Annotated in this window: 34 protein-coding genes and 1 pseudogene (1 of these 35 running past the window's edge); 13 read left to right on the top strand and 22 right to left on the bottom strand. The window is 38.8% G+C overall.

Features of this window, described 5'->3' with window-relative positions; translation table 11 throughout:
• The 9 genes from HEQ36_RS16405 to gntT form a co-directional block, all read right to left on the bottom strand.
• A protein-coding gene (locus HEQ36_RS16405) for a class II aldolase/adducin family protein (protein ID WP_168636717.1) crosses the window boundary here: on the bottom strand, positions 1–34 show its start. The gene continues 722 nt to the left of window position 1, outside the view; the window shows 34 of its 756 coding nt (coding positions 1–34); its start codon is at positions 32–34; its stop codon lies beyond the left edge, outside the window.
• Positions 35–178: 144 nt separating this feature from the next.
• A complete protein-coding gene (locus HEQ36_RS16400) occupies positions 179–964 on the bottom strand; it encodes a carbon-nitrogen hydrolase family protein (RefSeq protein ID WP_168636718.1) in 786 nt (261 codons plus the stop codon).
• 69 nt (positions 965–1,033) lie between these two features.
• On the bottom strand, positions 1,034–2,089 hold the full coding sequence (locus HEQ36_RS16395; RefSeq protein ID WP_168636719.1) for a DMT family transporter: 1,056 nt from the start codon (positions 2,087–2,089) through the stop codon (positions 1,034–1,036).
• A 63-nt stretch (positions 2,090–2,152) separates the two neighbouring features.
• On the bottom strand, positions 2,153–4,081 hold the full coding sequence (gene asnB, locus HEQ36_RS16390; protein WP_168636720.1) for an asparagine synthase (glutamine-hydrolyzing): 1,929 nt from the start codon (positions 4,079–4,081) through the stop codon (positions 2,153–2,155).
• Between the two features lie 237 nt (positions 4,082–4,318).
• Positions 4,319–14,896, bottom strand: a complete 10,578-nt coding sequence (locus HEQ36_RS16385; RefSeq protein ID WP_168636721.1) for a non-ribosomal peptide synthetase/type I polyketide synthase — start codon at positions 14,894–14,896, stop codon at positions 4,319–4,321.
• Between the two features lie 139 nt (positions 14,897–15,035).
• Positions 15,036–15,977: a phytanoyl-CoA dioxygenase family protein gene (locus HEQ36_RS16380; protein ID WP_168636722.1), complete on the bottom strand. Its 942-nt coding sequence runs from the start codon at positions 15,975–15,977 to the stop codon at positions 15,036–15,038.
• A gap of 42 nt (positions 15,978–16,019) precedes the next feature.
• Entirely contained in the window at positions 16,020–16,919 is a 900-nt protein-coding gene (locus tag HEQ36_RS16375) for a dihydrodipicolinate synthase family protein (protein WP_205748597.1), read from the bottom strand.
• A gap of 178 nt (positions 16,920–17,097) precedes the next feature.
• The gene (locus tag HEQ36_RS16370) at positions 17,098–18,315 is read right to left on the bottom strand and encodes an aminotransferase class I/II-fold pyridoxal phosphate-dependent enzyme (protein ID WP_168636723.1); all 1,218 of its coding nucleotides are present in this window, start codon (positions 18,313–18,315) and stop codon (positions 17,098–17,100) included.
• A 558-nt stretch (positions 18,316–18,873) separates the two neighbouring features.
• Entirely contained in the window at positions 18,874–20,331 is a 1,458-nt protein-coding gene (gntT, locus tag HEQ36_RS16365; protein WP_053539481.1) for a guanitoxin biosynthesis MATE family efflux transporter GntT, read from the bottom strand.
• 777 nt (positions 20,332–21,108) lie between these two features.
• Here gntT and HEQ36_RS16360 point away from each other — a divergent pair.
• From HEQ36_RS16360 to HEQ36_RS16325, 8 genes are all read left to right on the top strand, one after another.
• Positions 21,109–22,275, top strand: coding sequence for a pyridoxal phosphate-dependent aminotransferase (locus HEQ36_RS16360; protein WP_053539482.1), 1,167 nt, complete (start codon positions 21,109–21,111; stop codon positions 22,273–22,275).
• Positions 22,276–22,308: 33 nt separating this feature from the next.
• A complete protein-coding gene (locus HEQ36_RS16355; RefSeq protein ID WP_053539483.1) occupies positions 22,309–22,956 on the top strand; it encodes a histidine phosphatase family protein in 648 nt (215 codons plus the stop codon).
• 75 nt (positions 22,957–23,031) lie between these two features.
• A complete protein-coding gene (locus tag HEQ36_RS16350; RefSeq protein WP_039203311.1) occupies positions 23,032–24,057 on the top strand; it encodes a glucokinase in 1,026 nt (341 codons plus the stop codon).
• A gap of 590 nt (positions 24,058–24,647) precedes the next feature.
• Positions 24,648–25,250 carry a hypothetical protein gene (locus HEQ36_RS16345; RefSeq protein ID WP_027401100.1) on the top strand — a complete coding sequence of 201 codons (603 nt, stop codon included), beginning with the start codon at positions 24,648–24,650 and terminating at the stop codon, positions 25,248–25,250.
• 44 nt (positions 25,251–25,294) lie between these two features.
• The gene (locus tag HEQ36_RS16340; protein WP_168636724.1) at positions 25,295–25,942 is read left to right on the top strand and encodes a Uma2 family endonuclease; all 648 of its coding nucleotides are present in this window, start codon (positions 25,295–25,297) and stop codon (positions 25,940–25,942) included.
• Between the two features lie 479 nt (positions 25,943–26,421).
• Positions 26,422–27,177, top strand: coding sequence for a YebC/PmpR family DNA-binding transcriptional regulator (locus HEQ36_RS16335; RefSeq protein WP_039200743.1), 756 nt, complete (start codon positions 26,422–26,424; stop codon positions 27,175–27,177).
• 256 nt (positions 27,178–27,433) lie between these two features.
• Positions 27,434–29,311: an excinuclease ABC subunit UvrC gene (uvrC, locus tag HEQ36_RS16330; protein ID WP_053539485.1), complete on the top strand. Its 1,878-nt coding sequence runs from the start codon at positions 27,434–27,436 to the stop codon at positions 29,309–29,311.
• A 279-nt stretch (positions 29,312–29,590) separates the two neighbouring features.
• On the top strand, positions 29,591–30,865 hold the full coding sequence (locus HEQ36_RS16325; RefSeq protein WP_168636725.1) for a glycosyltransferase: 1,275 nt from the start codon (positions 29,591–29,593) through the stop codon (positions 30,863–30,865).
• A 2-nt stretch (positions 30,866–30,867) separates the two neighbouring features.
• On the opposite strand, the gene HEQ36_RS16320 is transcribed toward HEQ36_RS16325, so the two are convergent.
• From HEQ36_RS16320 to HEQ36_RS16305, 4 genes are all read right to left on the bottom strand, one after another.
• A complete protein-coding gene (locus HEQ36_RS16320; protein ID WP_053539487.1) occupies positions 30,868–32,412 on the bottom strand; it encodes a phospholipid carrier-dependent glycosyltransferase in 1,545 nt (514 codons plus the stop codon).
• A gap of 83 nt (positions 32,413–32,495) precedes the next feature.
• Positions 32,496–33,662 carry a pyridoxal phosphate-dependent aminotransferase gene (locus HEQ36_RS16315; protein WP_168636726.1) on the bottom strand — a complete coding sequence of 389 codons (1,167 nt, stop codon included), beginning with the start codon at positions 33,660–33,662 and terminating at the stop codon, positions 32,496–32,498.
• Positions 33,663–35,496: 1,834 nt separating this feature from the next.
• Complete coding sequence (locus HEQ36_RS16310) at positions 35,497–36,981, bottom strand: glycosyl hydrolase family 57 (RefSeq protein WP_168636727.1); 1,485 nt, start codon at positions 36,979–36,981, stop codon at positions 35,497–35,499.
• A gap of 539 nt (positions 36,982–37,520) precedes the next feature.
• Positions 37,521–38,240, bottom strand: coding sequence for a Crp/Fnr family transcriptional regulator (locus HEQ36_RS16305; RefSeq protein WP_027401051.1), 720 nt, complete (start codon positions 38,238–38,240; stop codon positions 37,521–37,523).
• A 373-nt stretch (positions 38,241–38,613) separates the two neighbouring features.
• On the opposite strand from HEQ36_RS16305, the gene HEQ36_RS16300 reads away from it, so the two are divergent.
• The gene (locus HEQ36_RS16300) at positions 38,614–39,426 is read left to right on the top strand and encodes a DALR anticodon-binding domain-containing protein (RefSeq protein WP_168636728.1); all 813 of its coding nucleotides are present in this window, start codon (positions 38,614–38,616) and stop codon (positions 39,424–39,426) included.
• A 223-nt stretch (positions 39,427–39,649) separates the two neighbouring features.
• Here the strand turns inward: HEQ36_RS16300 and HEQ36_RS16295 are convergent, their stop codons facing one another.
• Positions 39,650–40,492 (bottom strand): Cof-type HAD-IIB family hydrolase, encoded by an 843-nt coding sequence (locus tag HEQ36_RS16295; RefSeq protein ID WP_168636729.1) that lies wholly within the window; start codon positions 40,490–40,492, stop codon positions 39,650–39,652.
• Between the two features lie 94 nt (positions 40,493–40,586).
• Positions 40,587–41,036: an AAA family ATPase gene (locus HEQ36_RS16290; RefSeq protein WP_290708068.1), complete on the bottom strand. Its 450-nt coding sequence runs from the start codon at positions 41,034–41,036 to the stop codon at positions 40,587–40,589.
• 1,005 nt (positions 41,037–42,041) lie between these two features.
• Between HEQ36_RS16290 and polA the strand changes: the two genes are divergently transcribed.
• Complete coding sequence (gene polA, locus HEQ36_RS16285; RefSeq protein ID WP_205748599.1) at positions 42,042–44,945, top strand: DNA polymerase I; 2,904 nt, start codon at positions 42,042–42,044, stop codon at positions 44,943–44,945.
• 578 nt (positions 44,946–45,523) lie between these two features.
• Here polA and HEQ36_RS16280 read toward each other — a convergent pair.
• Entirely contained in the window at positions 45,524–47,083 is a 1,560-nt protein-coding gene (locus HEQ36_RS16280; RefSeq protein WP_168636731.1) for a tetratricopeptide repeat protein, read from the bottom strand.
• Positions 47,084–47,369: 286 nt separating this feature from the next.
• Positions 47,370–48,776, bottom strand: coding sequence for a hypothetical protein (locus tag HEQ36_RS16275; RefSeq protein WP_168636732.1), 1,407 nt, complete (start codon positions 48,774–48,776; stop codon positions 47,370–47,372).
• Positions 48,777–49,358: 582 nt separating this feature from the next.
• Here HEQ36_RS16275 and HEQ36_RS16270 point away from each other — a divergent pair.
• The 3 genes from HEQ36_RS16270 to HEQ36_RS16260 all read left to right on the top strand — a co-directional run bounded on the left by HEQ36_RS16270 (position 49,359) and on the right by HEQ36_RS16260 (position 51,152).
• Positions 49,359–49,796: a hypothetical protein gene (locus HEQ36_RS16270; RefSeq protein ID WP_053539501.1), complete on the top strand. Its 438-nt coding sequence runs from the start codon at positions 49,359–49,361 to the stop codon at positions 49,794–49,796.
• Positions 49,797–49,959: 163 nt separating this feature from the next.
• Positions 49,960–50,571: a peroxiredoxin gene (locus tag HEQ36_RS16265; RefSeq protein ID WP_168636733.1), complete on the top strand. Its 612-nt coding sequence runs from the start codon at positions 49,960–49,962 to the stop codon at positions 50,569–50,571.
• A gap of 44 nt (positions 50,572–50,615) precedes the next feature.
• Entirely contained in the window at positions 50,616–51,152 is a 537-nt protein-coding gene (locus HEQ36_RS16260; protein WP_053539503.1) for a peroxiredoxin, read from the top strand.
• 12 nt (positions 51,153–51,164) lie between these two features.
• Here HEQ36_RS16260 and HEQ36_RS16255 read toward each other — a convergent pair whose 3' ends face one another.
• The 5 genes and pseudogenes from HEQ36_RS16255 to HEQ36_RS16235 all read right to left on the bottom strand — a co-directional run.
• A complete protein-coding gene (locus tag HEQ36_RS16255) occupies positions 51,165–53,084 on the bottom strand; it encodes a tetratricopeptide repeat-containing serine protease family protein (protein WP_233455553.1) in 1,920 nt (639 codons plus the stop codon).
• 71 nt (positions 53,085–53,155) lie between these two features.
• Complete coding sequence (locus HEQ36_RS16250; protein WP_053539504.1) at positions 53,156–53,983, bottom strand: serine protease; 828 nt, start codon at positions 53,981–53,983, stop codon at positions 53,156–53,158.
• 528 nt (positions 53,984–54,511) lie between these two features.
• The gene (locus HEQ36_RS16245) at positions 54,512–55,186 is read right to left on the bottom strand and encodes a COP23 domain-containing protein (RefSeq protein WP_053539505.1); all 675 of its coding nucleotides are present in this window, start codon (positions 55,184–55,186) and stop codon (positions 54,512–54,514) included.
• Positions 55,187–55,290: 104 nt separating this feature from the next.
• Positions 55,291–55,944: a COP23 domain-containing protein gene (locus HEQ36_RS16240; protein ID WP_053539506.1), complete on the bottom strand. Its 654-nt coding sequence runs from the start codon at positions 55,942–55,944 to the stop codon at positions 55,291–55,293.
• 480 nt (positions 55,945–56,424) lie between these two features.
• A pseudogene (locus tag HEQ36_RS16235) lies at positions 56,425–57,246 on the bottom strand (DUF1565 domain-containing protein); the annotation flags it as partial.
• Positions 57,247–57,671 lie beyond the last annotated feature (425 nt).

Below are 57,671 nucleotides of genomic sequence, written 5' to 3'. Positions count from 1 at the left end.
GCTCGAATTTAGGTCGTTGTGGAAGTGAAAGCATAGATACAAATTTAACTCTATAATATGTAGTTCAGAAACTGATTAGTTCACCGAAGAAAAGCAGGGTGGCAAAGGGTCTAAAGCCACCTAAATTTATTGATGGGGACTCCTACTACCTCCTTAAAGTAAGGTTGTAAATCCTTCCTTAACTAATGTAAAGTTTAGGTTGGCGGTTTTCTAAATAGGAATAGGTCGAATAACGCTCCTTAAAAATCGCTTCCCGGTCTAGTTCAGTGATTAACAAAGCCTCTTCGTCCCCCACAGCAGCTGCTAATATCTTACCATCGGGAGCAATTACTCGACTCAGACCGAAATATTCCAGATCCAATTCTCTGCCTATGCGATTGACATAGGCAATAAAAAGTTGATTCTCAAAGGCACGAGTGGGAACTAGTAGATTGGGTACTAGCATATAAGGTGGAGTAATTGCTGTGGGAACAGCAATAAGTTCTGCACCTTGTAAAGCGAGAGAACGAACTGCTTCTGGAAATTCAACATCGTAACAAATTAACACACCAACTTTAAAGCCTGAAATTGTGTGTATTAGCCATTGGTTTCCCTGTTTGAACAGACGCTGTTCTTCAGCACCGAAGAGGTGAATTTTACGATAATTGCCAACCAAATTTCCACTATTATCAATTAATGCGGCAGAATTATAAAAAAATCCACCGTCTTCCTCCGCATAACCAAATAAAAGGTTCAATCGTTTTTCCCAAGCGATTTTGGCTGCTTGCTGGAGTATTTTCCCGGTTCTTGCTTGTGCTAGTTTTTGAATCTCATTTCCAAGGTTATAGCCCGTTAAAAAAAGCTCTGGAAGGATAAGAAAATCTGCTCCCTGGCTTGCAGCAGTGGATGCTGTTCGTGCCAACAATTCAAGATTTTGAATCGGATCTAAAAAAGTGCCTGAACATTGGTAAATTGCCAGCTTCATAAATCGGGTATTTCTATTAAAGAATATTAAGAGCAAACAAGGAACAGGGAAATCCCGATAATTAAAATGTCAGTTGCTTATTTTCGTCGTTTGCTCCTCTATAAGCAATACAGCAGGTTCTTTCTGATCCTGATCTGACAGTTTTAACTCTATTTGGTTACTTAATGGTAAGGTCAATTGACTATTTTCATTTTCATCAACCGATAGGCTTAATTCGCTACTTTCTTTAGCATTCCTGGCACTCAAAGCCATTGCCATGCCCACTATTACTACAACTGCACCAATGTAACCACGAGTTTTAAAAGTTTCTCCTAGTATTAAAAAGGCTAATATTGCTCCAAAAACTGGTTCTAATGTTTCTATTACCCCAGCTTCAAAAGCTGTTATCATTTGTAGTGCTTTTGTTTGCAACCATGTAGTGATGCCAGTAGCTACTACACCAAGATAGAAGAGAACGGCTAGAGTCTCTGGATTCATGACACTCTTACGCAAGGACTCAAAGTGCCAAATCAGTTCTGGAGTTGCCCATAACAAACCTAAGATTGCTACGCTGGAAAGCTGAACGAATGTGAGAGATAAAAGTGAATGACGTGGTGAAAGGATTTCCAGGACGATAATCCAAGCGGAAGCGAGTAAAGCACACAGAAGCATCCAAACGTCCCCTATCGGAGGTGAACCATCCTGCCAACTGATTATCCCAATGCCGATAAAGGCGATCGCTGCTGCTATGATAGCTACGAAGGATTGGCGACGGTAGAACAACACTTCAAACAGTGTGACAAAGATTACAATCAATCCATAGATGAATGAGGCCTGATTAGCTGGGATAGTCTTAAGTGCAATTGTCTCGCTAACAACGCCTCCAAAAAATAACAACCCCGTGATTGCTCCATCACGGAGCAGGGCTAAATTTAGGTTACGAGCAAATGGTACAAAAATTACTGCACCAAGTGTGAAGCGAATTGCTATCTGTAAAGCGGGTGGTACAGTAGTGATGATTTGCTTAATCATCACTGGCATGGAAGCCCAAATAAGTGTTACCAACATCATCATTACGATGCCTTGGAAACTCTGATTAGTCGACGAGGATTGCTTTTGATGATGTTCTATAGCTGGTGTGGTCATAGAAAATTTCTAGTTTTGTTGAATGTAAATGTGAAGTAGATTTCAGAATCTGACTTTTCCCTCTTAACCAACTGACAGTCGAAACCGTTCATGGAGAAAACAAGCACTCAATAACTTCATTAAGAAAATATCTATGACAATGCGTTGGCTGTCATTCATGAACGGTAATTTGTCTAATAGTGCAACCACTTTTGCTTGGTCATAAAAAGGTAGAGATGCCATGATTGAACCTCGCATTGTATCCTGCATTAATTCGTTAAAGGATTCATTAGGTTTGAGGCTAGGTGGTGGCGCAACATACGGATGCTTATGACGACGATAGACTGTATTCGTTAAGAAAGGCTTTGCTGCTTCTCTTAACACATATTTTTCAGTCATGCCACGGATTTTTAAGGAAACCGGCATCTGACACACTAATTCAACTACATGATGATCGAAAAATGGATAACGACTTTCTACAGAATGAGCCATGTCAACTTTGTCGCCATACATCATTAATAACAAGTGCGGCAACTCTGTTTTAGACCGCAAATAAAGAGATTGATGTACAGGTTCCCGTCCGGTGAGTTGACCTTGGACATCAATCTGATTTAAACAGATGCGATAGGCATCCCGATTAGCAATTTGAGTAGTAAAATCTGACGAGTAGAGAGATCTGATTTTCATGCCAATCTCTGCCCATGTTTCAAACCAGGTGGGCACAAAACCTAATGACCGTTTTACACTTGCAAGCTGCATAGGTCTTTCTTGGGAAACCATATAACCAGAAGCGACTAAGTTGCTATCCCGCAATTGCGCCAACAGTTGTTGTACCGTGTTTTCGTCCTGTCCTTGTGTGTTGTAAAACAACATATCCCGACGAAGATCAAAATATCCTGCAAATATTTCATCAGAACCTTCACCGGTTAGGACAACTTTGTAACCAAAATCTCTTACAGCTTTACTGAGAACAAATTTAGAAACACTGGAAGCGTTGTCAATTGTAGTTTCACCGTGCCAAATTGCATCAGAAAAATTGTCAGCCAATTCAGCTTGACTCATCATCACAAGATTAAGATTTGCCCCAGTTAGAGCGGCAGTTTCCCGAACTATAGCTTCTTCGCTATAGGCTGGATGGTCAAATATAGCAGTAAATGTCTGTATGGGTTGAGACATTTGCGCTGCCATCATACCCAATATGGTTGAAGAATCAAGTCCACCACTGAGATAGCAGCCAACAGGAACATCAGCCCGCAAGCGCAGTCGAATTGCTTCGTTTAACTCATAACGTAGCTTTTCGATGTATTCCTCTTCAGTATATTGAGGACGGACATTATCGGTGGGATAATTAAAGTCCCAGTAGCGAATGAGTTGAATATTACTACGATTAGCAATTAGAAAATACCCAGGAGGAACCTGATAGATACCTTGATATAGAGTACGGTCTTGCAGCATTACACCATAGTTGTCTTGGAAAACCGATTCCCAATCCCATTGAGCAGGTACTCCAGCGGTAAATAAGGCCTTGACTTCCGATGCTAAGTAGAGGGTATCGCCTATAACTGTGTAGTAGAGCGGTTTGATGCCAAAGCGATCGCGTGCTGCGAACAAGAGATCGTTTCTTTCGTCCCACAGAACAAACGCAAATTCGCCACGCAAATGCTGCAAGCACTGCGTTCCAAACTCATCATAGAGATGAAGTGCGATTTCACTGTCAGAATGGGTACGAAGTCGGTATCCTCGCCGTTTTAAATCATCCTGTATCCGTTCAAAGTCGTAAAATTCCCCATTTACAACAATATGTAAATTCTCTTGTTCATTAGAAATTGGCTGGGCACCTGTTGTTAAGTCAATGATACTCAGTCGAGTGTGACCTAATCCAACTCGCTGATGGGGAGCAATCCAAAAGTTTTGTCCGTCTGGCCCTCGATGGGATAAAACTTGTGTTGCCCGTTTTAACGCTTCCTGAGAAATGATGCCGTTTTTTGAGAAAAATCCCACAATTCCACACATAAATCTACTGTAGTTATAAGTTTATAGGACTTACGTATTGACAGGATACACTAATACTATTAGGCGTTCCCTTGGGTAAACGTAAAAGAAAGAAATACACAACTCAAATGTGTTTTAAAAACTTGAACCCTGCTCTAGTATAAGATTCAACTGAATGCTTGCGAGAAAACACAAATTTTTAGGTTCTGTCTAACCATTAATACCGGGAGGATAATATCTGCAATGTTACTTATTTTATCATAATACTATCTTCTCCAAGCAAATTTTTAGCTGTTTGCCTAAAATCTGAACCAGTGGTTCACTCATCATAGTAAAATGGTTACCAGGTACTAAATTCAGTTCCACAGATTGCCCAGAGAGTTGACACCAACCCCAAGTCGGATCTTGGTGAGTTGTCGCTGCATCAGGAAGAAAATCAAACATTCCAATGTCACTAGCTCGGAAAAGGGTGATTAAAGTTGGATAATGCACCTGTGGTATATACTCAACAAAGGCAACTGTATTAGCTTTGTAAACTTGAAAGATTCTCTCAATTTCAGCCTTTGTCAACTTGAAGCCAGACCTTTGTAATATTTCTAATAGATAGTTTAGTTGCTGATTAAGGCTGGAAAAAGTTTGTGACTGTGCGGGAATAAATTCCAGGTTTTTGTTGATAATACCTTGATATAATTCACCTAAATCGGTAATGAATTTTAAATTCTCTGGCACTGAAAAATCCTGGTATTTATCAAGACTTGTCACCCAAGAATCTACAAGAATCAGCATTGATACTTGATGTCCTTGATGTTGCAATTGTTGAGCCATCTCAAAAGCAACTCTACCACCAAATGAATGACCACCTAACAGATATGGACCTTGTGGACGCACAGCTTGTAAAGCCTTGATATGATGGGCAGCGATGTCTACCATGCGGGTGAATGGTTTTTCGTTCTCATCCAGACCTAGTGATCGCAATCCATAGAACGGTTGTTCTAAACCAAGATGACGTGCCAAAGGGTAAAGATCCAACACATTACCTAAAACCCCCGGAACAAAAAACAGTGGTAGCTTAGACCCTTGTGGCTGAACTGGTACTAATGTGGAATTGTCCGACTCATCTATAATGATGTTATTTTTACCAAAACCTTTAGTTGCAGTTTCATTACTCGATAATAAAAGCACCTCCTCAGATAAATAATTAACCAATGCTCCTATGGTTGGATAGTCAAAGATTAAAGTAGACGGCAAAGAGCATTTGAGACTAGACTGGAGATGACTTCTAAACTCAATAGCCATTAAAGAATCTAATCCCAAATCAATTAATTTTTGTCCTGGCTCTATTTTTTCAGGTGAAGCTAAACCTAGCACTTTCGCCACCTGTTGACAAACATGAGCAGCCAACAAACCTTGACGTTCAATCACAGGAGTTACTTCTAACAAGGTCTGAAAATCAGTGAGTGCTTGCTGCTGTGACTGCGTTTTTGACAGATTCAGGAAATCAGCCAAAAACGGTGATATAGTCAGTTGTTTTTCCAAAAACCGCGACCAGTTGATTGACATAACTCCTACTTGAATAGGATTCTCTAACAACAACTGTGCCAACACTTGCAATCCTTGTTGCGTAGCAATACTTCCCTCACCTTTCTCACTCAATTGCCCAATTAAATTACTTCTCACGGTCATACCCACCTCAGCCCAGGCACCCCAATTAATACTCAAACCTGGCAGTCCCCGCATCTGCCGATAGGATGCTAGGGCATCAAGAAAAGCATTTGCAGCAGCGTAGTTTGCTTGACCTGCGGTGCCTAACAGACTGCTACTAGAAGAAAATAGCACAAAAAAGTCTAAGGACAGATTCTGGGTTAAGGTGTGTAGATTCCAAGCCCCTTGTACCTTTGGAGCCATGACCTGAGCAAAGCGCTGCCAATTTTGCTGATGCAAGACACCATCATCTAGAATGCCGGCAGCGTGGATAATCCCCCGCAATGGTGGTAAAGATTGCTCAATTTGAGTGAATAACCGAGTTACTTGTTCAGTATCAGACACATCTGCTTGGATGACAACCACTTTAGCACCAGCCTGTTCAATAGTTCTTAATTGATCAGAAATAGCTGGCTTCACTTTGCTGCGTCCTACCAATACTAGATGTCGCGCCCCCAACTCGACCATCCACCGGGCAATTAATAATCCCAGGTCGCCCAAACCACCAGTAATCAAATAGCTGCTATCACTACGGAAAATAAGACTCTCTGGCGTTGTATCAGGAAATTTGATTATGATTTTACCAGTATGTTTACCTTGCTGCATATAGCGGAAGGCACTGACAGCATCAGAAAGAGGAAATACCGTTTGCGGTAGGGGCTTGAGGAAGCCGTTTTCAAACTGCTGAGTTAATTGGCACAGTATTGGTTGAATGAAAGCAGGTTGCTCTTGACACTCTTGCCCTAGATCAACCACGGAATATGATATATCAGGTCGGAAATTTGTGACTTGGGAGGGTAGCCAAATATCCCGTTTGGCAATTTCTAGAAACCGTCCTTTATGTGCAACAACTGCCAAACTTTTCTCAATAAATCCTTCTGTGGTTAAAGAGTTGAGAACAATATCCACACCCTTACCATTTGTATATGCCATCACCTGCTCGGCAAAATCTATTGTCCGGGAATTCATAATATACTTTACTCCCAGGGACTTCAGAATTGGCCATTTGTTGGGACTGGCTGTAGCAAATACCTCCGCTCCCGCTTGTTGGGCTAACTGCACAGCAGCCTGACCAACTCCACCTGTAGCTGCATGAATCAATACTCGATCTCCAGAACCAATCTTGGCTACATGATGCAGACACCAGTAAGCCGTTAAAAATGCAACAGGAATAGTTGCTGCCTCTTCAAAGTTCAGCCTTGCTGGCATGGAAACCACTAAGTTAGCGTTGAGCGTGACATACTGACTAAATGTATCTATTCCAGCAGCGATAACAGGGGTTCCAATTTCAAAGCCTTTGACTCCTTCACCAATAGCTACTATCTCACCGGAACACTCAGTACCAAGGGGGGGATTTCCCGGATATAAGCCCAGCACATTCAGAACATCAATAAAATTTAGTCCTACAGCCTTGACCTGAATTTCTACCTGACCTGGTTTTGGCTTTTGACGACTTAATCTATGCAGTTGCAAACCATCTAGAGTTCCCCGTGAGGACACTTCTAATCGGAATGGTTGGTTTTTAGGAATATCTAGCTTGGATGGAGTTAGAGTTTTTTGGGTCTGGTGACAGCGCATCAGTCTGGCTACATACCTTACCTGGTTGCGAAAAGCGACTTGATCCTCTTTTTGCTCTGATGTTTGTAGAAATAATATTTCCTCAAACAAATTCTGTACCTCGTTTTCTGTCACTTCCGAATCTAAATCTATCCGAATACAATTTAGATCAGGGTATTCGAGTCCAATCACTTTCCCCATTCCCCATAAGGAAGATGAAGCCACCTGTCGAACGGAGGTATCGGCTACAGCTTGCGCCGAACGAGTAACTAACCAGATAGAAGGTATATCATGATATTTATGAACCAGCCCTTGGATTAAATGCAATGTACTACCACAAGTTATCAAGGAAACTGCTTCTAAGTTCTCTCCAGTTAGGATTGAGGGCGTATCTAATCCCCAGAGATTTATAACTCCTTGGATATGAGGTAAAACCACTAATATCTCCTGAAAATGGCGAGGATTAGCAGGATCTATTTTGTACTCTTGCTCACCAATCTGTTCATACTCTTGTCCTGGAAACACTAAAGCACACCTGTCTCCTTGGGAGTGGAACAGTCCAGACAACTTCTGACCAGTTCCTTGACTATCAGCTAAAATTAGCCATTGTTTGGGGAAACTGACTGATGGGATAGATGATATCTGTGGTGATGAAAAAACATTCCGCTGTTGAGGTCGCCATTCCACTTTATATAGCCAATCTTCCACAGATTGCTGTCTAGTTCTTAACATGACTGATTGAGGGACTTGTTGGAGTTGCACCCCCTCCACAAGGGCAATCAACTCTCCTTTCAGGGTGAACAGGTGTAAGTCTGCCTTCACCATGACTTGGCTATTGCCCTGTTTTTGATATAATTGAGCATAGCACCAAATAACTGAACTAGCACGAGCGTACATCTGCAATCGCTCTACACCGACTGGCACGTAAGTATTGTGATGGTCATCATCCATCAATGTGGCATCTAAAATCTGTAGACAAGCATCCAACAATATTGGGTGTATGAGGTAATCGTTGACCTCAAATTTTACTGGTTCTGGTAAGCATATCTTCCCTAGTGCCGCGGTTTCATTACGCCAAAGTTGGTCTATGGCAAAGAAGCTTGGCCCGTAATCAATATTTTGCTGGATGTGACGCTGGTATAAAAGTTGCAAAGAAATCTCTTGCTGGCATTGATTTTTTAAGGTTGCCAAATCCATTGTTTTATTTGGCGACTGTTTGACTTGGGTAATTAGTTTACCTGATACGTGAAGTATCCACGATACTTGTTTTTTGTTTGCCTCAGTTGTAGGTTCTAGGCTAAAAATCTCAAATCGGTAGGAAAAAGCTGCCTCTGAAGTTAACACCAAGTGGACAAGCTTATGAGAACCGTCTTCTGTCAAGGTGAGGGGCTGACGAATTAAAACATTTTCTAAGGTGAGGTTAGAAGTTTTGGCAACTACTACCCCAGCGGCTAAGGCCATCTCTATATATGCTGTTCCGGGAACAATTATAGTTGCAAACACCCGATGATCTTCCAGCCATTTGGGGAAGTTTTTGCTGATTTGACATTGGAAGCGAATTTGCTCGGTTCCCGGTAAGGATATTTGCTGTCCCAGCAGAGGATGAGCGCTCTGATTTGAAGCAACAAGAACAAGTTCTTGAGTTCCATTATCCTTGGGAATTTCTACCCAATAGCGCTGTCGCTGGAAAGGATAAGTGGGTAAAGCTTGGCGACGGCGTGTATAGTCTCTGTCAAATCCCACCCAATTTATAGAAACTCCCTGCACATATAAATCTCTTAAGCTAGTTAGTAGGGAGTGCCAATCTTCTTGTTCTGGGCGTAAACTTGGTAGCCATAATGCGGCACGATTGCTCAGACACTGACAGCCCATTGCCAATAATATTGGCTTTGGACCAATTTCAATAAACACATCTATTTCCTGCTGTGCCAGGGTTGCCATACTTGCTGCAAATTGAACGGGCATCAGGATATGGCGACACCAATATTCAGGGGTAGCTATTTCATCAGTTATTAGTGTTCCTGTAACATTACTATTAATTTTAATCTGCGGCGTATAAAATTTTACTGATTCTGTAATTTGCTTAAATTTTGCCAACATCGGCTGCATTAAAGTTGAGTGGAAGGCATGGGAGACATTTAATTTCTTGGTTTTGATTCCGGATGCTTCTAGGTTGGTAACAAGAATGCTAATTGCTTCTCGCTGTCCAGAAACCACTACACTTTGCGGACCATTAATAGCGGCAATGGAAACTTGTTGGCTATTAGTGTCTAAGGAAGCTATAGCTGCTAATGCTTGTTCTTCACTAGCTAAAAGTGCCACCATTTCGCCATCTGGTGGTAAAGATTGCATTAGCCTTCCCCTGGCGGCAATCAATTTTAACCCATCTTCTAAGCTAAAAACTCCAGCGATCGCAGCTGCCACATATTCTCCGACACTGTGACCCATCACTACATCGGGTTCTATACCCCATGATTTCCACAACTCAGCTAAGGCATACTCTAGAACAAATAGGGCTGGTTGAGTGTAGGCGGTCTCATTTAATTGCAAATGATTAGATGGTCTGTCGGGATATAAAATTGACCGCAATGATACTTCCAGATATGGGTGGAGAATTTCGTCGCAATCATCTATGATTTGTCGGAAAGTGGGTTGGGTTTCGTAAAGTTGACGACCCATGTCTACATACTGGGAACCTTGTCCTGTAAATAGAAAGGCAATTCGTTTCTTAAAAGCGAGTTTAGGGGCTGTAATTGGGGGTAGTTCGGGGTTATTGATGAAATTAACCAATTGCCTCTTGAGTTGCTGTTTGGAGTTAGCAACAAGGCAAGTGCGATAATTAAAGTGTTCCCGTCCCGTATTGGCTGTAAAACAAATATCTGCTATTTCTGTTTTCTGTTCAGACTCCAGATAAGTAACATAACGTTGTGCTAGTTCGGCCAGCGCCTGATTTGTTTTTGCTGATAACGTTAAAAGATGCCATGTCCTGTCCGTCGTGGATTTTAAGTTTGGACTTTGGATTTCTTTTGGTGCCTCCTCCAGTATAACATGACAATTTGTACCACCCATCCCAAAAGAACTTACGCCTGCTCGCCGAGGTGTATCTTGAGTTTGCCATTCTGAGAGAGTGGTATTAACGTAAAAGGGGCTATTGTCAAAGTCAATATTGGGATTGGGTTTTGTAAAGTGGAGACTAGGGGGAATCAATTTATGTTTAAGTGCCAATATCGTTTTTATGAGACTTGTGATACCAGCCGCCTCATCTAGATGTCCGACATTGGTTTTGACTGAGCCGATCGCACAAAAGCCGTTTTTTCTACTACTCGTATTTTCCCGGTAGGCTTTGGTAAGTGCTGCTACTTCAATTGGATCTCCTAAAGGTGTTGCAGTTCCGTGTGCTTCTACATAACTCATCGTGCTAGAGTCAATTTCAGCTAAGGCTAATGCTTCCGCAATGACTTTTGCTTGCCCTTCTACACTAGGAGCCGTATAACCCACCTTTAAAGCACCATCGTTGTTAATAGCTGAAGCCTTGATTATTGCATAAATATTGTCTTTATCGGCGATCGCATCATCCAACCGCTTCAACATTACAATACCACAGCCACTACCAAACACTGTTCCTTGAGCTTGGGCATCAAAAGTCCGACAGCATCCATCGGGAGAGTGAACCATCCCTTCCTGGTAAAGATAACCAGTTTTTTGCGGCACGACAATGGAAACACCACCTGCTAGAGCCATGTCGCATTCCCCATTTCGTAAATTCTGACAAGCAACATGAACAGCTACTAGAGAAGTTGAACAGGCAGTTTGAATGTTTAAGCTAGGTCCTGTTAAACTCAGTTTATAGGAGATACGTGTGGGAAAATAATTCCGCTCATTGCCTAACCTTGCTTGAAGGGAGTTGAATTCCAAGAACGGGTATTTCGCAGAAAATCCCTGGTAAGGATAAACATTATTAATCAGGTAAGTACTCATCCCTGAACCAGCAAAAACCCCTACTGCTCCCTGATAGTTTTTCGGGTTGTAACCAGCATTTTCAAAGGCTTCCCAAGCGGTTTCCAAAAAAATCCTTTGTTGGGGGTCTATAATTTCAGCTTCTTTGGGAGAATAGCCGAAAAACTGTGCATCAAACAAATCAATGTTTGGCAAAATAGAACTGGCTTTTACATAATTATCCTGTTTTAGCAAGCTAGGGTCTGGTAGCTCTATTTCTGCATCAGAGAAGAAGGAAATTGATTCAACTCCATCGCGCAAATTGTGCCAAAATGTTTCAATATTTTCTGCACCGGGAAACCGACCAGACATACCAATAATAGCGATATCCGAGGCTTGATAACCCTGTCTTTTAGTCGGCTTTTGGTATCCTATATTTGGTGGTGCTATTGCAGTTTTATTTAAGTGTTGAGCTAAAGCATATATGGTGGTATATTGAAATAAAGTGACAGTTGGTATATTTTTATTAAAAATTTCAATTAATTTTTTATGGACTTGAATTAGAAGTAAGGAATTACCACCCAAATCGAAGAAATTATCATGAATTCCCACTTCTTCCAATTGAATCACTTGTTGCCACACATGAGCAATTATTTTTTCAATATCAGATTGAGGTAAAATTAATGCTTCTTCTACTTCTCGACGAGATATATCAGGTTGGGGAAGACTGCGACGATCCACTTTACCACTGGGTGTTAGCGGCATTTTTTCCAATACCACTATTGCAGATGGAACCATGTAATTAGGCAGGTGTTCCTTGAAATAATTCCGTAAAGTGGATTCTAGAGACTGATGCACTCCTTCTTGTGTAGGGACTACATAGGCAATTAGTCTTTTGTCTCCGGGGACATCTTCGCGAACAGTAACTACACCTTCCTGAACAATCGGATGTTTTGCTAACAATCCTTCAATTTCGCCCAGTTCAATCCGGAAACCGCGAATCTTGACTTGTCCATCGCTACGTCCTAGATGTTCGATATTACCATCATTCAAGTAACGAGCTAAATCACCTGTTTTGTACAAATTACCAGGGCTAAATGGGTTGGGAATAAATCTTGCTTGAGTTAATTCTGGACGATTGAAATAACCTCTAGCGATTCCTGCACCACCTACATATAATTCTCCCGGAACTCCCAGAGGAACAGGTTGAAAAAACTCATCAAGAAGATAAATTTGGATATTATTAATTGGACGACCGATAGGGGGAAGTGTTGCCCAATACTTGGCATCTCCTGTCAATGTAAAAGTCGCTATCTCTGGAACTTCAGTAGCACCATAATGATTGTGTAGAGTGGCACCGATTTGCCGGAAAAACTGAGTAATTTTAGGTGTGATTTGCAGTTGTTCACCAGCGGTCATTACCTCACGCAAAGTGATAGGAATAGTTTGCTCATCAATCACCTCTACCAATTGCTGTAGAGCAATAAAGGAAAGATAGAGTTTTTCAATTCCGGTTTGAGTAATTGTTTTTAATAGGTCTACAGGACTATGGCGTACTTCTTCAGAAATTAACACTAATGTTCCACCAGAACACCAGGTAGAAAAGATTTCATGGAAGGAGAGGTCGAAGCTAATGGAAGCAAATTGTAGTGTCTTAACTCCTACTGTTCGATTTTGGAGATGCCAGCTAATCATATTCATCAATGCCTTGTGTTCCATCATCACACCCTTGGGCTGGCCTGTGGAACCAGATGTGTAAATGACGTAGGCTAAGTTATGGGAATTAACCGCGCTGTCTAGATTTTCTGCATCTTGATCAGCAATTATCTGCCAATCTCTATCCAGACATATGATCTGATGGGTTGCGGTTATATCTAGGATGGGTGATGATGTCCTTAATAATAATTCCGTACTTAATAGCAGTTGGATATTGGCATCGGAGGCTATATATTCCAAGCGGTCTTTGGGATAGCCAGAATCTAATGGCACATAAGCACCACCAGACTTGAGGACAGCTAATATGGCTATTACCATCTCTAGGGATCTCTCTATGCAAATACCAACTAAGCTTTCTGCTTCTACTCCCTGCGTCTGAAGATAATGTGCTAGGCGATTAGCTCGCTGATTTAGTTCTCTATAGGTTAGTTGCTGGTTTTCATAAACTACAGCGATAGCTTCAGGAGTTTGTTGAACTTGCAGCTCAAATAACTGATGGATACAACCTGAGGGATATTCTATTTTCGTATTGTTATAACCTACCAATAATTCATTGCGTTCTACTTCTGTCAAAAATACTATTTCACCAATATGTTTTTGTGGATTAGCAATGATATTTTTGAGTAAATTCTCAAAATGGTTCATTATACGGTTTATTGTAGCTGATTCAAATAAATCTGTGTTATACTCCCAAGTCCATACTAATCCTTGCTCTGTATCCTTAACAGAGATAAACCAATCGTAGGGTACTGATTTGCTCTCCACATCACTAGGTGTTAAGCTGAGGGTGGAAAATTCCAGGTTTGGCATTAGGTCATCCCGCAAGATAAACAACACCTGGAATAGGGGAGAGAAACTCATATCCCGCTCTGGCTTTAGTTCTTCTACTAATTTTTGGAATGGGTAATCTTGGTGTTTTTGAGCATCCTCTACAACTTTAGCAACACGAGATAATAGCTGGAGGAAGGTGGGATTACCTGCCATATCAGTACGTAGAACCACTGGATTACCAAAATAACCAATCATTCCCTCTGTACCAGGAATGTTACGACCTGCTACTGGTGAACCAATGGTGATATCTTCCTGTCTGTTGTATCGGTAGAGTAATGTTTTGAATGCTGCTAATAGAACAGTAAACAGGGTAAGTCCTTGAGATTGACTTAATATCTTGAGTTGCTCACTCAGATTGTGCGGTAAATTCAGTTGACAATAAGCACCTGCATAAGTTTGAATCGCTGGTCTGGGATAATCTGTAGGTAGTTGCAATACAGACAATTGTTTCCCCAGTTGCTGTTTCCAGTAACTCAGTTGGTTTTCCAGAATCTCTCCTTGCAAGTATTGTTTCTGCCGAATGGCAAACTCTTTATACTGAAGCGGCAGTGCCAATAATGGTGACTGCTTACCTCTAGCGATCGCCTCATACAGGGTTGCCATTTCTTGAAAAAATATACCTATAGACCAGTCACCATCACATATGATGTGATGTAGTGTTAAGACCATAAGGTATTTAGTTGGTTCCATTTGTAACAAAATAATTCGCCACAATGGGCCAGTGCGGAGGTTAAATGATTGCTGTACAGATTCTATAGACATCCGTTCAACTGCTTGCTTTTGCTCAACAGCACCCAGTTTTTGTAAATCTACTACCGCTAAATCCACATTAAAGGGTGAAGTAATTATCTGCCTTGGTTGTCCATCAATGACATCAAAGGTAGTTCGGAGAATTTCATGGCGCCTAATAATTTCATTGATACTTTGTTTTAATATGTCTAGGTTAATTAAACCTATAATTTGAGTCCCCCCTCGGATATTATAAGACGGATTACCTGGTTTTAGCTGATCTAAAACCCACATACGCTCTTGTTCAAAGGAGAGAGAAAAGTATGGTTTTTTATGGGAATAAGAAGATGTGTTGGTGGGTTTCATAAGAGATTCCTTAATCATGATTTGGCGTGGGAAATCCTGGACAAAACTGGACAACCTTACAAAAATTTATTCACCAAGCCAGTAAATCCTGTCCGGTTTTGCCTAGATAAAATGAAGCGCCTACAATTTAGTTAAATATTTAGTCAATGGCTTCAGAAGTTGTTAATCCCTGATTTGCTGATCTTCTAAATATACCAGTACCCCGGTTCTCATCTGTTTCCTTGTTGTGAAACTTATGTTTTTCAAAGACTGAATCGTATTTACCATCCTTGAGTACTGAGTCTGGCAACCTGTGCAATGGCTTGTATATATGGTGTTCTTGACCTTCTACCCAAAATGGCGCATTTGACACAGCATTATAGGTACAATGGAGAATAGTGCGGGGCATATCTGAGTGATTGACATCTGACCAGTGCAAGGTATTACCGTGCAAAAATAGCACGTCCCCCATTTCCATCTCACAATGTACCATTTCCAGTCTTGCCAAAATCTTTTCTACTCGACTAGGATCAGTACAATAATCATTGCCAAACTTAAATTGGTCAATACGACCCATTAAATGAGATTTCTTGACTACCTGGAGACATCCGTTGTTTTTAGTGTGTTTATCAACAGCAATTGTACAGGTTAATATGTTTGGAAACAAGCAACCATCATGATACCAAAACCAATAATCTTGATGAAAACCTACTACACTTTCAGAGTGAGGTTGCTTTCTGACAATTTTAGAGTGCCAGTGATAGCATTCTTTGCCCAGTAGTGCTTCAGATGCATCAACAACCCGCGCCATTCTGGGAATAACCCCCAGCATCGTATCGCTTAAATCACTCCAACTGGCAACCTTAAAAACCCTACCTTGGTCATCAATGACAGATGTCTGTGCCCCTCTAATTTCCGGATCTTCCTCACAAGCTAACCTCAAGGGTTCGAGTTCTTCAGGATCAAAAAACCCAGGAATGATGACAAATCCCTCAGCGTGATATTCCGCAATTTGTGCTGATGATAGGGGACGAGTTGTAATTATTTTCTGTTGATCTATGTTTGGTAGAGGAGTTTCTTGAGAGGATGTTTGAGTAACCATAATTATTCTCCTGCAATTATTGATTCAAATGGATTGTTGTTCTTAGGTGATAAATTCTGGACGATCTGACAAAGCTGTTTTTATAATATCCAGGGATGTTTGCAGTTCCAATCCTGTAAGTTCCAACCTTGGTGGACGCACGAAGGTATTTCCCCAGCCAACAGCCTGCTGCATCAGCTTTGTCATCTGGACAAACTTCGGATCTGCGTTGAGTCGCATCAAAGGCATCATCCATTTGTAAAGACGAAAAGCTTGATCATCCTCTTTTTGAATAGCATAGTTAAACAGGGCTACACTTTCTTTTGGCAAAGCATTGGCAGTTCCTGCTACCCAAGATGTTGCCCCTGCGGCTACACCTTCGACTAAGATATCATCCATCCCTACAGATATAGAAAGTCGCTCTCCAAGTAGGGAACGAATAGCTGTAATTCTACGTACATCAGTAGTTGCTTCTTTAACGGCACAAAGATGAGAATGATCCGCCGCTAGTTCGGCAATATGTTCTGGCAAAAAATCAGTTCCGTAGGCATCTGGGTCATTGTATAACATACAGGGTGTGTCTGTGGCTTCGATGACAGCAGCTACATGAGCCTTCATCTCATACCAATCTGTGCTGTATTGATAGGGTGGTAAAATCATTAAGCCACTACAACCTAATAATGTAGCTTTTTTTGCCAAGGCTACTGCTTGGGCTGTTGTCATCGCACCAATACCAGAAATAACTGGTACGCGATCGCCAACCGCTGTTATGCAAGTTTGGAGAACCTGAATTTTTTCATCAAAGCTTAGGGAGGTTGCTTCTCCAAGTGTGCCATTAGCAACAATACCTGTACAGCCATTATCCACTAACCAATTGACGTGTTTAGCTGTATACTCCGCATCGAAACTTAAGTCTTGTTTAAAGCCAGTTGTGATTGCTGGCATTACACCTTGCCATTTCATTATATTACCTACTATTTCAGTGGATTTTGCATCAGGTTTTAATGATGAATTTTTAATTCATTAGGACTTAATTACTGTATAAATTAACCTTTATCTGTATGAAGGAAATTGCGTCATTTCAGACTTTGGGGTATGAATTTTATACAAATAGAGTCCTATTCATGTTGGTGCTAGAGATTTAGTTTCTAATTAATGAAAGCTCTGTTTCAATTGCTAATGATGGCAAAGATAAGGTTGTATCTAGCTGGTTGAGTATTTGCCGAATTAATGACATGCCTTCCAAAAAATTATCAGTATTCCGCGCTAGAGCTATTCTGATATATCTCTCTCCTTGAGCAGGATTATACCAGAAGAAGTAACTGCCTGGTAAAACGTAAATCCCTCCTGTACAGAGAATTCTTTGTAATTCTGTGGCTGTGAGATTGGGTTCCATAATTTCACACCAAGCCACACTGACTTTACCTTTTGGTTTTTGTATTTTTAGAATACTATTATCAAAAATTTCTTCTATAATTTTTCTGTTAGTATTTAAAAGATTTTTTGTGGAAGTAAACTGGTATCTTTGAGAATCCTTTATATACTCTGTGAGAAAATTCAGAATAAAAGGCGATACATTTAGTATGTAAGCTGTATAGATACTATACATCTCGTCATAAAGATTATCGCTTACTTTCAGCATGGCTATTTTGGCATCTTGAATCGGCCAGGTTTTACCTGTATCTTCAATTGCCATATATTTTACACCTGATTCCCTTAATATTTTATAGGTATCATATAGTTCAATTTCCTCATCATTCATTAAGAAGTTCGCAAAGCAATAATCTATTATCAGAATTTTGTCATAGTCTTTACAGAACCTGACTAGATTTTCAAAAGATTGCTTATTTTTTTTATCCAGCAGAGTGAAACCGGTGGGATTATTCGGATCTATAATAAATATAGCATCAGTTTTTACATGATTTTTCAGGTTTTCATAAATTTTATCTTCTTCATGAAGTAATTCCTCTTTTAAAGGAGAAAGAGGTATTTCCATGTGCATCAATATTTCATATAGATTGTCAAAGCAAGGCTCCAGTAAACTCACTGTTAATCTCTTTTTTAAGAGAAAGTTAGCTACCTGAATTGTTGCAATTGAAGCAGCATAATGCAGCATAATATTGTTCGGCATTAAGGCTGACTCAATTTTTCTCACTTTATAGAAAGTCTCAATAAATCTTGTATTGAGAACCTCTTGTTTGATTTTTTCAGATTCCAGCCATAATTCTGGCAATCTTTTTACAATTTCTAATTGAGAGATAGATTGGGATTGATGGGTATGAGCATCAGCAAAATTGTATTTGTGTTTAAGTGCTTGAACTTCATGTTGCGTTAAATCTTCAAATTTGATCTGATTCATAATTACCCTCGCAGAAGCAAAAATATTTTATTCCCTGTTTATAGCCACTATCGAACTGTTTTGTAAAATGGCTGAAACTCAATCAGAACTTCGTATTAAGACAACTTTACATACCGTTGTATGACTTTAGTTTTTTCTATATACTTAGTTTTCGTGGATTAATATACAATGACTTAATAGTTAAAATGTAATACCTTAATAAAAGTTTACTTAACGGGTGACAAGGCTGTTGAAGATGAGATGTAGCAATAATTTGAGAAATTTGTTGTCCCCAACGTCCCCACCCACAAGCAGCCATTTCACTACATATTTACCACTACCGTGTTTTTTCTTACTTAAGGTTCTTCCGTACCTGTTATGCCAAACATGAGTTTATTTACCCCACAACCCATATAAATAAAGGGTTTTATTGTTCTTGATACCAAATTTGTCAAAATAACCAATGAATTAAAGTAAAATCCTTATATAACAAGAATTTTGGGATTTAAAAAAAATAATTTAGCATAACAAGTACCGAAGAGCCTTACTTAATGGCTGAATTGAGGTCAATAATAGTTGCTATATGCGCCCGTTTTCAACATCTTCCCCTACTCCCAACTTTTCCACCATTATTTGTTCACGAGTTTCTCCAAAAGCTAAAGTCAACAGGGGATTTGCTTCTAAAGCCGGGAGAGTAGCACTAATATTATCAAGATCATTTCTAAATGTACTGGGCAACTTTACCACAAACATCATCGTTCTTATTGCATAGAACAAAGATAGACTCAACCACAAGATATGGTTACTGGAGAACTTAACGGCAGCAAAATTCACAGGTGCAAATCCGATAAAAAGAGCGACTAAGCTAACATTACGGAGGGTATGTCCTTGTGCTAAACCTAAGAAGTATCCTTCCAGTGTAAAATCTATAGAACTAAGTACCAAGGCCAGTACCAACCAGGGAACAAAAGTATCTATCTTAGAGATGATTTCGGTGTGGTTAGTGAATAATCTAAAAACACTATCGGGAAATAATATACATATTCCACCGAAAAATATTCCTACAATCAGAGCAGTTAAGACAGAAAAACTAACTAGAGGTGCTAACTGGTGTGAATCTCCTTTTCCTTTAAAGTTTCCGACCAAACTTTCTGTACCGAATCCGATTCCTTCAATAAAATATGTATTAAAGCTGATTATCTGCCACAACAAAGAATTCTGTGCGTAAACTAGCATTCCCATCTGTACTCCTTGATAACTAAATGTTAAGGAGATAAACAGAAGAACTAAATTGCTAATAAAGATGTTGCCATTGAGAGTTAAGTTAGATTTTATAGCTGAGATGTCCCATATTTTAAACGCTATAGATATCACTTCCAACCACTGGAATTCTCTACAAAAAAATATCAATCCTACCAACAACAATATATATTGGCTGGCAGCAGAAGAAACTCCTGCTCCCATACTTTCCCACCCTAAGTTGATAATAAACAGATAGTCAAGTCCAATTTTCACACCATTACCAACTACTGATAACAGCACAACTAAGCCATTTTTTTCTCGCCCTAGAAACCAACCTATCAGAACAAAATTGAGCAAAACCGCAGGCGCTCCCCAAATTTGGGTGTTGAAATAGGCAAGACCTGAAGATTTGATTTCTAGGGGGACATTGAGGATGGTAAACCCAAGCTCTCCCAAAGGGTATTGTAAAAGTATGAGGGCAATACCCAGCACCAAAGCTATTAAACCATTACGCAATCCTATCAATAACATTTCTTCCCTGTCATCTCGTCCAACCGCTTGCGCTGTGACTCCAGTAGTCCCCATTCGTAAAAAGAGTAAAACGAAGTAGAGAAAGTTGAGCAAGTTGCCAGCAAGGATGACTCCGGCGAAGTTGTTGATTTCTTCAAGATGACCCAAAAATATGACACTGACTAAATTAGCTACCGGGATCATAATATTCGATAGGACGTTGGCTAGAGCTAATTGGAAATAGCGAGGTATGAAATCATACTTGTTTTTGAGTGTCGGGTTCATTTTTTAAGTAAGTAGTAGTCTGTCAAAGATATTTTAACGGGTAATGGTTCTATTCCTCCTCTGCTCCCTCTACTTGTCTTCATCCTCTATACTCAAAACGGCTGGAAGCTGGACTTTTTTATCATACAAAGAACAAGTTCAAAGCCTCTCCCCGCAAGGGGGAGAGGTTTACCAGAGGGGTTTCATATTTGGTTAAACTATGAACCGTTTTCAGTATATCTCCCCTTAGAGGGTGTTTGAAAAGTTATGGTCAATGTATCAAATATTTTTTACCCCACCCTAACCCTCCCCTTTACAAGGGGAGGGAACTGGATTTTTATTGTTTCCCCTTTTACAAGGGGAAAGGGGGGTAGCAATGTGATGAAAATTACGGAATACCACTTTTCAAACATCCTCTAAGAGGGTGTTTGAAAAGTCTCAATCCATACTAAGTAGGTTGGTGTTGAAAATTGTCGTTATGGCAAGGCAATAGGCAATAGGCAATAGGCAAGAGTGAAGAGGGTTTGGGCGATTTTACGTTTCTTTAGAGGTTGTTTGAAAACTTTTTCGTGTGGGATCTGACACCCGCAGATCCCCCTAAGTCCCCCTTAAAAAGGGGGACTTTGAGGAATTTAGCCCCCCTTTGTAAGGGGGGTTGGGGGTATCTCGATTAATTCTGATACTTTTCAAACATCCTCTTACACAGTTTGGTTTTATTGTGTTCACCTACTTACTTTAAAAAATTAGATAAATGGTGATACTCTGGAATAGAATCCTACATATACATTTTTAAGAGTTATGAATTATAAATTATCACGAATGGCAGCGATTCAATCGCCAATTATTCCGGTGGTGGGAGAATTAATTAAAAACTCTCCTGGGACAATTTCTTTAGGACAAGGTGTGGTTCACTATCAACCACCAGATACCGCAATGGAATTATTACCAAAGTTCCTGGCTGAACCTAAAAATCATCTTTATCAACCCGTTATCGGGATTCCTGAATTATTAACAGTATTAGCAGCAAAGTTATCAATATTTAATAGTCTTGATATCAATGAAGAAAATGCTATTGTGGTGACAGCAGGTAGCAATATGGGGTTTATAAATGCTATTTTAGCAATTACTTCTCCTGGTGATGAAATTATTTTAAATACTCCCTACTATTTTAATCATGAAATGGCAATTAAAATGGCAGGTTGTCATCCGGTATTAGTTGCCACAGATACAAATTATCAATTAATTCCTAAAGCCATAGCCGCCGCAATTACAGATAAAACCCGTGCGGTAGTGACGATTTCTCCGAATAATCCTACAGGTGTTATTTATTCAGAAACAGCATTAAAACAAGTTAATGAAATTTGTCGAGAAAGGGGAATTTATCATATTAGTGATGAGGCTTATGAATATTTTACTTATGACGGTGTAAAACATATTTCACCGGGGGCATTTGCGGGCAGTCATCAATATACAATTTCTCTGTTTAGTTTGTCGAAAGCTTATGGTTTTGCTAGTTGGCGAATTGGTTATATGGTAATTCCTCAACATCTATTAATTGCTGTGAAAAAAGTCCAAGATACCATTTTAATTTGTCCACCTGTGGTTTCTCAATATGCAGCTTTGGGGGCTTTACAAGTAAAAGATGATTATTTAAAAGATAATATTGGGACTATTGCTAAAGTTCGAGAAATAGTAATTGATTCACTGCGATCGCTTCAGGATTTATGTACAATTACACCAGCTAATGGTGCATTTTACTTTTTCTTGAAAGTGCAGACAAAAATGAATGATTTGGAATTAGTGAAAAAACTGATTCAAGAACACAAAATAGCAGTGATTCCGGGAACAACCTTTGGGATGGAAGATGGTTGTTATTTGCGGGTTGCTTATGGTGCGTTACCAGCAGATACAGCTAAAGCAGGTATAGAAAGATTAGTCAAAGGTTTGCAAAGTATCGTATTATAGCCACATAACAAAAATTAATATTCGGATTTTCCCATGAGTCAAATAGTTTGGATAGCAAGACACGCTAACCGCCTTGATTTCGTATATCCCGATTGGTTTCTAACCGCCGAAAGACGGTATGATCCACCTTTATCAGATGATGGTATGATTCAGGCGCAGCAGTTAGCAAAGCGACTTAAAGGGGAAAAAATCGCCCATATTTTTGCTTCTCCATTTTTGCGAACTATCCAAACGGCAAATGCGATCGCTGAAGTTTTGGATTTATCTATTAAACTGGAAGTAGGTTTGAGTGAATGGCTTAATCCCGAATGGATGACTGAAGAACCGGAAAAACTCCCAACTTCAGCTTTAGTCAAATTATTTCCCAGAATTGATACCAGTTACACATCACGCATAGCCGCAAAATACCCGGAAACTCATCAACAGGTGCGGGAACGTTCGGCACAAACTGCCAGGTGTTTATCTACTGAATTCTCCCCCCATGATATCCTATTGGTGGCACATGGCGCGTCTGTCTTGGGTGCAGCAATGGGATTTGTAGGGGACATAGCCAAAAATGAAGTCAAAGCTTCTCTATGTTCTTTAGTAAAAGTTGTCCGCCAAGATTCAGAATGGTTGTTAGCACTAAAGGGTGATACGTCCCATTTGACGAAAGTTGAAGAATTGGTGAGATTTGTGTAAATATTTAATGAGGATTTTCTCTAAATCACAACTAACGCTGACTCAGCAAAAGTAACTTACTAACTGATAAATTTTATGACATTGCTACTGGCCGGAGACATAGGCGGAACAAAAACTATTTTGCGTTTAGTGGAATTTTCAGAAACACTGGGATTAAAAACTCTGCACGAAGAGAGTTTTCGCAGTGGAGATTTTCCTGATTTAGTCCCCATCGTCCAAAGGTTTTTGACTACAGCTAACTCTAGCACACCAGAAAAGGCTTGTTTTGCGATCGCAGGACCAGTAGTGGAAAACACCGCCAAGTTGACCAATTTAGCCTGGTTTCTCGATACAAATCGTTTAACTCAAGAATTGGGTATTCTATCAATTTCCCTGATTAATGACTTTGCGGCTGTTGGTTACGGCATTTTTGGATTAACAAAACAGGATTTACTAACTTTACAAGTTGGTAAATACCAACCAGCAGCACCAATGGCTGTAATCGGTGCAGGAACTGGGTTAGGACAAGGATTTTTGATTAAACAAGACCATCAATATCAAGTCTTTCCTTCCGAGGGTGGACACGCAGATTTTGCACCACGCAATGAATTAGAATTTCAACTGTTGAAATATCTAGTAGATAAACATGATATTCCACGAGTCTCCGTAGAAAGAGTAGTTTCCGGGTTAGGAATTACCTCCATTTACCAATTTTTACGAGATAGAAAAATAGCCACCGAATCACCAGAAATTGCCCAAGCAGTCAGAACATGGGAACAAGAAGCACAGACAACCGAAAAAACCGTTGATCCAGGGGCCCTTATTGGCGCTGCTGCACTGCAAAAAAGCGATCGCCTTTCCGAACAAACCATGCAATTATTTATAAAAGCCTACGGTGCAGAAGCCGGCAATCTAGCCTTAAAACTCCTCCCCTATGGCGGATTATACATTGCCGGTGGTATCGCCCCCAAAATCCTCCCCTTAATGGAAAATGGTAGTTTCCTCTTGAATTTTATCCAAAAAGGCAGAATGCGTTCTCTTCTCGAAGAAATCCCCGTGCATATAATTCTTAATCAACAAGTGGGATTAATTGGTGCAGCTTTGTCTGCCTCTAGGTTATAACTAGTAGTCTGTCAACCCAAAAATGACGGGTGAAGGCAAGCAGGGGGAGAAGAGAGGCACCAGGGGTAGGGGAGGGAAGAACAGAAGTTTTTTCCGATCATTACCCGTCAAAATAAATTTGACGAACTACTAGCAACGTCAGGAGTCAGAAAGTTTGTTGACACTCTCCGGTCTAAAGACGCGAAGATTCTATAGAGAGTTTCAGTCTATATCCCTCAGTTATCCCAGTTTCAGGCACTGCCTTAAATATTTGGGTTCTTGCCCTGATTTCGTTGGCCCTGGCGGGCGAAATCATATCTGACAAGCGTAACTTTCCGAGAGTCCCTCGGTAGCTTTTTATGTCTTTAGTGACAATATAGTTGTATCACGAATATGGATTAAAATCAATGCAGGATTTATCCTGCCTCTAGCCTTCATCCCTTGTCTAAAGCCCAAATGTGGCTTCCTGAGTCACCCACATTTTCAAGGGTTTTCGGCGTTCTTCCTTATAAATCGGTAAATTATTGATTAAATAGTAATTGCTGAACAGTGATGGCTGAATGCTTATTTCTTAATAACAGTGAAATCTGCATCTACAAATTTTATAAATTATGAATAGCAAAATTTTACTATCTTTGATTGCTGCCACCTTTTTATCTAGCAATTACGCCGTCGCCGAAGTCCATTTATCCAAACCCAAAGTTGCCGAAAAAAAACCTATTGTTCCCGCAGTAATACAGCCCAAATGGCGAACATTTACATCCCCTGATGGATATTTCACCGTATTAATGCCAGGAATGCCCAAGCGAAAAACCCAAATCCAAAAAACCTATATGGGAAAAATAAAATTAGAAATATTTTTAATCCAACCACCGCAACAAGAAGCTGCATATATAGTCACATACAATGAATTTCCTGATAGCTATGTCCAGATGACTAACCCCCAAACAATCATGGATCAAGCCCAATATGTAGAACTAACAACCACCAAAAGTAGATTACTAAATCAGCGCAATATTCGCAGTTCTAACTTTCATCCCGGCAAAGAAATTGAATATGTTAATGCTATCGGTAAAATTACTAAAACCAGAATGTTTGTTGCTCATGGTAGATTATATAAAGTTATGGCTATCGTCTCCAAAAAACAGCATGAAACTTTAAATAAAACTATTACAGGCTATTTAAATTCCTTCAGCTTAGTTGTTAAACCTTAATTGAGAATGAGTAATATCGGTGAAATATTCAGGAGTCCGAAAAAATGATCATCACTGAAATGCCAACGCAATTACTAACTAACACTTGGATAACAGCAACTTGGGATGAATATATTCAGGTTATTGAAAATTATCCTGATCAAAAAGCCAAAGGCTATTATCACAATGGAAAAATGAGGATAGAAATGCCACCAATCGGAAATGATCATGCCAGTGACCATAGTATGATTATTTTTGCTGTTAACCTATTTGCGACTATTAAAGGAATTAAATTTAATAGCAAAGATAATTGTACATACAGAAAAATCGGATTTCAAGAAGTCCAACCAGATGTTTCTTATTACATTGCTGAAAAAGCAAATGCTATTCCCTATGGAACTTCCATTGTTAATTTAGATATTTATCCCATACCAGATTTAGTAATTGAAGTTGCGAGTAGTTCCCTAGCTGATGATAAAGGGGAAAAACGCCTGATGTATGAAGATTTAGGTGTAGCCGAATACTGGGTACTTCATGTGCAGAATGTCCAAGTTATCCCTTTTATGATTGAAAATGGTGGCAGTAAAAGAATTAGTGAATCTCAAGTATTACCAGGGTTACAAATTTCTTTACTAAACGAAGCATTAAGAAAAACTCGACAAATGGATCATAGTCAAGTTTGTGCTTGGTTGTTAAGCCAATTTCAGCAATAAGCGACACGAGCAGTTCGACAAGCTCACTGACCACGGTTTTAACCGCAGTGGTATTTCATGCTAAAATGAGATTGTGAGTAAGAAAACCAGATTGCTATATAATATTTATGGGCTAACCATAATTACGGTGGATCAAAAGTTTAAATTTTATGATGTCCCGTTGTTAATAACTGAATCATAAATTAGTTGTGCAAAATACATTATCTATATTCAACCTCTCCCATAATTGTTTCTGTGGTGTGATAAGCAGGTTTGCTTTTTATGTATTTTTGTTGTTAATCGGCTGGATTATTATATATACTCAAAACGGGTAGAAGCTGGGCTTTTTTATCATACAAAGAACAAGGTTCAAAGCCTCTCCAATTATAAAAGCTGCTCCTTTTCCCTCCCTTGTAGGGGAGGGTCAGGGAGGGGTGCGGGGAGAGGTTTACCAGAGGGGTTTCCTATTTGTGAGCAGAGTATTAATAATTTTGGTGATTATGGCAGGACATAGTAAATGGGCAAATATTAAACGTCAAAAAGCCGTAGTAGATGCAAAAAGGGGAAGTATATTTACCCAACTATCACGGGCAATAATTGTGGCTGCGAGAAACGGTGTACCAGATCCAGCAGGTAATTTTCAACTACGGACAGCCATTGATAAAGCCAAAGCAGCGGGGATTCCCAATGATAATATTGATAGAGCCGTTGCTAAAGGTGCAGGTACTTTCAGTGATCACAGCATCCTTGAAGAAATTCGCTACGAAGGTTACGGTCCCGGTGGTGTCGCTATTTTAATTGAAGCCCTCACAGATAACCGGAATCGAACTGCGGCAGATTTGCGCGTCTCTTTTAGCAAAAATGGCGGAAACTTGGGAGAAACAGGTTGTGTAAGTTGGATGTTTTCCCAAAAAGGAGTTTGTGTCGTCGAAGGTGTAATTGATGAAGACAAGCTTTTAGAAGCTTCCTTAGAAGGAAATGCCGAATCTTATGAAATCATGGCAGAGGAAACAGTTGAGGTATTTACAGAAATAGCAAATTTGGAGAAACTCAGCCAAACCTTAAAAGCAAAAGGTTTTAAAGTCACAGATATAGAATTGCGTTGGCTTCCTGGTAATCAAGTAGAAGTTACAGATGCAGATCAAGCTAAATCTCTCCTCAAATTAATTGATACTCTAGAAGGGTTAGATGATGTCCAAAGTGTGACAGCTAATTTTGAAATGGCAGATGGTTTAATGGAACTTAGTATAATCTAGCACTAAATCAATAAAAAGGCTTGGTAAATCGCCAAGCCCATATATACCAAGTGTTTACTATAGTCGCTTAATGTACCTGAATTAATGCTGAAATTCATCTATCTATGGTAGTGTATCAATAACCCCCTGTGGTTGCCCTAAATACCGGGGTAGGCACAAGGCCTACCCCTACATTAAATCTAAACTCAAGTTGACACTCTCAGCGGCTTTAGCCACTGAGCTTTACCCTTACCGGATATTCCTGTAAAATACATTTGTGACTATATCTGAGCAAATCTTACCACTGTATAAAAACCCAGAACGGTTAGAAAATCGGCTGGGAGAAATTCCCCCAGAACCGGGGGTTTATTTGTTGCGGGATGGCAGCGATCGCCTAATATATATAGGTAAATCTCGTAAATTGCGTTCTCGTGTCCGTTCTTATTTCCGGGACTCCACTAACAAGACTGAACGCATTAACACAATGGTTAAGTTAGTGACAGAAATTGAATTCATTGTCACTGATACCGAAGCAGAAGCATTAGCCCTAGAAGCCAATTTAATTAAGCAGCATCAGCCATATTTTAACGTCTTACTCAAAGATGATAAAAAATATCCTTATCTGTGCATTACTTGGTCAGATGAATATCCGCGCATTTTCATTACCCGCAAACGTCAATTAGGAAAAGCCAAAGATAAATATTACGGTCCTTATACAGATTCCGGTTTATTACGAGAAATTGTCCATTTGTGTAAAAAGATTTTTCCTTTACGACAAAGACCACAACCTTTATTTAAAGATCGTCCCTGTTTAAATTATGATATTGGTCGTTGTCCTGGTGTTTGTCAAAAATTAGTTTCCCCGGTTGAATATGCAAAAATTGTCCAAAAAGTAGCGATGGTTTTTCAAGGCAGAACTCAGGAACTAATTGATATTTTAACAGCACAAATGGAAACAGCCGCAGCAGAATTGAATTTTGAAACTGCGGCAAAAATTCGTGATCAAATTGGAGCATTAAAATCCCTCCATGCTGCTCAAAAAGTATCCTTACCTGATGATACAGTATCACGAGATGCGATCGCTTTAGCCGCCGATGATCAACACGCCTACATTCAATTATTCCAAATTCGCGCCGGTCAATTAGTGGGACGCTTGGCTTTTGTTGCTGACTCCCACCCTGAACCGGGAGCAATTTTACAACGAGTTTTAGAGGAACATTATCAAACAGCAGAAAGTGTAGAAATTCCCAGCGAAGTCTTAGTACAGCATGATTTACCAGATAGTGAAATTTTGTCCGCTATTCTAACAGAACGCAAAGGTAGAAAAGTGACAATTTTCAATCCTTTGCGACAAAGTAAGGCAGAATTAATAGAAATGGTCGAAAAAAATGCCCAATATGAATTACAAAGAATGCAAAAATTGGGTGATAGTAATTTACAAGCAACCCAAGATTTAGCCGCTATTCTCGACTTACCAGATTTACCCAAACGCATTGAAGGATATGATATTTCTCATATTCAAGGAACTAATGCAGTAGGTTCTCAAGTCGTATTTATTGATGGTTTACCAGCCAAACAATATTACCGACATTATAAAATTAAAAATCCTGATATTACAATTGGTCATTCCGATGATTTTGCCAGTTTAGCAGAAGTTATTAAGAGAAGATTTCGTAAATATATTGAAGATCCGAAATTAGCAAGATTAGGTAATACTGACTGGCCTGATTTAATTATGATTGATGGTGGTAAAGGTCAACTATCTGCCGTTGTGGGGATTTTAACGGAAATGAATCTATTCGCAGATTTGCGGGTTCTCAGTTTAGCCAAAAAACGAGAAGAAATCTTTTTACCCCACTCATCAAAACCTTTAGAAACAGACTCAGAACAACCAGGAGTCCAGTTATTACGAAGATTGCGAGATGAAGCTCATAGATTTGCTGTCAGTTTTCATCGTCAACAAAGAAGTGATAAACTAAAGCGATCGCATTTAGATGAAATTCCCGGTTTAGGACAAAATCGGCAAAAGTTGTTATTAGCGCATTTTCGCTCTCTTGATTATATTCGTCAAGCTACAACTACACAATTAACTGAAGTTCCCGGAATTGGTTCACGGTTAGCGCAAGATATTTATGATTATTTCCATCCTGTTTAAATATATTTTTTCAGAGATACGAACCACAGAGGACACAGAGGACACAGAGGTAAAACAATTTCTTAATCAATACCTTCTCCATTTTTTGTAGGTCGGGTTAAGCGACAGCGCAACCCGACGCATTTGTTGGGTTATGGCTATGGCTTCTACGTCGCCACGCAAGCTATCGCCACACTTCGTGAACGTACCTCAACCTAGAGGTATTGTTAATTGAATTGTATTGGTTCTTGACTTCTGCTGTATTATTAACCATAGTTGTAAATACCATAGTGTTACCAGATGAAAATCAGTCTCTGTATGATTGTAAAAAATGAAGAAACTAGCTTACCAAAATGTCTAGGAAGTGTTAATAATTTTGTTGATGAAATTGTAGTTCTTGATACGGGTTCAACTGACAAAACCCCACAAATTGCTCAACAATTTGGGGCTAAAGTGTATTATTTCCCCTGGAATAATAACTTTAGTTCGGCTCGAAATGAAGCTTTAAAATATGTGACAGGTGATTGGATTTTAGTTTTAGATGCTGATGAAACTTTGACAGATGAAATTATCCCCTTACTTAAAACAGTTATTAGCAAAGAAGAATATTTGGTAATTAATTTAGTACGTCAAGAAGTCGGTTCAACACAATCACCTTATTCTCTGGTTTCTCGACTATTTCGTTATCATCCTAATATATCTTTTGATCGCCCTTATCATGCTTTAATTGATGATAGTGTCACCGCAATTCTCACTCAAGAACCACATTGGCAAATTGGTTATTTACCAGGAGTAGCAATTCTCCATACAGGTTATCAAAAAGCTGTAATTAATGAACAGAATAAATATGCTAAAGCCGCAGCCGCAATGGAAGAGTTTTTTGCCAGTCACCCCAATGATGCTTATGTATGCAGTAAATTAGGAGCTTTGTATATGCAAATGGGGAAAATTGATGCGGGTATGGAGTTATTAAATCGAGGATTAAATCAATTAATTGGTAATCAGGTTAATGAAGAAAAAAAAACGTTAAGTAAATTCAAACATTCGCAGTCACAGAAATTTGCAGTTGATTTTGATGAAGATATAAATTACGATATTTTATATGAATTACATTACCATTTAGGAATTGCTTACACGAATTTACAAAATTTATCCCCAGCTATTTCTCATTATCAAGCTGCGGTGAAATTGCCTATCTATCCCCTTTTGAAATTAGGAGGATATAATAATTTAGGAAATTTACTCAAAAATGTAGGAGATTTACCAGCAGCAAAAATTGCTTATGAAACAGCCATAAAAATTGATCCTAATTTTGTAACAGGTTATTATAATTTAGGCATGGTATGCAAAGCAATGAGGTTATTTAGTGAAGCTATTGATGCCTATAATAATGCCATTAATTTGAATCCTGATTATGCAGAAGCTTATCAAAATTTAGGGGTTGTACTCTTGAAAATTGGCGATGTTCAAGGTAGTTTAGAAGCTTTTGAATATGCCATTTCTCTCCATGAATTAAACAACCCTGAAGAAGCAAAACGACTTTATCAAGGTTTAAAGGAAATGGGTTTGATTTGATTTTAGGTTACTTTTTTAACAAATAGAACCCGATCATTTCTTTCATAGATTTTATACCAAATTCTATCTTTATCATTAACTTGATATATTTCTTGGGTATTGATAATCTCTTGATTATCAATGTTTCTAAATTCATATTTACCAACTTTTTTAATTTCTTTATCTGGCTGAATTTCCAGATGATTAATTAACTTTGGATCATATTTTGCATAAAATAGATAATAGATATATGGCTGATTTATTTGATTATCAATGACTATTTTATTAAATCTATCCTGATTAATAATTACATAATTCATGAAATCCTTAATTCCATATTGGAACATTTCTCTAGTCAGGGTTTGTTGAGGATATCTATGAAAATAAACATAACTAAAACTAGGAATATTCATTATTCCTAGAAAGATCACAATCACAATCAACTTCTTTTTTAGTTGGATATCTTTTATGGAATCAACTATTATTTTTAACCCAAAAATCACAAATATAATAGTTAAAGGTAATCCATGAATCATTCTTAATGTATGGTAATATGTTTCTGTTAAACTGGCAGGAATTGGGGCAATAAAAAGCCATGCAAGTAATAATAAGATGATCTGACGATGTGGATAAGTTAAACTATCTTTCTTAAAAGCTAGAGTAAAACATCCCAGAATTCCTATATAAAAAAATACTGATAGAAAATCATAATTAGCACCAAAGCCGGGAACTCTCTGCATAACATTAGAATCACTAATACCAAAGTTAAACTCTGGTGAAAAATAGCTCAAATATCTTAATAAAAATTTCCCAAAAATAATAAATATATTTTCTTCTTGACCAAAAATTGAAACAATCTTAAACCTACCGTTGTATCTATCAGGATCAGCAAAAGTTAATAAATATATTGGCGATACAAAAATGATATAACTTAATAAAAATATGGTTATTTTAGTGATATTCTTACGCAAGAAAATTATCATTAATGCTATTAATAGAAGTGGCACAAATAATTTTTGACTTGGGTAAGAATAGGTTAGTATTCCTGCACAAATGGATGCTATAATTAACCTATAAGATTGTTTTGGATTGTTTTTAACAGCCCATAAAAATACTGTCATAAATAACAGCATAAAAAATGGCACAATGCTGGGAGGAATAGCCCATCTGGAAAGGGTGATATGCCAGGGTATAATTGCCAGAAGAAAAGCAGCTATTAAGGCTAATTTTTTATCATTAAGAACTTGTAGACTAAATAAGTATATGAGAACGACCGTACCCACTCCTAATAAGGCAACAGGTAAGCGGATCGAAAATTCTGATAATCCGAATAATTGTACAAAAGGAATTGTGATATAAGTGATAACAGGTGATACCCAATCACCAAAAGATTCCAACATAATTGGCAGAAAATTCCCATGATGATCCCGCATGGTAGCAATTAGGGAGTATGCGTCATAACCATTTATGGCTTCATCTTGATTTAAGGCAATAGGATTATTAGCAAGATTATATATTCTCAGTAATAGAGAAATCGCAATTATTAACACCGAATAGACATTATTCATATTGAGAATGCACCCTAAAAAAAGTCACTGATACCGAAAACTCAAAACTTTTAAGTCTTGAGTTTCGGGAATTAGAAATTATGCTAAATCCGAGAACGGACGAATTTCTCTAATCTATCCATTCCCTTTTCAATTGTCGTCATATCAGTAGCGTAGGAAAGACGAATATTTTTATCAGCGCCGAAAGCAACACCGGGAATAAGTGCAACTTGATGTTCTGCTAATAAAGCATCACAAAATTCCAGGGATTTCAAGCCGGTTTTGCTGATATCAGGGAAGAGGTAAAATGCACCGTCTGGTTTAGCGGTACTCAAACCCGGAATAGCTTTGAGTCTTTCAAACATTACCTGACGACGTTTAGCGAAAGCTTGACGCATTTCCTCTACACAGTCTTGGGAACTTTCTAAAGCGGCGATCGCTCCATATTGAGCAAAAGTACACACATTTGATGTACTATGTCCTTGGATATTGCTGGCGGCTTTGATAATTTCCACAGGTCCAGCTAAATAACCCAAACGCCAACCGGTCATGGAGTAACCTTTAGCGAAACCGTTACTAATTAAGGTGCGAGAAAAGATTTCCTCACCTAAAGAACCTATGCTGATATGTTCTACACCATCATAGAGAATCTTTTCATAAATCTCGTCAGATACAACATAGATATCTGCATCAACTATTACCTGCGCCAAGGCTTTGATTTCCCCCGGCGTGTAGACCATTCCCGTGGGGTTAGAAGGGGAATTAAGGACAAACAACTTTGTTTTTGGGGTAATAGCTTTTTTTAGCTGTTCTGGGGTGATTTTGTAGCCAGTGGAAGCATCTGTTTCCACAATCACCGACTTACCACCAACTAATGTCACCATTTCGGGATAACTTAACCAGTAGGGTGAAGGAATAATCACCTCATCACCTGGGTCAATAAGTGCCACAATCAAATTATACAGAGAATGCTTACCGCCATTGGTGACAAGGACATTCTCTGACTTATAATTAAGACCATTATCATTTTTCAGCTTGTGTGCGATCGCTTCCCGTAATTTTGGTTCACCAGCGGCTGGACCATACTTGGTTTTACCTTCATCCAAAGCCTTTGCGGCTGCGGCTTTGATATGCGCTGGGGTGTCAAAATCCGGTTCACCCGCGCTAAAACTACAAACATCTATCCCCTCGGCTTTCATAGCCTTAGCTTTAGCTGCGATGGCTAAAGTGATGGAGGGTGTTACCTGACTTACTCTTGCTGCCAGCTTCATTCTACTTTAATTTCGCCAATATCCTTTCTATCTAAGGATATCCCAGAATCATATCCGAGATTTGCCCTTTCTAAATTCTTTTCTCTCCCAGATGGGGACAATTTAATTTACTTCAAGACTTGACAAGACGAAAATTTTGGTTTACACTTATGTTATTAGTAGAAATCTGTCCGCGCATATATATACTAAACACGGGTGAGATTTAAACTTTTGCCAAATGACAAAGAACCCAGATGTGTAGTAGGGGTAAAGCAAAAGCTGATATGTGTCAACTTAAGCTCAAATCCCTACCACATCTCGTTCCTAGTCAGAGACTAGGAATGCAGTTGATGAGGCTCTGCCTCTAATATCATTGAAGGCAGAGCCTTCTAGAATTCATTCCCAGTCAGAGACTGGGAATGAGACGACTTGAGGTTTTTCGTAATTTTGTAAAAGTCCATGTCTGAACCGTGTTTAGCTTAAACAGTAGAAGCCTCTCACCTACCCGATAGGGAAGTGATGAGATGAATACAATACGCGCGAGTCAGGAATTGCCCAACGAACAAAATTAAGCGCAGCTTAATCAGTGTTGTTGGGCGATGTTAGCGAAGCGGCACGAAGTGCGGAATGAACACTTTCTTGATTTTTTTTCAAATATTTGATATAATTTTCAACACTAGGTGTAACTCAATTAAATGCACCAAAAGCAGCCTATCAAAATAAAAGCTAATTGTTTGGCTTAACCAAAGAACCGTGTGACACACGGTCTTAAAGCTCAGTTAATGTCTTCATAGAAGAGTCGCGCTCGTTGCCCACACTCACCTGAAAGGGAGTGTGTGGAGTATGTCACTAAGTAGGTTGGTGTTGAAAATTGTCGTTATGGCAAGGCAAAAGGCAAAAGGCAAGAGGCAAGAGTGAAGAGGGTTTGGGCGATTTTACATTTCTTTACACAGTTTGGTTTTATTGTGTTCACCTACTTATAGTAAATTTTTGGATTGTCGGAATCAGGATATCTGGTTACTGAGCGAAGTAGAAGTACAGGATTAAAGGATATACAAGATTATGATATTATCATTACCTGAATATCCTGGAAATCCTGATTCAGACAAATAAGAATCACCAACCCCCCACCAAACATCATCCAATAACATCCTGTAAATCCTGAATATCCTGGAAATCCTGATTCAGACAAATAAGAATCACCAACCCCCCACCAAACATCATCCAATAACATCCTGTAAATCCTGAATATCCTGGAAATCCTGATTCAGACAAATAAGAATCACCAACCCCCCACCAAACATCATCCAATAACATCCTGTAAATCCTGAATATCCTGGAAATCCTGATTCAGACAAATAAGAATCACCAACCCCCCACCAAACATCATCCAATAACATCCTGTAAATCCTGAATATCCTGGAAATCCTGATTCAGACAAATAAGAATCACCAACCCCCCACCAAACATCATCCAATAACATCCTGTAAATCCTGAATATCCTGGAAATCCTGATTCAGACAAATAAGAATCACCAACCCCCCACCAAACATCATCCAATAACATCCTGTAAATCCTGAATATCCTGGAAATCCTGATTCAGACAAATAAGAATCACCAACCCCCCACCAAACATCATCCAATAACATCCTGTAAATCCTGAATATCCTGGAAATCCTGATTCAGACAAATAAGAATCACCAACCCCCCACCAAACATCATCCAATAACATCCTGTAAATCCTGAATATCCTGGAAATCCTGATTCAGACAAATAAGAATCACCAACCCCCCACCAAACATCATCCAATAACATCCTGAATATCCCGATTCAAACAAATAAAAATCACCAACTCTTAAAGTAATTTCTCTCCCCGGCGGTAAATTTCCTGGGCGTAGTCTGTCCAAATACCTTGCCCCCAATAACGAAAACAGCTAGTTTGTAATAAGAGATTATGTAATAGTAGTTGGCGGTAGTGACTGTCTTGAGTCAAATTTACACTGGATTGCTCTGATAATAAATCGTCGAATTTCTCATGAAATAAATTGCTCAATTTGTACATGGGAGATAAAACATTTTCGTATCCTTGCACCCAACTAATATGATTAGTCCATGATGCCCCATCAATATGAAAATTGGGGTGTTTTTTTTTCAGTTCTTGAATCACATTTTCTACAACATCTGGTTGATAATTATCTTCGGCAATTTGCGCCCAGATTTGATGTTGCCCACTTGCTTGACAAATAGGAAAGTCTTCGGGTTGACAACCTGCTGCTGCTAATAATTCTAAATATTCTGTACCGCAAACACCAACAACACCAGTTTTACCTCCCCCATTTTGCACCATATCCCCCCAAGCTCGTTGAAAACCGCCGGGAAATTCGTTCATCATTACACCACCATTTTCACCATCACCTATTTGACTAACTATGGGGGGTACAACAACATCACCTAATTTTTGTTTAGATAAAGTTTTGGCTTCATAATATGGCTGCATTTGGGCAACTAATTTAGTATCTGAACCTTGGGTTTTAATCAATGCAGTAATACTAATTTCTTCTCCGTAGGAATTGCGAGCTATTAACCGATGGGGTAAATGTTTAGAATTTAAAGGCTGACCATTAATTGTTTCTACAGTATGTTCTTGCACTAATAACCAACGATAACCACATTCTTTCAATGCTTTAATAAATGCAAATAAGGTATCTGGATGGTTTGGTAAGTGCATTTCTGGAGGGGAAAATCCTTTGACTCTTGCTAATGCTTCCCATCCGAAAATTGCCGCAAAATAATGTTGCCAAGCGATAATGTGTAGTTTAATATCTGCTATAGGTGTGGAAGGGATGACGGCATGACTCCACATAGTCCCCAACCATTCCACATAGGGTTGGTAGGTAGGATTGCAAGTGATGTGTTTGAGATTATCTAGAATATCACTTCTGCCCATTTGTACCAATCCCCATAAAAGATTACCAGAATAATCCAACATCACACGGGGATTACAACCTTGTGCAACTAATTCAGGAATAAAATCTCCCATGCGACTATAACAACTAGCAAAAGGGGCAGCATTGTGGTTATCTCCCTCTTGCTGATGTGTAAACATATATTGCAAATTGCTGATTAATGCACCATTATTCCCGGCTGGGATAGTGGGTTGGTGCATATGTAGAGCGATCGCAAATACTGCATTAATATCTGCTAATTTCAGATTAGTAATCGGTAAAAAAATAGGTTCATTGTGGTTAACTACAGTCAACACTTCCTTTTCCCAACCGCAGATATTTGGCAGATCATCAATAATTTCGGGTAATGTAGGTATATTTGGTAATTTAAACATTCATAATGCCTCAAACATAATGTATAACTAACAATCTTGCACCGAAATTGGCAATTTATGCGTAGTTATTCACTCCCCCCCTACGTCCTGATAGCGCAGGGTGGCGTTAGCCATACTTCTAGCCCTCACAGACAACTTTTTGGTGCAAACCCTACTTAAGCATTTTTAGGACGAAGAGAAAACTGATCTTAAAAGTTTGAAATATTCCCAGATAAATATTCATATTACACAGCCAAGATCAATAATTGGAACCAGGTGGGTGGCCCCAATTTGCCGATCTAGCGTTATCAGTGCCGCGTTCTTGATGAAGGCACTAGAGAACTTTTCGTCCCAGACGTATTGCATTTCATACCCGATTACCCAAAATCTGCTTGTGGTGGTCAAACAGATTGGTGAAGATGAGGAGCAGGCTGACAGAACTAATTACCCAACTTGGATTAGTTAGAATCCGCTAATACCTGTCATTGGTGTGTCCGAGAGTGGCAAGCTCTCAGTTAACATCTATCAATCTACTGCTCATTAGAGATTTGAACTACGTTCTAGCTGGCTCTATTGATAGATTCAGCGGGTAGGCAAATCAGATTATCTCCTTGGGTAAGGATTAAGCCACGTTGACGTAATTTACCCATTAAACGAGTGACAGTAACACGGGTTGAACCAATGGCGCTGCCAATTTGAGCATGGGTAAGGGGGAAGGGTAAGCAATAACCACGAATGACATCAGGATCGGTTTCGCTCATTGAAGGCTCTCCATATTCCTCAATCAGTAGGGTGAGGAATCCTAAGAGTCGGTCAATTGTACGACGTTGTCCTAAAGCGCTCAACCATAACAACTTGCGCTGGTGCTGATATCTAAAAGCATCCATAACTTCACGGCGGAAGTGAGGCCAGTTGTCTAGGTCATGCCAGTACATCCACAGCACTGCTGTTTGGTCAACGTGGGCGTAGGACTGGAGGGTGAATGGAGATTGAGCAACAATTTCAAAAGGTTGTCCTGCTCCCACAAAACCCAAGAAGGCTTCTTCGGGTGTTCTGTTAATGCGTCTAGATGTTAACTGACTAGCAGTAGCACTGACTTGGGCAGTTCCTACCATGCGGATAGCACCTCTTTGGACTAAATAGAGCAAACCAGGTCTAGCTGGAATGCGCTCGTCTTTACTGAAGGTGCGGCAGCGGTAGTGTTCTTGGGCCCAGTCAAGAATACGTTGCCAGGTTAAGAAAGGACGCGAAGCTTCGGAAAAGGAAGATGGAGATTGCATAGGTAACAAAGAGCTATTGGCTGAAAACAAAGACTTGATAAGAAAAGTGCAAGGAGTGTCTTTGTGTTAACGGGGTAGGCATAACGCCTAACAGCGCCAGCCCTCCAATGGGATAGAAAGCTAAATTGCTCTCTATTTTTTCTTATACTTCCTACTGTACAACAAGGGTAGTAAAGATTACCCATTTTTTATACATTATTTATCAAATTTCATCCTACTCTCATTTTTCCCGACATCAGTAAACTTCTATCTCAAGGTAGATGGAACAGGATAAAATGATGCACACCATAATTTTTTTACAAAAGGATACGTGTCGCATAGACTACTTTTTGGGCAAAATAAAGCAGTTAAACAGTTAATAGCTGGGTATTTAATGTCTTCTCTCAGTATTTTTACTAATAAGGAGGAAATTACAGGCATAAAAGGGATAAAAGTTCCTCTCTACCAAGGAGGATATAATCAAAAAATTTTATATATCTCTGGTGTGGCTATGAGAATATCAAAATCTCAGAATTTAACAGTTATGGACGGTGCTGGAGCTATCGCCACGCTTGCCGAAAGTATTGCCGGACATTTATCCCAAAACAGTGATAGTTTATTTAGGGTGAAAGTAGTTCCCCCCGGTGAGATTTATATAGAACTCATGGACTCTACTTTAGCTGCTTGGTTACAAAATTTAATAGTTGCCAAAAAAACTGGAGATTTGGTGAATAATTTTTTAGATGACCAATTACCAACTTCATTAAGTTCATTAAAGGTTTTTGCAATTCAATATGCTCATTCCCGCTGCTGTTCTTTGCTGCGCTTAGGACAGAATGAAGGATTGATTGAACTTGATAGGACAGATTTTAATGGTTTTACGGCTGTCAACTCTATACGGTTGCTAAATTGTGAGCAGAAACTTCTTCTTGATCACTTGGATGAGAGGTTTCTAATTTATCAATTAGTTAAGGTGGTAGATGATTTGGTTTGTGCTGATAGTAGTTCTATTGACTGGGAAAAGGCAGGTGGGAATTTAAGTCAAGCTTTTGAGCGGTTTTGGTGTAATTGTCGGATTTGGGGGGAAGTGAAAATTCATGATCCAGAATTAGCTCAAGCTCGCTTGGGATTGCTGATAGCAACTCAGTTGGTTTTAAGGTGTGTGTTAGAGGACAAGTTGGGAATTGTTGCACCTGTGGAACTTTAAGCGGTTATCGCCAGGATGCAATGCAATCGAGGGCGCAGGGCCTGCGCCCCTACAGGTTTTGCGATTTATTGATATTCACACCAACTTTACAAAATCTTTGAGAAATTATCTTGACAAAATAAATATCTCCGCATAAAATCGCAGGTGTGTGAGGAGCGAAATTAGGAAGGACACCGAGACGAAACACGGCCAGTCGTCGGTGTCTTTTCTTATGTGTAGAGTTTTAATTAAGTAAGAATTTTTCCATTGCTATGGCTGCACCATCTAATTCTACACTAGGTGCTACCCAGTGAGCGATCGCTTGCACTTCGGCTGGTGCGTCACCCATGGCGACACTAATGCCAGCATAACTGAGCATTTCTACATCATTGAAATTATCACCAATAGTCATGACATGATGACTTTCTAAACCTAGTATTTCTTCTGCTAGATAGCGGACAGCATTGCCTTTATTAACATGAGTATTAGCTGCTTCCAAGAAAGTAGCGACAGATGTTGTTATATATAATTCTGTGGGTTGATATCTGCGGCGTAAATTAGCCAAAAGTTGTTGAATTAAGTTTGCGTCATCACATAAGGCTAAAATTTTAGTGGGTGCATGATCTAATAGTTGACGTAAATCACCGACGGGAATGGCGTTTACACCACAGCGTTGTTGATAATTTTCCGTTTCTTTGGTAATTTCTCGGACATAAAGTTGGTCGTTGATGTAAAAATGCACGGAGAGGAGCGATCGCAAATCTGGCTGTTCAAAGTATTCTAGTAGTTGTAAGGCAATTTCTCTAGACACAGATAAATGACGGTGAATTTCCTGAGTATTTGGATCTTGAATCCAAGCGCCTTGATAAGCTACTAAAGGCAGTGTAGATCCAATTTCCTGATGAAACCGCAAAGCCGAACAATACATTCTTCCTGTTGCTATAGCAACTTTAATTCCCTTTGCTTGTACAGCAGCAATCACTTCCTTGACAATATGACTGAGAGTATTGGAATGTCCAGCAATTGTCCCGTCTATATCTAAAACCAACAGTTTAATATCACTCACTTCAGCAGGTGCTTTGTGCATAAATTCCCCAAAAATTGAAGTTCCAGTAAAAAATTAACAGTAGAGACTTACTTGCGTAAACTTGATTATAAGGGAAATGATGATAAGTCTACACTCATAATTCTATGTCTCCACAAATTAAAGCATTGATCAGATCACCACTACTGGGTATCTCACTAAGCAATCTAATTAAAGTTGGTTCTAAGTGACTTTTTCGATCTAGGAAAAAGGTATTTTCATCAGAGAATTCTCTAATTGCTTCAGGATTATGAGAAGTTACTAAAATTTGTCCACTATTTTTAAATGAACGTTGTAGAGATTTGGTGAAATGACCTACTTCTGATAGAGAAAGATAATTATCAGGTTCATCCCAAAAACAGAAAATTAGTCTATAGAATTTATTAGCAGCTAATACCACAGCACAAAGAAAAAAGCATTTTTCACCATCTGATAAATCTTGAAAATCAACATTCAAAGTCGCATTATTCTTTTTGTAGCATAATAAAATTATTCCTAGAACTGGAAACAGAAAAGCAACCCAAGCGTTGCTGTATTTTATCAACACCTGATTAATGGTAAGGAAGTTATCACAAAATTTAACAGTATAAGTAAAAATTATGTAAAGATGGTAATACTTTTAATATTCATAACTTATGATAATTCACCTTTAGATTTTCTTAAGAATTAATTGAGAATAATTTTTATTTAGCAACGAGCTTGCAATACTTTCAGCAATTTGGTAGGATTATCAAGAATTTCATAATTGGTTTTTTACTGTCAATTTTTTATAAGTCTGAGAAGGTTATCTTCAAAAGCCCTTATTTATGGTTATTTGAGAAATAAATTCTGAAAAATAATACAAAACTTTACTAATTAATAGCAAGTTCTGAGACGAATTTTTAGACAGGAATTATCTCAGAAATTATGTAGAACAAATATACTATTGACAAATAGGACGTTTCATGGATTAAAGGATGATTTTCGGTTGTATAAGTAGTGAGACAGAATTAATTACACAATGTCATTGCGTTAGCGCAGCGTGGCGTTAGCCATATGGAACGAAGTGAAATGAAGCAATCACAACCCTTGCGATTGCTTCCCTTCGCTCGCGATGACTGTAAATATTTTTGTCCAATTACTTAGAGACTTCCAAGAAATAAATTATCCTAAGAAACGAACCACAGAGGCACAGAGTACACAGAGAGAGAATTTCTGCATCAGTTTTGGGACATTTTTTTATTTGGAAGTCTCTTATTAGTTCGTCAAATTTATTTTGACGGGTAATGATCGGAAAAAACGGCGTTGCTGATTAAGGGTATAAATTTTAGTCTCACGCAAAGGCGCAATCACGCTTCGTGATCTCGAAGAGTAGACGCACTGAGGTAAGATTTTTAAAGGTTCAATTTGGAAATTTCATACCTCGATTCAGCAACGCCAAAAAACTTCTGTTCTTCCCTCCTCCCCCTGCTTGCCTTCACCCGTCATTTTCGGGTTGATAGACTACTATGTTGCATATTAAATCTGGAGAAAAAAAATTAGAATGTAATAAGTTTCTAATTTGGTTAAGCAGTTGACTTTTAATTCTTCCGTGATCAACAAACCCATATTCATCCTTGTAGATGGACATTCTCTAGCTTTTCGTTCCTACTTTGCTTTTGCTAAAGGTAGAGACGGAGGACTTCGCACAAAAGCTGGTATCCCCACCAGTGTTTGTTTCGGTTTTATTAAATGTTTGCTAGAGGTAATAGCCACACAACAGCCGCAAGCTATAGCTGTAGCTTTTGATTTGGCTTTACCTACTTTCCGTCATGAAGCTGATGATACTTACAAGGCTGGACGTGCGGAAACTCCAGAAGACTTTATTCCCGACTTAGAAAACCTCTATGAGTTATTACAAAGCTTGAATTTACCCATACTCACTGCACCTGGTTATGAAGCAGATGATGTACTAGGAACATTGGCACAAAAAGCCGCTACCTCTGGATATCGAGTTAAAATACTTTCCGGGGATAGGGATTTATTTCAACTAATTGATGCTGATAAAGAAATTACTGTTTTAAACTTCTCTCCCGAAGCATTAAAACGTTCTACAAATAGTATTGCTGAATTTAGAGCCGAAGAAGTAAAAGAGAAATTAGGAGTATTACCTACACAAATTGTTGATTTTAAAGCCTTATGTGGTGACAAATCAGATAATATTCCCGGAGTTAAAGGAATTGGGGAAAAAACAGCAGTTCAATTATTAAATACTTATAATTCTTTGGAAGAAATTTATGCAGCTATAGATGATATTAAAGGTGCAACTCAGAAAAAACTAATTACTGGTAAAGAAGACGCAGAAAAATCTCGTTATTTAGCTAAGATAGTTTGTGATGTTCCCTTAGAAGTTGATTTAGAAGATTGTCAATTAACGGGTTTTGATAATAACTTGCTGATTCCGATTTTAGAGAAATTAGAGTTTAAAAGATTTTTAGAGACAATTAATGAAATACAACAAAAATTTGGCGGAGAAGTTGTAGAAAATAAGGTAGCGGAAATCACAGCAGAAACAGATGATGATTTATGGTTTTTTAGTGCAGATGATACAGCACAAGAAATAAAACAAAATGCTTCACCAATTCAACCACGCATTATTAATACAGAAGCTAAATTAACAGAATTGGTAAAACTTTTAAGAAAATTCACAAATCCAGAAAACCCCGTTGCTTGGGATACAGAAACTACTGCTTTAGAACCACGAGATGCGGATTTGGTGGGAATTGGTTGCTGTTGGGGAACGGAATCAGATGAACTTGCTTATATTCCCATTGGTCATAAAATCGGCGATAATTTAAGTCGAGATTTAGTATTAGAAGCACTGCGTCCGATTTTGGAAAGTGCTGATTATCCCAAGGCTTTACAAAATGCTAAATTTGATCGGTTAATTCTGCGGTGTCAAGGCATTAATTTGGCTGGAGTGGTTTTTGATACGATGTTAGCCAGTTATTTGATTAATCCCGATAGTAGTCATAATTTAAGTGATTTATCTTTGCGATATTTGGGATTGAGTGCGAAAAGCTATGGAGATTTAGTTCCTAAAGGAAAGACTATCGCTGATATTAGTATTGCTGCGGTTGCTGATTATTGCGGAATGGATGTTTATTCTACATTTGCATTAGTCTCGAAATTACGGGAAAAGTTAGTAGAAACTCCAACTTTATATAAACTATTAAATGAAGTTGAACAACCATTAGAGGAAGTTTTAGCGGAAGTTGAATATACAGGAGTTCGGATTAATTCAGATTATCTGCAAGAACTTTCACAGCAATTAGAAATAGAATTAGCCAAGTTAGAAATAATAGCTACTGAAATTGCTGGAGAAAAATTTAACTTAGGTTCTCCTAAACAATTGAGTCATATTCTTTTCGATAAATTAGGCTTGAGTACCAAATATTCTCGCAAAATTCAAACTGGTTATTCTACAGACGCAGCAACTTTAGAAAAACTCCAAGGAGTTGATAATACTGGATTTGTGGAAGCCATTATTGAAAATCGGACTTTGTCAAAATTAAAATCTACCTATGTAGATGCTTTACCAGCTTTGGTACATCCCAAAAGTCAAAGATTACATACTGATTTTAACCAAACTGCAACTTCTACAGGTAGGTTATCTTCTTCTCATCCCAATTTACAAAATATCCCGATTCGCACTGCTTTTAGCCGCCAAATTAGAAAAGCTTTTTTACCGGAATCAGGTTGGTTTATGGTAGCTGCTGATTACTCACAAATTGAGTTAAGGATTTTGGCGCATTTGAGTCAAGAACCTGTGTTAATTCAAGCTTATCAGCAAAATGAAGATATTCATACTGTGACGGCAAAATTAGTCTTTGAGAAAGAAGATATTTCTTCAGATGAACGGCGTTTTGCGAAGACGATTAATTTCGGAGTAATTTATGGGATGGGAGCGCAAAAATTCGCTAGAGAAACGGGGATAAATCCGATAGATGCGAAGTTATTTATTGAGCGATTTAATGAAAGATATGCCAATGTTTTTGCATATTTGGAGAAGGTGAAAAAAGAAGCGATCGCCTATGGTTATGTGGAAACTCTTTTGGGTAGACGACGTTATTTTGAGTTTACTAGTAATAGTTTACGGCAGTTAAAAGGTAGTAAGTTAGAAGATATCAATTTACAGAAATTAAAGAATTTAGGTCAATATGATGCTGGGTTACTCCGTTCTGCTGCTAATGCACCAATTCAAGGTTCTAGTGCAGATATTATCAAAATAGCAATGGTGCAATTGCATGAAGTTCTGAAGAAATATCAAGCGCGGTTGTTGTTGCAAGTTCATGATGAATTAGTGTTTGAAGTTCCTCCCCAAGAATGGGAAGAATTGCAACCACAAATTAAGTCGGTGATGGAAAATGCTGTTTCTTTATCTGTGCCTTTAGTTGTTGATATTCATGCAGGGGATAATTGGATGGAAACTAAGTAAGTAGGTTAGAATTGCGGATCATAAGCATTACGAGGGGAAAAGGGTCTGAATCACGGATTAGACGGATTGCGCTGATTTCACAGATTTTAGTAACTTTTATCATAGCAAACAACCTAATCCGCCCAATCTTTTAATCTCTATAATCTCCCATAGCGTCTCCCACAAAGGAGGAATAAGGGAACACCAAAAAATAAATTACCCAAACTCTTTCCCCCTGCCTTCCCCCAACGACAATTTTTAACGCTCACCTACTTACACCGTAGCAAAGCATCCGAGGGTTGGGGGAATCTCGATTAATTCTGATACTTTTCAAACATCCTCTAATCTCTAAGTAGGTTAGCATACCTTAAACTTATATCGAACCTGGTTACATTTTTTGTAACGGCAAAAATTATGTGTTGGGTTTCCTTCCAACTATAATTATTTTATGATAGTTCTTCCTCATCTATTTTATGATAACAAATTTAAAATCAATTGTCAACCCCCGCATCTTCTTTTTTGCGCGACTCAATTAAGAGATTGAGTGATATTTTTGTAAATATCGAGAGGTTGAGATCCCCGACTTCATGAAATTGGGATTAAAAATTTAAAATATCTAAAGATGCTTCTATTTCTAATTCTATTATTCTAGCTTTTATATCTTGATATTCTGCTAATTTTCCTTCTTGCCAATATAAATCTGCGGCTTTATGAAAATCTGCTACTGCTCCTTGTTTGTCTGCAATTTCTAATAGGGCGTTTCCTCGGTTATAATAAGCATTGATATAGTGAGAGTTCATTTTCACTACTTGAGTATAATCGGTGATTGCTGCTGCATATTTTCCTAAATCGAAATGAGCATTACCCCGACAATAATAAGTATCAATATCATCAGGATTAATTTGAATGGCTTGGGTATAGTCAGCAATTGCTCCTTCACAATCTCCTAATTCAAACCGATCATATCCACGATTTTTATACCCAATAGCATCATCAAAATCAATATTAATTACTGGCTGTGATTTCTGTTGATCATCTAATAGGTAACGAGATATTTGTCTATCTTTCTGTGTGGTAATATAATCAGGATTCAGCTTAATTGCTTGATTATAATCTTCAATTGCTCCTTGAGTATCACCAATATGAGAGCGAACATCAGCACGATTTTTATAATTAATCGCAATATGGGGATTAATTATAATCGCTTGGGTATAAGCTTCTATAGCTATTTGATAATTCCCTATTTGATAATGTGTCAAACCTATTTGATGATATGCTTGCAGATGATTGATATTAATATTTATTGCCTGACTATAGTTAGTAATTGCTGTGTGATACTCACCTAATTGATAATTAACTAAGCCTAGTTTATAATAAATGTCAGCATCACTATTATTAAACAGTAAGGCTTGATTATAACTATTAATTGCTGCTGCATACTCGCCTTTTTGGAAATATTCATCACCAAGATCTAAATAAAAAATAGTTAAATCAACAGGTGTAGATTGGGGTTTAATTATTTGACTTTGAGATAAATTAGATGGATAAGAATTTGCTGAGATTGGAAATTGTTCTAAATAGGAAAATAGACCACCACCATACAATAATTGATTAATCCCAAAGGAAATTTTCCCAGTTTTCAATTTAATCATTTGCGTGGGTAGAAATCCAGCTAAAAAAAGATGATATGCAGATTGTGCTTCATTGACTTCTTCTTGAATCAAAATACAGACAATTACTGCATTTTTTTCCACTTCTTCGGCACTAACTGACCATCTCACTCTATCAATACTACCGTGCCGAGATTTGACTTCAACGCCAATGGCAGAATTAGCAGTGAGTGTAAAATCACTTTTACCATCACCACCAAAGCGTTTTTCATAATCTACTTCCGTAATGAAATTAGCTAATCTTTCCTTAACAACTTCCTCGCCTAATTTACCTTTAAGATTATTAATAAAAACATCACGGACTGGAGAAGTGCGTTTATATTTTTCCGCCATTAACCAGCAAAATTCCCGTAATGCTTTTAATCTCTCACCAGAAATAATAGTTAATTCACTATGTTGACCTTCTATTTGACAATGAAGTAGACAACCAGATGTTAACCTTTTCAGGAAGTCAGATTGTAGCGATCGCAAGAGAGTAATCCAATCCATGTACAATATTTCTGTGGTCTTTTTATGCAAGGGTTTAACACTGCCAAACCCTTACAAATCTATATAAATCCGGTTCAAACATATCTAGTAGTTCGTCAAATTTATTTTGACGGGTAATGATCGGAAAAAACTTCTGTTCTTCCCTCCCCTACCCCCCCAACCTCCCCTACCTCCCCAACCTCCCCTACCCCTGCTTGCCCTCACCCGTCATTTTCGGGTTGACAGACTACTAGGGTGTGTAAAGCATAGAACGACAGGGTAACGCACCAAATTTTTGATCATGGTGCTAAGGATTTTTTCTTTTTTCCTTGATTTGGCGTAGGGTTTGAATAAGTTTTTTACTAGATTCAGTAGAGACAGCGGGAGCATCACTGTTGGGTGTTGCTGACGTGATAGAACCAAGATTATTTACCGGTGGAGTCTCAGGGGGTAATTTTTGAGAGTTGGGAGTTACTGAAGGTTTGATTTGAGGTTCAGGTAATTTTTGAGAGTTGGGAGTTACTGAAGGTTTGATTTGAGGTTCAAATACCTTTTCTGTATTTGAAGTAGCGGGAGGTTGAATCTTAGAACTTACGCCTGTAGCATTGGGATTATTTTGGAACTTCAGTTGGAAAGGATAAGAACTAATTAACTGCTTATCAGCTTGAGGTGGATTGGCGATGAAAAATTCTCTAACCTTAGATTGTAGCTGCGGTGATTCTGCTCCTGCTTGGAACTTAATATCTAAGACCTTACCATCTGCATCTACAACTAATCTACCCACAACTGTTCCTTCCATCTCAGGTGTATCTGTAGAGATGGTTTCACGAATTACCCCTTTCTCTTTTACATTGGGGTATTCTTGACGAATATTTTGTCTAAGAGTATTGTAAGAATTCAGTTTAGCCAGTAATTGTTCCGTTCGTTTACCTTTTGATGCAGATTCATTTGTGATGATTGCTGGTGATTTTCCCTGAGAATTATCTGTTAAAGCTAATTTTTCCCCATATTGAGGGACTTTAATGGCATTATTTCCTGATTCCACTGTTTGTGGTGCTGAAATACCCGCTGCTGTTGTACTGCCAATATCAATGGCTTCAGCAGATGGATTATTTAGTGGTTCTCCTGGTATTTCATTACTTTGTCGCAGTTCTGGCAACTTATTAATACCTAGAGGTGCAGTTTCTCGTATTTGCTGATCTAAATTATTGACAAAAGGAGAGGTCGAAGCGGTTGGGGGAGTATATGTACTTCTGGCTGGCAATCTAGACATTGCTATTTGTAAATCATTGCGAGTCAATCTTTCAATAGATTGCCTACTGGGTAGATAAGACAGGTTCAAGTTGGTTGGCGAACTCGGAATAGCTGGTAATACCGACTGACTAGATAATTCCGGTTGTAAAGGGGGATAGCTAGTTAATGGACTACTCAAATTAATACCTGGTAGTTGTTGCTGTAGGGGTAATTGGGGTTGCTGTAAAGCTACCTGGGATGTACTAGGAGGTTGTGGTAATCGGCTTTGATCAGCCGCGCTCAATTCTATTAATCCGACTGCTTTGGGTGAGTCAGTTTTAGAAGAGTGATTAGAGTTAACTGGCATTAATGGCACAATCAAGGCAATAGCACCGTGGATACCAAGGGAGGCTATGGCAGCTATTCCCGTTGGTTGTCCGAATATTTCTGGTATGTTTTTTAGGAGAGATACGTAAGACATACTGTTATGGTTGATTCTGATCAGTGAAAGTTGAATAGAAATTTTATCAACAAAGAATTCAGGGGTTATCCCAATCGTGAAGTTAATATCCCACAGTATCATCTACTGAGAGACGGGGGAATAATGATACTCAAGGTAAAATTGATTAACTCCTGAAATCGGTGTCTTCTGAACTATTTTTTATTTTTTAGACTATTTTGCCATTGCCAAGACGCATCTTATTCCCATATATAATAACTTCTCCAGGGGATAAGTTCAACAGGGGAATTAATAATAAGTAGGTTGGCGTTGAAAATTGTCGTTATGGCAAGGCAAAAGGCAAGAGGCAAGAGGCAAGAGTGAAGAGGCAAGAGTGAAGAGGGTTTGGGCGATTTTACGTTTCTTTACACAGTTTGGTTTTATTGTGTTCACCTACTTATCTTCAGTTTTTATGTTTGGGAACTGGGAACAGGGAAATTAATTGGTAATATCAAGTCTGGAAAATTGAGTCTTCCCTGTTCCCTGACTCTAGGAATGAATTTAATTTTATCCAACTACTTATAGAATAATAAGTCAAGCAATTTGATACGTAGGAGTATTAAAATGGGACTGAGTGAAGAAATAATGAATTCTAGTCATAAGGACTTAATTGTCCAAGACTGCTGCACCATGATAGACGTACAACTAGCATCTAAGTCAGGCATGAGTGGCATAGCCCTAAAAGCCGCCTTTGCTGCACTGAAGGGAATTCAACCGGGTTATATCCCCAATGTTATTGAGTCCCTCCTCCCAGTTTGCTTAACTGCAATTGATCCCATCTGGAGTGAAGGAGTGCAACATGGTGAACCAGTAAAATATCTCACAGCAAATAGTGGTCGCACTGCAAATGCGCTATTGAGCGTAACCGATGCCAGGGTTAAAAATACGAAACGCCAACTTGTGCGAGGAACTTACGAAAAATTCCGTAATTCCGCAGAAAAGCACGTACAAGAAGCAGTACCAGATTTAGCTCAAGTGATTGGTAAGTATGCGAATAATTAGGATTTGCACCAAAAATAGAAGTTAGTCTTTCGGTCTTTAGATGCGCTTCCACGTAGGCTACGGGAGCGCATATCCCTAAAAGCCAACTTGCAGATATCCTGCTTCGTGATATAATTTATTATTGATGATATTGAGTTAAAAAGTCCCTAATTCAGCCGAAAATATGACACTTACCTATAGAACAGAGGGATGTCTCCGTATTGGTCAACAAGCTCCCGACTTTACAGCAACAAGCGTAGTAGATCAAGAGTTTAAGTCAATTAAATTGTCTGATTATCGTGGTAGATATGTTCTTCTGTTGTTCTATCCCTTAGATTTTACCTTTGTTTGTCCAACTGAAGTAACAGCATTTAGCGATCGCTACCCAGAATTTAGCCAACTAAATACAGAGATATTGGGTATTTCCGTTGATAGTGAATTTTCCCACCTCGCTTGGATTCAAACAGATCGTAAATCTGGTGGAGTCGGTGATATAAATTATCCCCTAGTTTCCGACATCAAAAAAGAAATTAGTGCCGCTTACAACGTTCTTGACCCAAACGCTGGTATTGCTTTGCGGGGTTTATTCATCGTAGACAAAGATGGTATTCTGCAACACTCCACTATTAATAACTTAGCCTTTGGTCGCAACGTAGATGAAGCCCTGCGAACATTACAAGCAATTCAGCACGTTCAGTCCCATATTGATGAAGTTTGTCCTGTTAACTGGCAACCTGGAGACAAAACCATGAATCCTGATCCGGTGAAGTCTAAAATTTACTTTGCTGATATTTAGAGAATAGGAAATTTGGTAATTAAACTTCTAATTTTGAATTTTTTATGCTGACTTCAACTGATTTTACTGGCTTATTTAATGAGCGATTTTTCCATAATTTTCTACCCATACCAGCGCTAGATAATTTTAGATTGGGTGTAGGCACACCAGATTTTAAACTATCAGATATCACTAATAATGCTGTAGTTAAGCTATCTGATTTTCGCGGTAAACAACCTGTAATAATTGCCTTTACCAGAATATTTACCGAAAAGCAATATTGTCCATTTTGTTATCCCCATATTCAAGCTTTAAATGAGAACTATGAACAGTTTAAAAATCGGGGAATTGAAATTTTATTAATTACCAGCACCGACAAAAAGCAAAGTCAAATAATAGTTCAAGACTTGGGCCTAAAAATGCCATTATTAAGTGATTCCAGTTGCCATACATTTCGTACTTATAAAACTGGACAAGCATTGGGAGCGCCCTTACCAGCACAATTTGTATTAGATAAAGATGGCAAACTGCTCTACAGACATTTATTTTCCTTTTTAGATCATAATGCCAGTATAGAGACACTTTTGGAAAAATATAATTGAATAGGACGCAGTTTAATTAAAAGCTCCTAACCTACCTGTACCCCGATTGTATTGATAACTTTCCCGAATTAAACTAGGATGAGGACTAACACAATATCGTTTACCATCAATCATAATTGTGACTAACTTTTCCCCAGAGGTACAGGAAACATTAGTTAATTCCCAGCTTTTAATTAACTCTACATTGGCATCAGTGGCAATCTGGGAAGTTGGTTTTGGATTTTCCTGTACTTTAGTCAAAGATTCTAACCTACCTGTACCCCGATTGTATTGATAACTTTTCTGAATTAAACTAGGATGAGGACTAACACAATATTGTTTACCATCAATCATAATTGTGACTAACTTTTCCCCAGAATCACAGGAAACATTAGTTAATTCCCAGCTTTTAATTAACTCTACATTAGCATCAATGGAAGAGTTAGAAGTTGGTTTTGGCTTTGCTTCTGCTTGAGAATTAGAAGTTGGTTTAGGATTTCCCTCTGCTTCAGGCGCAGATTTTTTAACATAACGCCTATTAAATATTTCTGCGGATTTTTGATAATCTGCAAGTGCATTTTGATAATTACCAGTTACAGTGTAGGCTATGGCGCGGTTAATGTAAGCATTAAAATCATCAGGATCAATAAGAATAGCTAGAGTTGACACTTTTATAGCTGCTGGATAGTCTTTCAAGTTGTTAAACACATCTGCTTGAATTGTGTACCCATAACTATTGTGAGGATCAAGACGAATAGCTTGTTTGGAAGATTCCAGCGCCGCTTGATACTTTCCTAATTTAATATAAGCCATACCCTGATGGGCATAGGCAGCAGCATAGTTAGGGTTGAGACGAATTGCTCGGTTAAAATCCTCAAGGGCTGCTTGATCATTTTGTAATAAAATCTGACTCCAGCCCCGGTTGAGGTAGCCATCTAAGTAGTTAGGATCAAGAATAATAACTTGGTTAAAATCTGTAAGAGCTTCTTGATGTTTGCTGACCCATGTGTATGAGTATCCCCTTTTAAAGAATGCTTCTATGTATTTAGGATCAAGCTTAATTGCTTGAGTAAAATCTGCCGCTGCGTCCTGATAATTATATTGATCTAGTTTAGTAATACCCCTGGCATAAAAGTCTCTTGCTGACTGAGGATTGTTTAAACGGGTAGCAGGACTTTCACTAGTAGAACTATTATCCTTCTTGATGGGGGTGTTTTTAATAATTGGCTCACTTGTAGCTAAAAAAGTATTAATAGGAATCCCCGCATTAAATCCTGTTTTCTGTGTTACCACTGCTCCCGTTTCTGTTTTATTCTTACCTGAAGTATCAGCTAACCCGTGAATGGCCACAACTCTACCAGCAATATCAAACACAGGACCGCCACTATTACCAGTTATGGTTCTAGCATCGTAAATCAAACCATAGCCATTAATGGCATTACTGGCACGAGAAACAACTATTCCCGTAGTGAAAGCAAAGTCTCTGGCAGATCCAACTTTATCAAATACGGCTGGAAACCCACCAACAAAGACATCTGCACCCTCTACCATTTGATCAGAGTTTCCTAAAGTCGCAATAGGATAATCTTCTGTAGCCACAAAAGTAGCTATAGCTAAATCTGCGTCATTTCTAGTTTGCTGTAATACTTTAATATCTTTGACAGGATAATCTTTACCCGCATTTGTGCGTATAGAATAAGTAGTATCTGTAGCGCAAGTAATTTTTCCTGCCCGGCCTAAATCATCACACACCACATGATTAGCTGTGAGTACAGTGTAAGTATTACCTTGTTTAGAAATAATGACTCCTGAACCGCCGGGAGTAAGATCACCCCCTGCATTAATTTGGACTGAGGTGCTTTTAGCAATTTGAGCAATCTTTTGGGTACTAACAGTATCAGCAGCAGATGTTGGTAGAGAAATTACAATAGTTGCGATTACTGTCGTAGTCAAGATGGTATAATTTACCCTGGTAAAATATAAATTCATATTCTGATTCTGAGTCTTCTTGTAAATTCTAGTAACTATGTTTTATCTTCCTTGACAATTTCTTGTTCTTCGAGAAAAGCAAGAACATTGTCAATAGGAATAGCCCAACTGAGAGATTCCATTTGCAAATAATCTTCTTCTTTTGGTATAGTCCCATCGGTAAAAGTAAAAGCCTCAATACCTTGAAAAGGATACTTTAACAGCCCATTAATACCAATTAGTTCACCTTGCTGATTTAAGGCAGGTCCCCCACTCATCCCTTGAAAGATATCATTAGTGTTGCCTAATTGATAACCTCCAGGGAGAGTTTTAGTAATCTGCATTTTAATAGTTCCAGGTTTGACTTGAAAGGCTTTAACTCCCCAATTTCGGGTTTCTTCCATTTTAGTGATCTTCTTGCCTTTGAAGACAAAATGCCAAGCTGGAAAACCAGAGGCGTATACTGTTTCTCCCTCAGAAATAGCTTTTGACTTTGGCAATTTTACTACTTGATAATCCTGTGTACTAGTAAATTTTACCAGGGCTAAGTCCAATTTTTTCGTATTCATGCCATTGACTTGTTGCCCCTGGTAAATCTTACCATCAGCAGTCAAAATGCCATAACCATCTTCAGGACTATCAGCAACTACATGATTATTTGTCAATACTGTATAAGTTTGCCCTTCACGTTTAATGACCACCCCTGAGCCAGAACCAGATTGAGTTAAAATCCTCACAGTTACCTGATTGGCAATTTTGGCTGCGGTAACATCAGGCTCGGATGTAGCACCTAAAACTACTGGGGTGGAATGGGCATACAACTGAATCACACAAACCGTCGTAATAAATATTAAAAACAACCTGCGAGCTATGGGAGAAAACATGATTAATATTCAAATAATGTGGATTAAATCATGCTTACCAATTGTATATTATTAATTAGGGAAAATATCAGAATTTCATCTGTTCCCTAATTACAGGAATACCCCTTTTTCCCCGCACCTCTCCCTAACCCAGGGGAGGTGGGGGGGGTGGGGGAGGTGGGGGAGGTAGGGGAGGTGGGGGAGGTAGGGGAGGGAAGAACAGAAGTTTTTTCCGATCATCATTACCATCATTACCCGTCAAAATAAATTTGACGAACTACTAGTACAGGTTGGCGTAAATAATATGACTATTAAAAGCTCCGAAAGTTTGATTGATTACAAGGCTTGAAAATGGTTCATTCACTTACACCGCAGTGTAAGTAGTGAGACAAAATTAATTACACAATGTCATTGCATTAGCGCAGCGTGGCGTTAGCCATATGGAACGAAGTGAAATGAAGCAATTCCAAGGGTTGTGATTGCTTCCCTTCCCTCGCAATGACTGTAAATATTTTTGTCCAATTACTTACTAGCAACTTGAGTTAATAATTACAAACCACGGGAGTTATCTTGAACGGCAGGTGTCTTTGCCGGTTGCCGACCAGAGAGATTACGGTTTCTTGTTAACACATCTTTCAATTTGATCTGTACACGACCTTGTGTTTCACGGACGGAACCTGCGCTAGAACCTTCACGACTGATTTGCATGATTTGGGCAAGAACTTGGTCTGCCTTCTTGGCATTTTCTGGTTTCAGTGTAAACAGAGTATTGCGTCCATTGCAACCAGTGTCATTTGCTGAAACTACGCAAATGACAGTTTTATTGTTAACTCGACCGGTCATCAACACAACATCCTTGAGGCTACCACCACTTTCAGCTACAGCTTGATTTAATTTTGGTGTCACGATTTGGCAACGACCTTGGGGAGTAAATTTCTCACCAAAATACTTTGAAGCTGCTGAAGTCCAGATAATGACAGGGATTGGCTGACCACCGGGTCGCTGACCAACCGTAGCCACGCTACCATCACCCTGGGGGACGCAGGTAAATTTAGTCCCAGTGTTGGCTACCTCCGATGGTTCTACATCTGGCATCGCACTACTGTTACTATTATCAATTGTATTATCCACTGGTGGTAAGGCTTGAACCGTATCTCCCAAACCAACAATGCTAGATATGGCTAAAGTGGCAACTACAATCGCTGTTTTTAATTGATATTTCATAAGACTCCCTAAATGTTAAAAAGAAGAAGAAATGAGACTTTTCCAGTTCCTGACTGATGTAAATGTCTAGTTTTCTCTAGACTTTATTAGCAGGATGTTGATAATTACAAACCACCGGGGTTATTTTGAGCAGGAGGGTTTCTTCTGGTTTGCCGGAGTGGGTGATTGGCATTCATGGTTAGCAAATCCTTCAATCTCACCTGGACACGACCTTTTGTTTCCCGAATTACGCCGGCACTGGAACCCTCACGACTGATTTGCACGATTTGGGCAAGAATTTGGTCTGCCTTCTTGGCATTTTTCGGGTTGAAGGTAAACAGAGTATTATTGCCATCACAACCAGTGTCATTAATAGAAACTACGCAAATGACGGTTTTACTTCCGACTTGACCGTTCATCAACACAACATCTTTGAGGCTACCACCACTTTCAGCTACAGCCTGATTAAATCTTTCTGTCACGATTTGGCAACGGCTTTGAGGACTAACTTTCTTGCCAAAATACTTGGAACTATCTGAAGTCCAGATAATGACAGGGATTGGTTCTCCACCAGCTCGCTGACCAACGGTGGCTACGTTACCATTTCCGTCAGGTACACAGGTGAATTGAGTTCCTGTATAGGATTCCTCCGACGGATCTACATCTGAATTAACACTATTATCTACTTTTGGGAAAGCTTGAACTGTAGACCCCAAGGCAAAAATGCTGGAGAGGGCTAAAGTTGCCGCTATCATCGCTGTTTTCAATTGATGTTTCATAAGACTTCTTAAATGTTAAAAATGGGAGGAGATAAGCTGTTCTGGATCTGATTTACGCACGAACCACAGAGGCACAGAGGTCACGGAGAAATTAGGGTTTGAGAGATATTTTGTTTGTGTATACTGAAAACGGTTCATGGTTTAACCAATATTAAACCCCTCTGGTAAACCTCTCCCTAACCCGCTTACCGGATGTCTCTATAAACCCCCTTTTCTCCGAGACGAAGTAGATGTAGGGGAATCTGCTAAAGCTTTGAGGTTACCAGTAGCCTGATTATATTGGTAACGTTTAGCTGTTAAGTCAGGATGGGGCGTAATGCAGTATCGTCTGCTACTCATGATGATGGTGACGACTTCGCTACCAGGGTTACAGGCTATAGGTGTTAGTTCCCATTTTTTTAGCAGTGCTATGTTAGGATCATCGGCTGATAAATCAGCGTTTTGCGAAGGATCTGGTGTTTCTGTCGTTGTGACATCAAACATGGTGTTGTTTTTCGTAGCATTGTTGAAGTTATAACGACCATTATTAGCAATGACATTGCCACCTGGGTTATTACTAGTCCCCAAATCAGGTAAAGCATCATGAATGAGAACAACACCATCCCGAGTGTTGTTCTGAATTGTATTTTTACGCACTGAAGGTTTAGCGGATTCGGAAATCACTATACCATCTTTGTTTTGAACGATTTGATTTTCTGTTAGCAAGGGCGCGGAAGTATTACCAATGGCTAAACCAAAGCCGTTATTCTGAAATAAATTATTACGAACTTCTCCCTGGCTTGATTTGGTTAGGGAAATACCGTTGGCGCTGTTTTGTACAAATCTGTTATTTTCAATTTTAGGATTTCCTGTACCTGTAACAAAAACTCCGTCTCTAGCATTGTTAGTAAAGGTACTGTTTTTGATCGTTGGGTTAGTTGATTCTACCCATACACCTGTACCCCTTTGATTGGTGTTGGTGACGGTTACACCTTCGATTGTGGTATCTTGATTTGTCAGGATAGTAATATTCTGTTTAGCGAAGGTGCGACTGATATAATCACCACCACCGGAAATAACTACTCTCTCACCCCTGCTGGATTCATCACCCCGTAATGTTACGCCTGGTTTGAGTAATATGGGGAATGATTCGTTGCTATAATTACCAGGAGCTAATTGAATAACTGTACCCGCTTTGGCTTGACTGAGGGCAGAAGTAATGGTTTTATAGGGGTTTGCTGATGTTCCAGCTTCAGCAGCATTTAAACCATTAACAGGGTCAACATAAATTACTTGGGCAACGGGAGGCAATTCGGCTTGTACTGGGAATGTGACAATTAGGGAACTGGATACGGCTAATGTCGTCACGAACCAAGAGGTTTTTGATCTAAACCGACTGCTCATAAATAACTCCTTGATTTGATGAGTATATCTTTATTTATTAAAAATTAAACCATAAATACTAGGATAATCTCAAAGTTATACATATACATTACTTATATACACCTGATCCGGATTAGTTGCTAAAATCCCCGTCATTCCGTTGATAATCCCAAAATCCCCGGTTTGAGCAACTCAGGAAATGCTTATGAAACAAAAAAAAATCTAGCAGGTTGGTTGTAGGTCAATACTTGTCGGTTAAGCTCAAACAATGAAATTGTGTAGGTTGGGTTGAGCGATAGCCATTGGTGTCAACTTAACGTAAAACCTCTATCCCGCAAAGAACTCAAGTCATCTCATTCCCAGTC

It is taken from the genome of Anabaena sp. 54, from assembly GCF_017355725.1.
Taxonomy (GTDB): Bacteria; Cyanobacteriota; Cyanobacteriia; order Cyanobacteriales; family Nostocaceae; genus Dolichospermum; species Dolichospermum heterosporum.
Note: the sequence above shows the minus strand (reverse complement) of the source record. Positions and strands in the feature narration are given on the sequence as shown.

Coding starts and splice junctions, on each gene's coding strand:
- HEQ36_RS16400 (WP_168636718.1), bottom strand. CDS start 964: ATGAAGCTGGCAATTTACCAATGTTCAGGCACTTTTTTAGATCCGATT.
- HEQ36_RS16395 (WP_168636719.1), bottom strand. CDS start 2,089: ATGACCACACCAGCTATAGAACATCATCAAAAGCAATCCTCGTCGACT.
- asnB (WP_168636720.1), bottom strand. CDS start 4,081: ATGTGTGGAATTGTGGGATTTTTCTCAAAAAACGGCATCATTTCTCAG.
- HEQ36_RS16385 (WP_168636721.1), bottom strand. CDS start 14,896: ATGAAACCCACCAACACATCTTCTTATTCCCATAAAAAACCATACTTT.
- HEQ36_RS16380 (WP_168636722.1), bottom strand. CDS start 15,977: ATGGTTACTCAAACATCCTCTCAAGAAACTCCTCTACCAAACATAGAT.
- HEQ36_RS16375 (WP_205748597.1), bottom strand. CDS start 16,919: ATGAAATGGCAAGGTGTAATGCCAGCAATCACAACTGGCTTTAAACAA.
- HEQ36_RS16370 (WP_168636723.1), bottom strand. CDS start 18,315: ATGAATCAGATCAAATTTGAAGATTTAACGCAACATGAAGTTCAAGCA.
- gntT (WP_053539481.1), bottom strand. CDS start 20,331: ATGAACCCGACACTCAAAAACAAGTATGATTTCATACCTCGCTATTTC.
- HEQ36_RS16360 (WP_053539482.1), top strand. CDS start 21,109: ATGAATTATAAATTATCACGAATGGCAGCGATTCAATCGCCAATTATT.
- HEQ36_RS16355 (WP_053539483.1), top strand. CDS start 22,309: ATGAGTCAAATAGTTTGGATAGCAAGACACGCTAACCGCCTTGATTTC.
- HEQ36_RS16350 (WP_039203311.1), top strand. CDS start 23,032: ATGACATTGCTACTGGCCGGAGACATAGGCGGAACAAAAACTATTTTG.
- HEQ36_RS16345 (WP_027401100.1), top strand. CDS start 24,648: ATGAATAGCAAAATTTTACTATCTTTGATTGCTGCCACCTTTTTATCT.
- HEQ36_RS16340 (WP_168636724.1), top strand. CDS start 25,295: ATGATCATCACTGAAATGCCAACGCAATTACTAACTAACACTTGGATA.
- HEQ36_RS16335 (WP_039200743.1), top strand. CDS start 26,422: ATGGCAGGACATAGTAAATGGGCAAATATTAAACGTCAAAAAGCCGTA.
- HEQ36_RS16325 (WP_168636725.1), top strand. CDS start 29,591: ATGAAAATCAGTCTCTGTATGATTGTAAAAAATGAAGAAACTAGCTTA.
- HEQ36_RS16320 (WP_053539487.1), bottom strand. CDS start 32,412: ATGAATAATGTCTATTCGGTGTTAATAATTGCGATTTCTCTATTACTG.
- HEQ36_RS16315 (WP_168636726.1), bottom strand. CDS start 33,662: ATGAAGCTGGCAGCAAGAGTAAGTCAGGTAACACCCTCCATCACTTTA.
- HEQ36_RS16310 (WP_168636727.1), bottom strand. CDS start 36,981: ATGTTTAAATTACCAAATATACCTACATTACCCGAAATTATTGATGAT.
- HEQ36_RS16305 (WP_027401051.1), bottom strand. CDS start 38,240: ATGCAATCTCCATCTTCCTTTTCCGAAGCTTCGCGTCCTTTCTTAACC.
- HEQ36_RS16300 (WP_168636728.1), top strand. CDS start 38,614: ATGTCTTCTCTCAGTATTTTTACTAATAAGGAGGAAATTACAGGCATA.
- HEQ36_RS16295 (WP_168636729.1), bottom strand. CDS start 40,492: ATGCACAAAGCACCTGCTGAAGTGAGTGATATTAAACTGTTGGTTTTA.
- HEQ36_RS16280 (WP_168636731.1), bottom strand. CDS start 47,083: ATGGATTGGATTACTCTCTTGCGATCGCTACAATCTGACTTCCTGAAA.
- HEQ36_RS16275 (WP_168636732.1), bottom strand. CDS start 48,776: ATGTCTTACGTATCTCTCCTAAAAAACATACCAGAAATATTCGGACAA.
- HEQ36_RS16270 (WP_053539501.1), top strand. CDS start 49,359: ATGGGACTGAGTGAAGAAATAATGAATTCTAGTCATAAGGACTTAATT.
- HEQ36_RS16265 (WP_168636733.1), top strand. CDS start 49,960: ATGACACTTACCTATAGAACAGAGGGATGTCTCCGTATTGGTCAACAA.
- HEQ36_RS16260 (WP_053539503.1), top strand. CDS start 50,616: ATGCTGACTTCAACTGATTTTACTGGCTTATTTAATGAGCGATTTTTC.
- HEQ36_RS16250 (WP_053539504.1), bottom strand. CDS start 53,983: ATGTTTTCTCCCATAGCTCGCAGGTTGTTTTTAATATTTATTACGACG.
- HEQ36_RS16245 (WP_053539505.1), bottom strand. CDS start 55,186: ATGAAATATCAATTAAAAACAGCGATTGTAGTTGCCACTTTAGCCATA.
- HEQ36_RS16240 (WP_053539506.1), bottom strand. CDS start 55,944: ATGAAACATCAATTGAAAACAGCGATGATAGCGGCAACTTTAGCCCTC.